53 protein-coding genes (1 of these 53 running past the window's edge) are annotated in these 57,671 nt (G+C 36.5%); 32 read left to right on the forward strand and 21 right to left on the reverse strand.

Annotation, left to right across the window (positions count from 1 at the left end):
* Window positions 1–267 precede the first annotated feature (267 nt).
* The 4 genes from H6W52_RS14510 to H6W52_RS14525 all read left to right on the forward strand — a co-directional run bounded on the left by H6W52_RS14510 (window position 268) and on the right by H6W52_RS14525 (window position 4,147).
* Complete coding sequence (locus H6W52_RS14510; RefSeq protein WP_116099018.1) at window positions 268–1,041, forward strand: HipA family kinase; 774 nt, start codon at window positions 268–270, stop codon at window positions 1,039–1,041.
* A complete protein-coding gene (locus H6W52_RS14515; RefSeq protein ID WP_116099017.1) occupies window positions 1,028–1,411 on the forward strand; it encodes a DUF3037 domain-containing protein in 384 nt (127 codons plus the stop codon). Before H6W52_RS14510 ends, H6W52_RS14515 begins: the two co-directional genes overlap by 14 nt.
* A gap of 20 nt (window positions 1,412–1,431) precedes the next feature.
* Window positions 1,432–2,454 carry an alpha/beta hydrolase gene (locus tag H6W52_RS14520; protein ID WP_116099016.1) on the forward strand — a complete coding sequence of 341 codons (1,023 nt, stop codon included), beginning with the start codon at window positions 1,432–1,434 and terminating at the stop codon, window positions 2,452–2,454.
* A gap of 595 nt (window positions 2,455–3,049) precedes the next feature.
* Window positions 3,050–4,147 (forward strand): serine hydrolase domain-containing protein, encoded by a 1,098-nt coding sequence (locus H6W52_RS14525; protein WP_185216769.1) that lies wholly within the window; start codon window positions 3,050–3,052, stop codon window positions 4,145–4,147.
* 132 nt (window positions 4,148–4,279) lie between these two features.
* On the opposite strand, the gene H6W52_RS14530 is transcribed toward H6W52_RS14525, so the two are convergent.
* From H6W52_RS14530 to H6W52_RS14555, 6 genes are all read right to left on the reverse strand, one after another.
* Window positions 4,280–5,041, reverse strand: a complete 762-nt coding sequence (locus H6W52_RS14530) for a phospholipase D family protein (RefSeq protein ID WP_157967261.1) — start codon at window positions 5,039–5,041, stop codon at window positions 4,280–4,282.
* Between the two features lie 227 nt (window positions 5,042–5,268).
* Window positions 5,269–6,087, reverse strand: a complete 819-nt coding sequence (locus H6W52_RS14535) for an alpha/beta hydrolase (RefSeq protein WP_116099013.1) — start codon at window positions 6,085–6,087, stop codon at window positions 5,269–5,271.
* A gap of 280 nt (window positions 6,088–6,367) precedes the next feature.
* Entirely contained in the window at window positions 6,368–9,088 is a 2,721-nt protein-coding gene (locus H6W52_RS14540) for a TonB-dependent receptor plug domain-containing protein (RefSeq protein ID WP_116099012.1), read from the reverse strand.
* A 133-nt stretch (window positions 9,089–9,221) separates the two neighbouring features.
* Window positions 9,222–11,555, reverse strand: coding sequence for an ATP-dependent helicase (locus H6W52_RS14545; protein WP_116099011.1), 2,334 nt, complete (start codon window positions 11,553–11,555; stop codon window positions 9,222–9,224).
* An 88-nt stretch (window positions 11,556–11,643) separates the two neighbouring features.
* Window positions 11,644–12,006: a response regulator transcription factor gene (locus tag H6W52_RS14550; RefSeq protein WP_108410490.1), complete on the reverse strand. Its 363-nt coding sequence runs from the start codon at window positions 12,004–12,006 to the stop codon at window positions 11,644–11,646.
* Between the two features lie 3 nt (window positions 12,007–12,009).
* Complete coding sequence (locus H6W52_RS14555; protein WP_185216771.1) at window positions 12,010–13,863, reverse strand: PAS domain-containing sensor histidine kinase; 1,854 nt, start codon at window positions 13,861–13,863, stop codon at window positions 12,010–12,012.
* Between the two features lie 184 nt (window positions 13,864–14,047).
* Between H6W52_RS14555 and H6W52_RS14560 the strand changes: the two genes are divergently transcribed.
* The 3 genes from H6W52_RS14560 (at window position 14,048) to secG (ending at window position 17,942) form a co-directional block, all read left to right on the forward strand.
* Window positions 14,048–15,361 carry a M16 family metallopeptidase gene (locus tag H6W52_RS14560; RefSeq protein WP_076395751.1) on the forward strand — a complete coding sequence of 438 codons (1,314 nt, stop codon included), beginning with the start codon at window positions 14,048–14,050 and terminating at the stop codon, window positions 15,359–15,361.
* Window positions 15,362–15,410: 49 nt separating this feature from the next.
* A complete protein-coding gene (locus H6W52_RS14565) occupies window positions 15,411–17,456 on the forward strand; it encodes a M16 family metallopeptidase (protein ID WP_116099008.1) in 2,046 nt (681 codons plus the stop codon).
* A 132-nt stretch (window positions 17,457–17,588) separates the two neighbouring features.
* The gene (secG, locus tag H6W52_RS14570; protein ID WP_087707753.1) at window positions 17,589–17,942 is read left to right on the forward strand and encodes a preprotein translocase subunit SecG; all 354 of its coding nucleotides are present in this window, start codon (window positions 17,589–17,591) and stop codon (window positions 17,940–17,942) included.
* Between the two features lie 79 nt (window positions 17,943–18,021).
* Here secG and H6W52_RS14575 read toward each other — a convergent pair whose 3' ends face one another.
* From H6W52_RS14575 to recR, 5 genes are read right to left on the reverse strand one after another with little or no spacing between them, the layout of a single operon-like run.
* Window positions 18,022–19,053: a lipopolysaccharide biosynthesis protein gene (locus H6W52_RS14575; RefSeq protein ID WP_116099007.1), complete on the reverse strand. Its 1,032-nt coding sequence runs from the start codon at window positions 19,051–19,053 to the stop codon at window positions 18,022–18,024.
* Window positions 19,050–20,180 (reverse strand): NAD-dependent epimerase/dehydratase family protein, encoded by a 1,131-nt coding sequence (locus H6W52_RS14580; RefSeq protein ID WP_076395747.1) that lies wholly within the window; start codon window positions 20,178–20,180, stop codon window positions 19,050–19,052. Before H6W52_RS14580 ends, H6W52_RS14575 begins: the two co-directional genes overlap by 4 nt.
* 18 nt (window positions 20,181–20,198) lie before the next feature.
* Window positions 20,199–21,008 (reverse strand): glycosyltransferase family 2 protein, encoded by an 810-nt coding sequence (locus H6W52_RS14585; protein WP_116099006.1) that lies wholly within the window; start codon window positions 21,006–21,008, stop codon window positions 20,199–20,201.
* Window positions 21,009–22,163, reverse strand: coding sequence for a hypothetical protein (locus H6W52_RS14590; protein WP_116099005.1), 1,155 nt, complete (start codon window positions 22,161–22,163; stop codon window positions 21,009–21,011). It lies immediately after the preceding gene.
* A 21-nt stretch (window positions 22,164–22,184) separates the two neighbouring features.
* A complete protein-coding gene (gene recR, locus H6W52_RS14595) occupies window positions 22,185–22,799 on the reverse strand; it encodes a recombination mediator RecR (RefSeq protein ID WP_116099004.1) in 615 nt (204 codons plus the stop codon).
* A 178-nt stretch (window positions 22,800–22,977) separates the two neighbouring features.
* On the opposite strand from recR, the gene H6W52_RS14600 reads away from it, so the two are divergent.
* From H6W52_RS14600 to H6W52_RS14620, 5 genes are all read left to right on the forward strand, one after another.
* Entirely contained in the window at window positions 22,978–23,583 is a 606-nt protein-coding gene (locus H6W52_RS14600) for a hypothetical protein (RefSeq protein ID WP_116099003.1), read from the forward strand.
* Between the two features lie 26 nt (window positions 23,584–23,609).
* Window positions 23,610–24,062 (forward strand): hypothetical protein, encoded by a 453-nt coding sequence (locus H6W52_RS14605; protein WP_116099002.1) that lies wholly within the window; start codon window positions 23,610–23,612, stop codon window positions 24,060–24,062.
* 106 nt (window positions 24,063–24,168) lie between these two features.
* The gene (locus H6W52_RS14610) at window positions 24,169–24,660 is read left to right on the forward strand and encodes a hypothetical protein (RefSeq protein ID WP_116099001.1); all 492 of its coding nucleotides are present in this window, start codon (window positions 24,169–24,171) and stop codon (window positions 24,658–24,660) included.
* A gap of 83 nt (window positions 24,661–24,743) precedes the next feature.
* The gene (locus H6W52_RS14615; protein WP_116099019.1) at window positions 24,744–26,189 is read left to right on the forward strand and encodes an aminoacyl-histidine dipeptidase; all 1,446 of its coding nucleotides are present in this window, start codon (window positions 24,744–24,746) and stop codon (window positions 26,187–26,189) included.
* 74 nt (window positions 26,190–26,263) lie between these two features.
* The gene (locus H6W52_RS14620) at window positions 26,264–27,148 is read left to right on the forward strand and encodes a restriction endonuclease (protein ID WP_087707629.1); all 885 of its coding nucleotides are present in this window, start codon (window positions 26,264–26,266) and stop codon (window positions 27,146–27,148) included.
* Window positions 27,149–27,238: 90 nt separating this feature from the next.
* Here the strand turns inward: H6W52_RS14620 and H6W52_RS14625 are convergent, their stop codons facing one another.
* Both H6W52_RS14625 and H6W52_RS14630 read right to left on the reverse strand, forming a co-directional pair.
* Entirely contained in the window at window positions 27,239–27,568 is a 330-nt protein-coding gene (locus H6W52_RS14625; protein ID WP_087707626.1) for a 2Fe-2S iron-sulfur cluster-binding protein, read from the reverse strand.
* A gap of 62 nt (window positions 27,569–27,630) precedes the next feature.
* Window positions 27,631–28,686, reverse strand: coding sequence for an NAD(P)/FAD-dependent oxidoreductase (locus H6W52_RS14630; RefSeq protein WP_076395722.1), 1,056 nt, complete (start codon window positions 28,684–28,686; stop codon window positions 27,631–27,633).
* Between the two features lie 156 nt (window positions 28,687–28,842).
* Between H6W52_RS14630 and H6W52_RS14635 the strand changes: the two genes are divergently transcribed.
* Together H6W52_RS14635 and H6W52_RS14640 are read left to right on the forward strand one after the other, a co-directional pair.
* Window positions 28,843–29,613 carry a DUF3108 domain-containing protein gene (locus H6W52_RS14635; RefSeq protein WP_116099000.1) on the forward strand — a complete coding sequence of 257 codons (771 nt, stop codon included), beginning with the start codon at window positions 28,843–28,845 and terminating at the stop codon, window positions 29,611–29,613.
* 116 nt (window positions 29,614–29,729) lie between these two features.
* Complete coding sequence (locus H6W52_RS14640; RefSeq protein ID WP_116098999.1) at window positions 29,730–32,153, forward strand: DUF5916 domain-containing protein; 2,424 nt, start codon at window positions 29,730–29,732, stop codon at window positions 32,151–32,153.
* Between the two features lie 512 nt (window positions 32,154–32,665).
* Here H6W52_RS14640 and H6W52_RS14645 read toward each other — a convergent pair.
* The 4 genes from H6W52_RS14645 to H6W52_RS14660 all read right to left on the reverse strand — a co-directional run bounded on the left by H6W52_RS14645 (window position 32,666) and on the right by H6W52_RS14660 (window position 37,003).
* Window positions 32,666–33,310 carry a response regulator transcription factor gene (locus H6W52_RS14645; protein WP_116098998.1) on the reverse strand — a complete coding sequence of 215 codons (645 nt, stop codon included), beginning with the start codon at window positions 33,308–33,310 and terminating at the stop codon, window positions 32,666–32,668.
* Window positions 33,307–35,025 carry a sensor histidine kinase gene (locus tag H6W52_RS14650; protein WP_185216773.1) on the reverse strand — a complete coding sequence of 573 codons (1,719 nt, stop codon included), beginning with the start codon at window positions 35,023–35,025 and terminating at the stop codon, window positions 33,307–33,309. Before H6W52_RS14650 ends, H6W52_RS14645 begins: the two co-directional genes overlap by 4 nt.
* A 176-nt stretch (window positions 35,026–35,201) precedes the next feature.
* Window positions 35,202–36,212, reverse strand: a complete 1,011-nt coding sequence (gene pheS, locus H6W52_RS14655) for a phenylalanine--tRNA ligase subunit alpha (RefSeq protein WP_076395712.1) — start codon at window positions 36,210–36,212, stop codon at window positions 35,202–35,204.
* Window positions 36,213–36,343: 131 nt separating this feature from the next.
* On the reverse strand, window positions 36,344–37,003 hold the full coding sequence (locus tag H6W52_RS14660; protein ID WP_116098996.1) for a YceI family protein: 660 nt from the start codon (window positions 37,001–37,003) through the stop codon (window positions 36,344–36,346).
* A gap of 85 nt (window positions 37,004–37,088) precedes the next feature.
* On the opposite strand from H6W52_RS14660, the gene H6W52_RS14665 reads away from it, so the two are divergent.
* Window positions 37,089–38,024 (forward strand): sulfate/molybdate ABC transporter ATP-binding protein, encoded by a 936-nt coding sequence (locus H6W52_RS14665; RefSeq protein ID WP_116098995.1) that lies wholly within the window; start codon window positions 37,089–37,091, stop codon window positions 38,022–38,024.
* A 412-nt stretch (window positions 38,025–38,436) separates the two neighbouring features.
* Here H6W52_RS14665 and H6W52_RS14670 read toward each other — a convergent pair whose 3' ends face one another.
* Complete coding sequence (locus H6W52_RS14670) at window positions 38,437–38,781, reverse strand: zinc ribbon domain-containing protein YjdM (protein ID WP_076395707.1); 345 nt, start codon at window positions 38,779–38,781, stop codon at window positions 38,437–38,439.
* Between the two features lie 56 nt (window positions 38,782–38,837).
* Here H6W52_RS14670 and H6W52_RS14675 point away from each other — a divergent pair, with 56 nt between their 5' ends.
* From H6W52_RS14675 to H6W52_RS14755, 17 genes are all read left to right on the forward strand, one after another.
* Window positions 38,838–39,170: a hypothetical protein gene (locus tag H6W52_RS14675; RefSeq protein ID WP_185216775.1), complete on the forward strand. Its 333-nt coding sequence runs from the start codon at window positions 38,838–38,840 to the stop codon at window positions 39,168–39,170.
* Between the two features lie 69 nt (window positions 39,171–39,239).
* Window positions 39,240–40,445 carry an RsmB/NOP family class I SAM-dependent RNA methyltransferase gene (locus H6W52_RS14680; RefSeq protein WP_116098993.1) on the forward strand — a complete coding sequence of 402 codons (1,206 nt, stop codon included), beginning with the start codon at window positions 39,240–39,242 and terminating at the stop codon, window positions 40,443–40,445.
* Window positions 40,446–40,760: 315 nt separating this feature from the next.
* Complete coding sequence (locus H6W52_RS14685) at window positions 40,761–42,425, forward strand: GLPGLI family protein (RefSeq protein WP_116098992.1); 1,665 nt, start codon at window positions 40,761–40,763, stop codon at window positions 42,423–42,425.
* Window positions 42,426–42,748: 323 nt separating this feature from the next.
* Window positions 42,749–44,422 carry an asparagine synthase B gene (gene asnB, locus H6W52_RS14690; RefSeq protein ID WP_116098991.1) on the forward strand — a complete coding sequence of 558 codons (1,674 nt, stop codon included), beginning with the start codon at window positions 42,749–42,751 and terminating at the stop codon, window positions 44,420–44,422.
* Window positions 44,423–44,695: 273 nt separating this feature from the next.
* Entirely contained in the window at window positions 44,696–45,508 is an 813-nt protein-coding gene (locus tag H6W52_RS14695; protein WP_084196489.1) for a hypothetical protein, read from the forward strand.
* A 343-nt stretch (window positions 45,509–45,851) separates the two neighbouring features.
* Window positions 45,852–47,258: an MFS transporter gene (locus H6W52_RS14700; RefSeq protein ID WP_116098990.1), complete on the forward strand. Its 1,407-nt coding sequence runs from the start codon at window positions 45,852–45,854 to the stop codon at window positions 47,256–47,258.
* A gap of 411 nt (window positions 47,259–47,669) precedes the next feature.
* On the forward strand, window positions 47,670–48,545 hold the full coding sequence (locus tag H6W52_RS14705; RefSeq protein ID WP_116098989.1) for a pirin family protein: 876 nt from the start codon (window positions 47,670–47,672) through the stop codon (window positions 48,543–48,545).
* A 113-nt stretch (window positions 48,546–48,658) separates the two neighbouring features.
* Complete coding sequence (locus H6W52_RS14710; RefSeq protein ID WP_116098988.1) at window positions 48,659–49,243, forward strand: hypothetical protein; 585 nt, start codon at window positions 48,659–48,661, stop codon at window positions 49,241–49,243.
* Window positions 49,244–49,318: 75 nt separating this feature from the next.
* Window positions 49,319–50,221: a pirin family protein gene (locus tag H6W52_RS14715; RefSeq protein ID WP_076395687.1), complete on the forward strand. Its 903-nt coding sequence runs from the start codon at window positions 49,319–49,321 to the stop codon at window positions 50,219–50,221.
* A 19-nt stretch (window positions 50,222–50,240) separates the two neighbouring features.
* Entirely contained in the window at window positions 50,241–50,774 is a 534-nt protein-coding gene (locus H6W52_RS14720; RefSeq protein ID WP_116098986.1) for an NADPH-dependent FMN reductase, read from the forward strand.
* Entirely contained in the window at window positions 50,774–51,352 is a 579-nt protein-coding gene (locus H6W52_RS14725) for a TMEM175 family protein (protein WP_116098985.1), read from the forward strand. The genes H6W52_RS14720 and H6W52_RS14725 overlap by 1 nt, the downstream gene beginning before the upstream one ends.
* Window position 51,353: 1 nt before the next feature.
* The gene (locus H6W52_RS14730; RefSeq protein ID WP_116098984.1) at window positions 51,354–51,572 is read left to right on the forward strand and encodes a (4Fe-4S)-binding protein; all 219 of its coding nucleotides are present in this window, start codon (window positions 51,354–51,356) and stop codon (window positions 51,570–51,572) included.
* Window positions 51,572–51,970, forward strand: coding sequence for an OsmC family protein (locus H6W52_RS14735; RefSeq protein WP_116098983.1), 399 nt, complete (start codon window positions 51,572–51,574; stop codon window positions 51,968–51,970). The genes H6W52_RS14730 and H6W52_RS14735 overlap by 1 nt, the downstream gene beginning before the upstream one ends.
* Before the next feature lies 1 nt (window position 51,971).
* Complete coding sequence (locus H6W52_RS14740) at window positions 51,972–52,271, forward strand: GNAT family N-acetyltransferase (RefSeq protein WP_175608849.1); 300 nt, start codon at window positions 51,972–51,974, stop codon at window positions 52,269–52,271.
* Window positions 52,272–52,424: 153 nt separating this feature from the next.
* The gene (locus H6W52_RS14745; RefSeq protein ID WP_228457582.1) at window positions 52,425–54,050 is read left to right on the forward strand and encodes a sodium:solute symporter; all 1,626 of its coding nucleotides are present in this window, start codon (window positions 52,425–52,427) and stop codon (window positions 54,048–54,050) included.
* Between the two features lie 208 nt (window positions 54,051–54,258).
* Window positions 54,259–55,110: a transketolase gene (locus tag H6W52_RS14750; RefSeq protein WP_116098982.1), complete on the forward strand. Its 852-nt coding sequence runs from the start codon at window positions 54,259–54,261 to the stop codon at window positions 55,108–55,110.
* Between the two features lie 54 nt (window positions 55,111–55,164).
* Window positions 55,165–56,112, forward strand: a complete 948-nt coding sequence (locus tag H6W52_RS14755) for a transketolase family protein (RefSeq protein WP_087707565.1) — start codon at window positions 55,165–55,167, stop codon at window positions 56,110–56,112.
* A 79-nt stretch (window positions 56,113–56,191) separates the two neighbouring features.
* Here H6W52_RS14755 and H6W52_RS14760 read toward each other — a convergent pair whose 3' ends face one another.
* The 3 genes from H6W52_RS14760 to H6W52_RS14770 form a co-directional block, all read right to left on the reverse strand.
* Window positions 56,192–56,569 (reverse strand): hypothetical protein, encoded by a 378-nt coding sequence (locus tag H6W52_RS14760; RefSeq protein WP_116098981.1) that lies wholly within the window; start codon window positions 56,567–56,569, stop codon window positions 56,192–56,194.
* Window positions 56,570–56,636: 67 nt separating this feature from the next.
* Window positions 56,637–57,107 (reverse strand): Lrp/AsnC family transcriptional regulator, encoded by a 471-nt coding sequence (locus H6W52_RS14765; protein ID WP_029298841.1) that lies wholly within the window; start codon window positions 57,105–57,107, stop codon window positions 56,637–56,639.
* 134 nt (window positions 57,108–57,241) lie between these two features.
* Window positions 57,242–57,671, reverse strand: the final stretch of a protein-coding gene (locus tag H6W52_RS14770; protein WP_116098980.1) for a translocation/assembly module TamB domain-containing protein. The gene runs 4,367 nt beyond the window's last position; only the last 430 of its 4,797 coding nucleotides appear in the window; its start codon lies off the right edge, out of view — the gene reads right to left on this strand; the stop codon is at window positions 57,242–57,244.

The following is a 57,671-nucleotide window of genomic DNA, read 5'->3' on the forward strand; positions in this document are numbered from 1 at the left end:
TCCCGAACTGGATAAATGCATAGATGGCAAGGAAAACTAAATATAATTCAATATTTTAGCGTCGAGTTCACGTTATAATAATGTATTAAAAACTCTTTTTGTTATTCCGACACAGCATTAATAGATGCGGGCATCGTTCAGGAAATTTATATTTAGATTTTTCATTCCGCTATGGTTTATTTAGAATCATAATTTCGAAACAGTCAATTTTTACTTAAAAATAGTATAAATAGAAATAAACACAAAGGAATATCTTATTTTTGCCTTATGTTGGATTTAAGAAAGGTAACCGTCATGCGTTATATTCTGCCGCTTCGGGAGGGAGGTTCTCTTCCTGCTCTGGCAGAAGCAGATGATGATTTTAAATATGTTCTGAAATTTCGTGGAGCAGGTCACGGAGTAAAAATGCTGATCTCTGAACTGATCGGCGGAAAAATTACAGAAATTTTAGGATTGAAAATTCCCGAGCTTGTTTTTGTGAATCTTGATGTGGATTTCGGAAGAACCGAAGCCGATGAAGAAATTCAGGATCTTTTGAAAAATTCCGAAGGTCTAAATCTGGGACTTCATTATCTTTCAGGTTCCATTACTTATGATCCGAGTGTGAAGATCGATCCGCTTCTCGCTTCGAAAATCGTCTGGCTGGATGCATTTATCACAAACATCGACCGTACTTTCAGAAACACAAATATGCTGATGTGGCATAAAGAGCTCTGGATTATTGATAACGGAGCTTCTTTTTATTTTCATCACTCATGGCAGAATTTTGATGCGGCAGCAAAAACACCTTTTAAATATGTAAAAGACCATGTTTTGCTTCCACAGGCATCAAAGCTGGATGAAGCCGATCTGTTTGCCAAAGAAGTACTGAACGAAAAGGTATTCAGAGAAATTGTGAATATCATTCCCGAAGACTGGCTGCACTGGAATGATGCGGAAGAAACGCCGGAAGAAATCCGTGAAATCTATTTCAACTTCCTGAAGACCCGATTAGAACATTCTGAAATCTTTTTAAACGAAGCTAAAAATGCAAGAGGATAAAATCTACGAATACGCGGTAATACGATTGGTTCCGAAGGTTGAAAGAGAAGAGTTTTTCAATATCGGACTGGTTATGTTTTCAAAAAAAGAAAAATTCATTAAGGTGGAATTTTATCTCTGTCCGGATAAATTTAAGTTAATGAGAAGTAAAATAGACTATGAAGATGTGATCCAGAATCTGGAAAGCTTCAAAAAAATTGCAGACGGCGCAAAAGACGGAGGACCGATTGCACAGCTTGAAATTCCTGAAAGATTCCGTTGGCTGACTGCCGTAAGAAGTTCTGTGATCCAGACTTCGAGACCTCATCCCGGAAAATCCAGAAATCTGGAAGATACTTTTGGTAGGCTTTTTGAGGAGTTAGTAAAATAATACCCTCAAAAAAATATTCTATGAAATTTACGAATGACAATACTGCATACAGGTTTTCCAAAAGCCTGTTTTTTATTTTTCTTTTCAGCTTTTTTACGTTGAGTTATTCTCAGGGTCCGATCGAAGGAACTCCGACACCGCCAAGTGTTCTTCTTCCCGAAAAAACGGATTTTTCAGAAAATATTACGTATAAAAATGATGCTTCCGGAAATCCCATCAAATTGGATCTGTACAAACCGAAAAACGCGGGTTCCACAAAACTTCCTGTGGTAATCTATGTCCACGGCGGAGCATGGGCAAAAGGTGATAAAGTAGTAAGATCCAACAATTATATCGAAAATTTCATTTTAAAGCTTGTTGAAAAAAATTATGCTGTTGTAAGCATCGATTACACCCTTGTAAGCGAAACCGTACATTTTCCGCTGCCGATTCAGGATACCAAAGATGTGGTGCGATGGGTAAGAAAAAATGCAGATCAGTATCATTTTGATCCCGATAACATAGGTTTTTTTGGAGCTTCTTCGGGAGCGCATCTTGCTCTGATGGCTGCTTACACGAATGATAATGAATATTTGGGAAGCCCTGAATTATCTTCTTATTCGGCAAAGGTGAATTATGTGGTTGATAATTTCGGACCGACTGATATTAATAAACTTCTTCATACACGACTGGGAAAAGTTCCGGTGTCTATTGTCGGTTTATTCTTTAAGCCAATTGTTGAGATCAGAAAGAAACTGGTTTACGGAATTTCAGGGTACGATATTAATGATGAAAAAAGAAAAGCCATAGATTATCTGGAAACGGTTTCCCCGATCAATGAGACGGAAAACGGAATTCCGACCTTTATTCTTCATGGAAATAAAGATAAGGTGGCGCCATTGAGTCATTCTAAAAAACTGGTAAAAAAGCTGAAAAAGCAAAATATAGAAACTGAACTTGTCGTGGTAGAAGACGGAACGCATGGTTTCGGAACAACTGATAAAAAATATATGGATCAGCTTACGGATGACATGATCCGTTTTATTGATGCGCACAAAAAGTAAAACGTTTCTGTTTAAATTTTAATTGAAAATAATTTGCTTTTCAACAAAGAATATTTAACCTCTTTATATAACCACAAAAGTCACAAAAGATAAGCTAATCCTTATTCAAAGTGCTGATTTTAAAAGAAAAAGATCACAATAGTTTTTAAAAATCTTTGATTTTTATTCTTTTAAGTACTTTGCTTATTCTGGAAATTCGCTCCATTATTATCTTTTGCATCTTTTGCGGTTAATTCTGAAATTAGTCTATTCAAGTTTTAGTTTAAATTCTAATTGAAGAAAATTGCTTTTTTACAAAGAATATTTAACCTTTTTATATAAGCAAAAAAGGTACAAAAGATAAAATAATCCTTATTCAAAGTGCTGATTTTAAAAGAAAAAGATCACAATAGTTTTTAAAAATCTTTGATTTTTATTCTTTTGAGTACTTTGTTTATTCTGAAAATTCGCTCCATTATTATCTTTTGCATCTTTTGCGGTTAATTCTGAAATTAGTTTAAATTGCAATTGAAGATCTTTTTAACATTTTTCATGAAAGGTTTTTAACTATTCCTTGTTATGATGATCTAAAAATTAGAATTTAAACTAATTTCGTATGAAAATAAAAAATCTATTTTCTGTTTCTGCTGTTTCTTTTTTAGCATTATCCTGCAGTTCTTCTGATGATATTACGGAACCCTCTTCTGATACAGCCAATACGGTTTCTACAACGGAAGCCATGTACTTTCCTCCTTCCAACAGTGATGTCTGGGAAACCAAATCTCTTTCTGCATTAAACTGGCATCAGGACAAAGTTCAGGATCTTCTGACATATCTGGAAACCAAACATTCTAAAAGTTTTGTGATCCTACAAAATGGAAGAATCGTTATGGAAAATTATTTTTCGGGACATACTTCTACTACCCCTTGGTATTGGGCAAGTGCCGGAAAAACGTTAACCTCTACCGTAACAGGAATTGCAGAACAGGAAGGATTTATCAATATCAACAATAAAGTTTCCACATACATCGGAACCGGCTGGACAAGCGCTCCTTTGGCAAAAGAAAATTTAATTACCTGCCGGAATTTACTGACGATGACTTCCGGATTGGACGATAGTCTCGGAGATAATGTAAGTCCTGCAAATCTACAGTACAAAGCCGATGCAGGAACACGGTGGGCGTATCACAATGTCTATGTAAAACTTCAGGATGTGGTTGCCGCAGCAACAGGACAAACATGGTCACAATATTTCAATGCCAAACTTAGGGATAAAATCGGGATGACGGGAAACTGGATTCAAAGCGGCGACAACAGTGTGTACTGGAGTACAACGAGAAGTATGGCGCGTTTCGGACTGATGGCTTTAAACAACGGAAACTGGAACGGAACACAGATCATCAACTCGAATTATTTTCAAAGTGCGACAAATACTTCCCAAAGTATCAATTTAGCCTACGGTTATCTGTGGTGGCTGAACGGAAAGACAAGTTATCATATGCCGCAGACTCAGTTTCAGTTCAACGGAAAATTGATTCCGAGTGCACCGGATGACATGTTTTGTGCTTTAGGTAAAAATGATCAAAAAATCTATGTCGTTCCAAGCAAAAAACTCGTCATCATCAGAATGGGTGATGCTGCAGACAATGTGAATCTTGCTCTTTCGGATTTTGATGATGTTTTGTGGCAGAAAATAAATGCAGTGATTAATTAAAGTGAATGGTGAATTTGCTCTGCTGTCAATTGTAAATTTTTTGCTTAAAAATTTAATCCAATGCACATCAATCATCAATCATCAATCATCAACTATCAACTATCAACTATCAACTATCAACTATCAACAAAATTAATTATCCGGTTCTTTATACAACTGACTTCCCCAAAACTGAATATCTCTTTCCGGAAGATTGGAATGATAAAAAATTTCTTTTACTTCTTCGATGATTTTAGCAACAGCTTCCGGATCGGTCGTTCGTATTCTGGTTTCGTGGTTGTCTTTCACGCCGCTTCCTGTGAAATTTAAAGAACCTAAATAAGCAATTTCGTCATCAATGATATAAATTTTACTGTGAATGAAGGTTTTATTGGTAGAATTTCCGCTATTCGGAGAGACAAAAACCTTGAAGGGAAAAAGCTGTTTGTAGCTGTAATGATACACTTTTGTCTTTTTTATTTTTTTAACGATGGAATCTCTTATTAAAAACATTAAAATGACAATAATAAATCCGTAAGCAAGTTTAAAATTGTTTAAAAGATACATCAACGGAAGCAAAACCACGCCCAAACCGATCATGGCAAATAACAGCGTTCCGGAGAGACTTACCAGATTGTCTCTTGTCTGTTTTGCCTTTTCGTCAACGTGTTTATTCTGAATAATCAGTTTGTGAATATTCTTGTCGTAGCCGTAAAAATCTTCGATTTCATCGCTGGTAACCAATCTTATTTTAATTCCTCTGGAATGAAGGTAAATCAGCTCTTTAATTAAAAAAGGAGAAAGATAAGGGGAAACAATTTTCACATTTCTCTGAGCATTTCTGATGTCCTGCATCATTTTAGCTCCTGCACTTTTTCCTATATAAATATCACAAACCGCATTGTTGTAAAACATACCCATCGTTCGAAATCATTTTATTTTCGCTTCAAAGAAAGAAAAAATAAAAAACTTTGCAAAATAATTGGGCGAGAAGTTGGAGGGTGGAAGATGGGAGTTAGAAGCTGGAGGAGGGAAGTTTAAAATCTGTATGTATATTTATTAACATCAAATTTTCCTGCTTCCCGCTTCCAACCTACTCCATACATCTTCCATCTTCCATCTTCTAACCTCCTACCTCCATCCTATCTCCTGCCCTTTTCCACTCTTTTAATTTCGTTGATAAGCAAAGGAAAAGCGGGGTGCGCCATTCCGCCATGATCAAAACCCTGAAGCTCGTATAAAGTAGTTTCTTTATGACCTTTCAGCTTCATCATTCGCGCCATATAAGCGTTTTCTTCATATCTTCCGAGCAGTTCTTTCTCGCGGTCTCCGGTAATTAATAACAAAGGCGGTGCATCTGCTCTGATGAAATGCAGCGGTGCATATTCGTCAATTCTGGCATCCAGTTCATCAATTCCTCTTTCTTTTCTTGTGGTAAAATGCGAGATCATCTGTCCGCTGAAAGGGATAATTCCGGCAAATTTATTGGCGTCAATTCCATATTTGTTCAGGTACATTTTATTTAAACCTACCATAATGGCAAGATAACCTCCCGCAGAATGTCCAGAAATAAAGACAAGATCTTCATTTCCTCCATAATTTTTAATATTCTTAAAAACCCATGCTGTTGCTGCGGCTGCATCTTCAATGTATTTCGGGGCATTAACTTTCGGAGAGAGTCTGTAATTGACTCCAATCACTGCGATTCCTTTATTTTTAAGCCCTTCCGGAATTTCCTTTTCACCTCCGGTTAATCCTCCGCCGTGAAACCAGATCACCGTAGGAAAATTTTTCACATTTTTCGGAATATAAATATCCAGCACACATCTTTCATTGATGTAAGCATCGGATTTATTGGTTTTTTCATCATAATAACGAATATTGTTTTCGGTGCGGTATTCCTGAGAAAAAAGCGGTGTGGAAAACAGGGTAAGAAGTAAAAATAGCAAAATCCTTTTCATTGTATAACTTTTATGGTTTAAAGATACAAATTGTCTTTCAGCCAAATAAAAAATGAACCCGGAAAAACCGGATTCATTTCAGATTGAGAATTAAAAAAATTTCATTGTCCTTTATTAATCATATTGCTTTTTAACGCAAAGAATCACAAAGATTCTTTTATATACCAACTGTTTTTAAGTTCACAAAGGTGCTTCGACAAGCTCAGCATAAACTACTCACTCAGCAAAGATCTCAAAGGTTTTTCAATGATGACAAACTACGGACAATCATAAAAATGACTTAAAAATTAAAGTTAAGTCTTGAAAATACAAATCTTCCGTTCTGCCCAAACTGTGAAGTTGATCGTGAGTAAACGAACTGATCGTTATTGGAAGAAGCAGGAAGGTTTTTCGTTGGATAAATGTCAAAAAGATTATTGACTCCAACAGTAAGTCCTATATTTTTGGTAAACTGATAAGCAAGAGAAACATCGGTTATGATTTTATCTGTAATTTCCTGATGTTCGTTCGGAGAAATGACACCGTCTCCGTTTGTATCAATAATATCGGGACTCGTTACCTTTCCGAAGTAAGTATTTCTGAGATAGAAGATAGCATCTCCCCAAGTAAGCTGATTGGATAAGCTGGCTTTTACTCTGGGAACCGCTTCTTCCAGATACACTCTCGATGCTTCGGAAAAATAAACATTTTCCAGATTTGAAGACTGTAATAATCCGGATGAATGGATGGCTCCGACTTTTCTGGTCTGGTTAAGATTGATCGCAAAATTATTATCCAGTTTGATGTTGGAGAATTTTGCATTATGCGCAAGAACAATATCCAGTCCTCTGGTTTCAGTATCTATGGCGTTAGTAAAAAGCTGTACGGCATTTACTCTTGCGGCATCGTAAATCAACTGCGCTGCCGGAGAAACGGCAGATCTTGCAAACTGACCGGTAAGAAGAATTCTGTTATCAATTCTGATGAAATATCCGTCTGCAGTAAGTGTAAGTTTTGCCGAAGGAATTTTATAGGTAAATCCTACACTTGCAGATTTTGAAGTTTCCTGTTTCAGACTTGGAATTCCCAACAAATTAGCAATTTCGGAATCGTTGCTGAACGTTCCCACTTCCTGAAGCAGTCCGTTTGTAAACAAAGTTGATGTTACGTTATAATAAATCTGATGAATGGAAGGTGCTCTGAATCCTGTAGAACCTGCAAACCTGAAATTAAGGTCTTTATTTACTTTGATTCTTGAAGCTAATTTATAATTGAATGTAGAACCGAAATCTGAATAATTTTCATATCTCACGGCTGCATCTGCCAATAACCAGTTGGTAAAATTGAATTCAACATCTGCGTATCCCGCAATTGCCTGTCGGTTTTTATTCACGGCGTTTTCAGGTTTAAATCCACTGAAAACCTGAGAGCCTCCCGGAAGTGAAGCGCCGAAAAAGTCGGTCGGACGAACTGTATTTCCGGTCCAGAGATTTCCGGAAACATCATATGTAGCGTAAGAAGCTTCTTCTCCTGCTGTTATTTTGAAATTTTCGTAACGGTGTTCTGCTCCGAAGGCAACGTTGATTCCGCTCCAGACATCATATTTCTTTGAAAAATCTAAATTGATTGTATTTTGGGAAAATCTTAAACCTCCTGCATCAAATTCATTCGGAGAATTAAATCTTAAAGAAGTATTTCCGGTATTTTTAATATCATAACTGAAGGAATTCTGTCCGAAAGTATTGCTGAAATCGATATTCCAGCCTTTCCAGTCTCCTTTAATTCCAGCGGACAAAGAAAGATCCTGAATGTCTGTTCCGATCTGCGGCAGATAACCGTTGGGATACAATCCTGTAAATGTTCTGCTTTGGTTAGGTCTTCTGAAAAACCCTCCCGAATTTCCGTGTCTGAAGCTGTATCCGCCAAAAGTATAAACTTTCCAGTTGTCGTTCAGAGGAACTTCTACATTGGCAAAAAGCTGATGGTTATTCAGTTTAGACTGTCCCACCTGCATATTGAAATCTTTTCTGGACAAACCTCTGTAAGCCAGCTCCTGATCTGTCACATTCGTATTTAAAATTCCCTGTAATGCGGAAATTGTATTCGCCGACTGAATCTGGTTCTGTAACGTCGGAGAAAAATAATTGACTTCCTGCGCATACTGATGAATATAATTGATGAACTGTTGGGAATTCGGAGTATTGTTAATATTCGTGAAAAGGGATGAAAGATTCACGCCGTTATTTAAAGCACGCTGTTCAATCGCGTTGTAAGCATTGAAAATGTTTCCGCTTTCTGTTCCCGCTCTGTAGGTAGGATTTCTGAACTGGGATGTCCACGTAATGTTATAAAATCCGCCTTTCTTTCCGATTTTATTTCCGTAATTAAGGTCTACCTGAATATTCTGTCCGTCAAAATCTCCTGTATGATCGTTGGCTGTCGGGGTAAGATTTCCGCCATAGCTTAGTTGTCCCGTCAGTTTTCCGGTATCTCTTTTCAGTCCTAAATTGATGACTCCGGCAATGGCGTCCGAACCGTACTGTGCAGAAGCACCGTCTCTTAAGACTTCAATTTTATTAATGGCAAAAGACGGAATGGCATTAAGATCGGTTCCTACTGTTCCTCTTCCAGGAGATCCGTTTACATTGACTAACGCGGAAGTGTGTCTTCTTTTTCCGTTTACCAGAACCAAAACCTGATCGGGACCCAACCCTCTGAGCTGTGCAGGATCCAAATGATCGGTTCCGTCTGCATTGGTTTGTATGGTTGATGTAAACGACGGTGCAATGAAATTAAGGATTTGTGCAACGTTTGTTTGCGGTAAAATAACCGAAGATTCTTTGATATTGAAAACGTCCACCGGAACCGGGCTGTCTACTTTAGACCTTGCTCCGCCTCTTGATCCCAAAATAACAACTTCCTCTAAGTTGTTTGTTTTTACTGTATCTTTTTCCTGTGCGTATGCAAATGTTCCCAGGAAAAATAATACCGATGCCGAAAAAATAGTTTTTTTATTCTTCATACATTCCTCACTTTAAATTCATGTTTTAAAAGTGCAAATGTAAATTATATTTATTAGTCCACAAAATTAATAGACTAAAAGAATGCAGAAAATGAATATTGTCATCTTCTATTTTTTAAAGTTGAAATGAATTTTAGATCTTAGTGAGTTTCGCGTATTTCAGGATAAGATTTTTCTCGCCTTCATGCTGAAAGACTACTTTGGCTTTGATATTCTGAGGATCTGTTCCATCGAGGAAAGTCACTTCTCCGATTCCGAAACGGTCGTGTCTTACTTTATCGCCCACTTCGATATCCTGAGAAGAAGCTCCGCTCGGATTGATGATTTTTGCCGTACTTACAGGTTTCAGTTTGCGCGGTTCTGCAATCGGTTTTGAGCTGTCGCTTCTTTCGATGGTTTTCTTTTCCACCTTTTTGAAACTTCTCATTTCCGATGGATGTTCATCAAAAATATTGGATTTGATGCCGGAATTGTTGATAAAACGTTTTTCAATTGCAGGATTTACAAATTCGATATATTCTTCATCAATTTCACTTAAAAATCTTGAAGGTTCCGCATCGGTAATTTTCCCCCACTGGAAACGCGAAACGGCATAAGAGAAAAACACCTGCTTTTCGGCTCTTGTTAAAGCAACATAGAAGAGACGTCTTTCTTCTTCCAGATCTTCTCTTGTGGAAGAACTCATAAAGCTTGGGAAAAGGTTTTCTTCAAGCCCTACCAAATGTACAACCGGAAATTCAAGACCTTTTGAAAGGTGAATCGTCATTAACGATACCATATCCTCTTCATTGTTTTTATCCTGCGTATCGGCAGAAAGGGCAATGTTTTCAAGGAAATTCGGTAAACTCGGATCTCCGTCTTCCAGCTGCATCTGTTCTTCAATGAAACCCTGCATCGAGTTCATTAATTCCTGAACGTTTTCTACACGGGAAATTCCTTCGGGAGTCTGATCGTCTTTTAAAAATTTAATCAGTCCGCTTCGCTTTGCCACTTCCATCGCAACACTGTACGCAGTTTCCGTTTTCAGCAGTACCTGAAAGGCTTTGATCATGGACCAGAAGTCGTTCAGTTTATTTAAAACTCCGTTGTTTAATCCTAAATGCGGTGAATACATTGGCAAATTATCGAGAACCTGTGAAATGGAAACATTTTGAGCATCTGCAAAAACAGTCAGTTTATTCTGGGTGGTTTCTCCAATTCCTCTTACCGGATAATTAATGATTCTCATCAACGCTTCAGAATCGTTTTCATTGACTAAAAGTCTCAGATAAGCGATGAGATCTTTTACTTCTTTTCTCTGGTAGAAAGAGAGACCTCCGTAGACTTTGTAAGGAATATTTTTTCTTCTCAGCGCATCTTCAAAAGCACGCGTCTGAGAGTTGGTTCTGTATAAAATGGCAAAATCGCTGTATTTTCTCTGCTCACGGTTTCTGGTTTCCCAGATGTTTCCGGCTACGAAATTCGCTTCATCGGCATCGGAAAGAGAACGGTATACTTTGATCTTTTCTCCTTCTTCATTTTCGCTGAAAACATTTTTCTTGAACTGCTGAAGGTTTTTGGCGATCACTACATTCGCAGCATTTACAATATTCTGGGTAGAACGGTAATTCTGCTCCAAAGCAACCGTCATTGCATCCGGATAGTCTTTTTTAAAGTTTAAAATATTGTAGATATTCGCGCCACGGAAGGAATAGATCGACTGTGCATCGTCTCCCACGACACAAATATTTTCAAATTTTGAGGCTAAAGCTTTAACGATAAGATACTGAGAATGGTTCGTATCCTGATACTCATCCACAAGAATGTATCTGAATCTGTCCTGATATTTTGCTAACACTTCAGGGAAACGGGTTAACAATTCGTTGGTTTTTAACAGCAAATCGTCAAAATCCATCGATCCGTTTTTGAAGCACTGCTCTACATACCGCTGGTAAATCTGCCCGATAAATTTCATATTGGCTTTTTCATCGGCTTCCATCAATTCAGGATTGTTGAAATAAGCTTTTACGGTGATGAGGTTGTTTTTATAGGTCGAAATTCTTGCCTGAACTTTTTTGGGTTTATACAGATCGGCATCAATATTCATGTCTTTCAACACTTTTTTGATGACATTTAATGCGTCCTGCTGATCGTAAATGGTAAAGTTGGAAGGATATCCCAAATAATGCGCCTCATTTCTCAAAATTCTTGCAAAAACAGAGTGGAAGGTTCCCATCCAGAGACTTCTTGCATTGCTCTGTCCCACAACTTTTGCAATACGTTCTTTCATTTCTTTTGCTGCCTTATTGGTAAAGGTAAGCGCCAAAATATTAAAAGGATCGATTCCGTTGGTAATGAGATGGGCAATCCGCATGGTAAGTACACGCGTTTTTCCTGAACCCGCTCCTGCAAGAACCATTAATGGTCCCTGTAATGTGGTAACGGCTTCAAATTGTGATTCATTAAGTCCTTTCAGATAATCCTCCATGCTGCAAAAAATTTTTGGGAACACAAAATTAGTGTATTATATGGAGAATTCAAATTTTGGATTTTGATGTTTCAAGAAAATCTGTTTTTTATTTAATATACGTTCTCACACGGGAAATCATATCTCCCATATCGAAAGGTTTTGCGATAAAATCGTTGGCTCCCGCATCGAGTGCAGACTGCTCCAGTCCTCGGCTTGCGGACATAATAAGCACCGGAATATCTTTTAAATTTTCATCGGCTCTTATGGTTCTGCATATATCTCTTCCATCTTCTCCGGAAAGCCACATATCCATGAGGATAACATCCGGTTTAGGCTGTGTATTCAGTGCATCGAGCATATCCGATCCTTTATAGAACTTGGCAACGGTAAGTCCTTCAAGCTCCATCATCATCTCAATAGAATCAACAATTGCAGGACTATCATCCAAGACTAAAATTTGTGTAGACATGTTTTATATTTTAATTTTAGGTATTTCGAAGCAAAAATCAGACCCCTTTCCTTCTACGGAATGAACATAAATTTTTCCGCCTGTCCTTTTGATGATCTCCGAGGAGATGTAAAGTCCTAATCCTAAACCCGGAAAGGTATGTTCTTTTGTTCCGCTTACCCGGTAATATTGCTCAAAAACTTTATGCTGTTTGTCTTCGGGAATTCCGATCCCGAAATCTTTCACACTGAATTTTATCATATTATCTTTCACCTGAGTAGAAACAATCACTTCATCTGCATCAGGAGAATATTTAATGGCATTGCTGATGAGGTTGCTCATCACCTGAGAAATACGGTGCCTGTCTGCGGTTACTTTCCCGATCTCGCCTTTCTTGAAGATAATTTTGTGTCTTGCCGTCATCTGCTGTTCTACAACAATATCTTCCACAAGCTGATCAAAATCAAAATCAGATTCATTAAGCTGGATCTGTCCTTTCTGAATTTTGGTTACATCCAGAAGATCATTTACAAGCTCCGTCAGTTTATCAATCTGGTCGTTCATTCTTTTTGCCACCTCTGCATTTTTATAATCGCCTTTTTTATTAAGGTTCATTTCAATAAACTGGGTGTAGAGTTTTAAACTGGTAAGTGGAGTTTTAAGTTCATGACTGGCTATGCCCAGAAAGTTATCTTTTTGGTTCTGCAGTTGTTTAAAATCATCTATATCGGTAAAAGTTCCGATCCACTGATGTATTTCTCCGTCGGGATTAAGATTGGGAACCGCTCTTCCCAGAAACCAGCGGTAAACTTCTGGGTCATCGGGATCCGAAAATTCATATTCTACTTCAAAAGGTTTCCCTGTTTTTACACTTTCTTCCCAGATTTTTAAAATATCAGGATAAACTTCAGGTCTTATGATATTTTTAATGGCGTCATTGGCATCTTCTTCTTTTTTGAACTTCATGTATTTGTACCAATTGTCGTTCATGTAAGTTATTTTGCCATGCTTATCGCAGGTCCAGACAAACTGAGGCATAGAGTCCGCAAGATCTCTGTATTTTTTTTCACTTTCCTGTACTTCTTTTCTGGCTTTTACAAGATCTGTAACATCTACTGCCATATTAAGGATCGCATAAACTTCCCCATTGGAGTTTTTAAGCGGTTTATAAGAAAAGTTGTAATAAAAAGTCTGAAGTTTGCCGTCTACTACAAGATCTGCAGGGTCTTCTGTTGCAGAATAGGTTTTTCCTGTTTTAAAAATTTCTTTTAATAAGCCGATAAATGGCTGTCCTTCCAGTTCGGGAAGTGCTTCTTCGAGCTTCATTCCTATTACGGAGGCATCTTTTCCCCAGGTTTTCAGCATCCTGTCGTTGGCAAGTTCTATGTATAAATCTTCTGAATGATAGATAGCGGTGGAATAATCCGATTGTCTGATAAGATCTTCAAAACGGTATTCGCTTTCCAAAAGTTTCTGCTCGGAAATAACGTGCTCGGTAACTTCTGTGGCTACAACACTTACTCCGGTAATTTTGTGATCCTCATTATACACAGGTGCATAAATGAAATTAAAAAAGTGTTCTTCGTAATTTCCGAATTTTTCTAAAAAAACCGACCATTTATTGCCTTTAAAAACTTCTCCTGTCCTGTAAACATTGTCTAATATTTCGAAAATTCCCTGTGGTCTTATTTCAGGAAGTACTTCCTCGAGTTTTTTTCCTATAACGGATGCATCTTTTCCCCAGAGTTCAAGAATCTGCTGATTGGCATTACTGATGATAAAATCTTCCCCCATCAGCAAAGACATCGCTACCGGAGCCTGACTGAATAATATTTTAAGCGACTCATGAGAGATATTCTGGTCTAAAAAGTTTTTCATTACAATAATGGTTTCTGTTTTACAAAATTAATTTTTATTCTAAACTTTCACTGAAAATATGATACCACTTTTTAACATAATAAAATTTTATTTCAAAGAAGTGCTTTTAAAGCTAATTTTATTTTGATTATAATGTAACAATTAATGTATTTTTGGAACTAATTGACAAAACAATTTCTACTTTATGAAAAAGCGACTTCTTTCTGTTGCTGCAGCGGCTTTCTTCGGAATGGCTCTTAATGCACAACAAATTAAATTCGAAGAGTATGACTTACCAAACGGTCTTCACGTAATTCTTCATCAGGACAACTCGGCTCCGGTTGTAACAACAGGGGTAATGTATCACGTAGGTGCAAAAGACGAGGTAAAAGGAAGAACAGGTTTTGCACACTTCTTCGAGCATCTTTTATTTGAAGGAACACCTAACATCAAGAGAGGTGACTGGTTTAAAATAGTTTCTTCAAACGGAGGACAAAACAACGCTAACACAACGAACGACAGAACGTATTATTACGAAACTTTCCCATCAAACAACGAGCAGTTGGGTCTTTGGATGGAGGCTGAAAGAATGCGCCATGCGGTGATTAATCAGGTTGGTGTGGATACTCAAAGAGAGGTTGTAAAGGAAGAAAAAAGATTGAGAATGGATAACCAGCCTTATGGAAATCTTTTCACAACAGTACAGAAAAATTTATTTACCAATCACCCATACAACTGGCCTACAATCGGTTCTATGGAGGATCTTAATGCTGCGAAATTAGAAGAATTTCAGGCATTTTATAAAAAGTATTATGTTCCAAACAACGCTACTTTGGTGGTAGCAGGAGACATTAAGCCGGAACAGACTAAAAAATGGATTAAGGAATACTACGGAGGAATTCCAAAAGGAACAGTTTACCCGAAAGATTTCCCGAAAGATGCTCCTATCACTCAGGAAAAAGAAGTAACGGCTACGGATCCGAATATTCAGCTTCCTGCTTATGTATTTGCTTACAGAACGCCGGGTAATAAAGAGAAAGATGCTTACATTTTAGATATGCTTTCTTCTTATTTAAGCAGCGGAAAATCTTCTGTTTTATACAAAAAATTAGTAGATCAGGATAAAAAAGCGCTTCAGGTTCAGGCTTTCAACCAAGGTCTTGAAGACTACGGTATTTTTGCATTTTTTGCGATCCCAATGGGACAAACAACAAAGGCTACTTTGCAGGCGGACATTGATGCAGAGATCAAAAAACTGCAGACGACTTTAATTTCTGAAGAAGATTATCAAAAGCTTCAGAACCAGTTTGAAAACCAGTTTGTAAATTCTAATTCCAATATTCAGGGGATTGCTGCTTCACTGGCAACCAACCACGTTTTGATGGGCAACACAAACCTGATTAACAAAGAAATTGATATCTACAGAAGCATCACAAGACAGGATCTTCAGAATGCAGCTAAAAAGTATCTTAATTCCAACCAAAGAATAATCATTAATTACGTACCTGAGAAGAAGTAATCTACCGGTATTTAGGTTAAAATGATTATTAAAAATTAAATTTTTACAAATGAAAAAGCAATTAACATATATAGCTGCAGCATTTTTCTTCGCAGGAATGGTTTCAGCACAAAAGATAGATCTTAATGCCATGCCAAAACCGGGACCAACTCCGGCCATTAACATTGCAAAGCCAAAAACTTTCCAGCTAAGCAACGGACTTACGGTAATGGTGGTGGAAAACAATAAACTTCCGAGAGTAAGCGCAAGTCTTAGTATGGACAGAGCGCCTTATTATGAAGGAAGTGTAGCAGGCGTAAGCGAAATCATGGCAGAACAGTTCGAAAACGGAACCACTAACATGAGCAAGGATGAATTCAACAAAAAGGTGGATTATCTTGGAGCGAACTTAAACTTTTCTTCTAACGGAGCTGCGGCAAATTCACTTTCAAAATATTTTCCTCAGGTTCTTAACCTGATGGCAGATGCGATCATCAATCCTAAATTTTCTGCTGAAGAGATCCAGAATTCTAAAGACAGAGCAATTGAAGGTTTAAAATCTGAAGAGAAAAATGCTTCTTCTATTGCTTCAAAGGTTTCTAACGCTTTAATGTATGGTAAAAATACATCAAGAGGAGAATTTGAAACAGTAGAATCAATCAACAAAATTCAATTGGCTGATGTACAGAATACGTACAAAAAATATTACGCTCCGGACAATGCTTATCTGGTAATTGTTGGAGACGTAAAATTCGATCAGGTAAAACCTATGGTTGAAAAAGCGTTCAGTGGATGGAAAAAAGCAAATACTCCAATTTCTCCTTTAGAACCGGCTTCTAATGTTGCTAAAACGGAAATTAATGTTGTAGATGTTCCTTCTGCGGTACAGTCTGTAGTTTCTTTGAACAACCTGAACACGCTGAAAATGAAAGATCCTAACTACTTCCCTGCAACGATTGCCAATTACATTCTTGGTGGTGGCGGTGAAGCAAGACTTTTCATGAACCTTCGTGAGAAAAACGGTTTTACTTACGGTGCATACTCCAATCTTAGCGCAAGCAAATATTCTCCGCAGTTTTCTGCAAGCGCAAGTGTAAGAAATGAAGTTACGGATAAGGCAGTAAAGGAATTTATGAATGAACTTAACGCGATTTCTACCGTTAAGCCTGAAGAACTTGAAAATGCAAAAGCTAAACTGAAAGGTTCTTTCATCATGTCTCTGGAGCAGCCTGCGACCATTGCAAGATTTGCTTTAAACCAGAAAGTACAGGATCTTCCTGATGATTTTTATACCAATTATCTGAAATCTATTGATAAAGTAACGGCTGCCGATGTTTCTAATGCTGTAAAATCTACTATTCTTCCTAACCAGAGCAGAATTTTCATTGCCGGAAAAGCAGCAGATATTTCTGAAGGTCTGGAAAAATTAGGATATCCGGTAAAATATTTTGATAAAGAAGCCAATCCTGTAGCAAAACCAACAACACAGAAAGTGGATGCAGGAGTTACTGTTGCTTCTGTTGCAGATAAATACATCAACGCAATTGGAGGAAAAGCAAACATCGATAAAGTTTCTTCTTACACCGTAAATGCTTCCATGTCTATGCAGGGACAGAATATCGATCTGAAAATGATGAAAGCGAAAGGAGGAAAAGAACTTACTACTGTGACAGGTATGGGACAGACTCTTCAGAAACAGGTATTCGACGGAAAGACAGGATATTCTGAACAAATGGGGAAAAAAGTGGAAATGAAGCCTGAGCAAATTGCTGAAAAGCTTAAAAATACTGAACTTTTCCCAGAGCTTGGTTTTGCAAAATCTGCTGACTACAAACTTGCAGGAATTGAAAAAATCGGCGGTGAAGATTCTTATGCTGTAAAAAATGGTGATAACACTTACTATTACAGCGTAAAAACAGGTCTTAAAACCGGAGAAACAAAAACAGTAAAAGCGATGGGACAAACCATGACTGTTCCTACAACATACTCAGATTACAAAGATGTTGCAGGCGTGAAAATGCCTTATACCATTACCGTAAGCCAAATGGGAATGGATATGACAATGAACGTAAAATCGTACGAAGTGAATCAGGCGAAAGATTCTGATTTTAAATAAAAACCTTCTGTTTTTACAGAAAAAACGGCAACAGTTGTTGCCGTTTTTTATTTTTGTTAACATTTATAATATCTTTCTTTGTCATTCGGTAAAAAAAGATTAAATTTGCCCATTCAAAAAGATATCAAATTAATGGATTCTATATTTATACTATTGATGGTTCTTATTATGATCGCCAGTATTTTATTGGTTATCATCGTTATGGCTCAAAATCCTAAAGGAGGAGGTCTTTCCAGTACTTTCGGAGGAGCATCTTCTGCTCAGTTTGGAGTACAAAGAACCAACGACTTTATGGAGAAAGCAACATGGACTTTAGGAGGAACAATTATCGTTCTTATTCTTTTAAGCGTTGTAATTACAGGGAAGCCTTCGGCAACAGCTCCGGTTCAGGCGCCTGCAAAAAAAGAAGCTCCGGCTAAGCAATCTTCATCTCCTGCTGCTTCTACAACAACTACTCCGGCTCAGACTCCTGCGCCAACAAAGTAAGTAAATTTTATTTTTACATATATAAAAAGCAACTCGATCGAGTTGCTTTTTTTGTGGTTTATACCGGTGGAATTTTACTTTAATTATTTCTGAAAGAATTCCAGTAATCATTCTGATCTTCTCCAAAAAGACAGTCTATAAAGGAATCCAAAGACATCTTATATAAAACTTCCTGATCTATTTCTTTAAAATCTGATACAAAAAATTCAGGTTTCAACTGAATATCTTCCCGATCGATCACCAAAATATTTTCAGGACAGTAAAAAGGATAATTTTTGATATCCGAATTGGTGGTAATTAATTTTCTTCCCGAAGCCAATACCTCAAAGGTTCTTATGGTTAAGCCATTCTGAAATGGTTTATTAATATCCAGGACAGATTTTGTTTTTTTGTAAAAATCGATGATCTGATGATGATTCAGTTTATCAAAACTTACTTTTGTAATGTCAAACTGCTTCAGGTTTTTATCAATCATCTTTTTCAGTCGGAATGCGATTCTTCCCATTGCATAGTAATAAAAGTAAGATTTCAGATTCAGCCGATCTGCCATTACTCTGATCTTTTCTCCTACAATATAACGATCCGTATGAGCGCTTCCGATAAAAACAATGTCATATTCCGGTTTCTGAGAATACTGTTGTAAACTTTTATATTCATCCACATAAAACAAAGGTCTGAAGCTTATGTTATATTTTACCGAATCATTGTATTCAAACGTAAACTTTTTGTCGAAATATTTAAGATTTTCAATCAGATTGGGATATTCCGTCAATGGATCAAAATTGTAGTAAATCATATCCATTCCGGGATTATCATTCTTTATTTTTTCAAGAAAAAAAACAGGAATAGCTTCTCCTTTTATCAGGAAGAAATAATCGTATTTTTTGCCTTTAATTTCGTCAAGAATCCGGTTATAATAATTGTTTATTTTAAGATGGTAGAATCTTTTGTTCAGACGGATTATTCCTTTCGAAAAATTGGAATTGGAAGGTCTTTCATCATAAAAATCCACTTCAGCACCCAGTTCAGAAAGTCTTTTTGCTATGGCTCTTTCATATTTAAAAAAACTGACTGACAGAAAAAGTATTTTTTTACACTTTAAAGCAATCATTTTAAAAGTCCTTTTACTTTCATTTCTTCCAGAGATTCTTTGAACTTTACATCCTGAATATTCTGTTGCAGAACCCAATGGGTAAACTTAGACATTCCTTCTTCAAAAGATATTTTCGGCTGAAAATTTAATTTTGATTTTATTTTGCTGATGTCTGCAAAATTATGTCTGATGTCTCCCAGACGAAACTGCCCGGAAACATTAATTTCAAAATCGACATTGTAGAATTTTCTGAAATTTTCCGCTACCGTAGTTACTGCGGTAGAAACCCCAGTCCCCACGTTGAAAACTTCGCCGTTCGCCGCATCATTTTCAATACAACGGATTGTTGCTTCCACGGCATCATCCACATGAATGAAATCTCTGGATTCGTTTCCGTCTTCAAAAACATTAATATCATTTCCGTTAAGAATCTGGGACGAAAAAATAGATAAAATTCCTGTGTAAGGATTTAGAAGAGACTGTCCTTCTCCGTAAACATTCTGAAACCTCAGCGCAACCGGAGCAACTCCCATAGAAGAACAGGCAGTCATTACCATCTGTTCCTGTGTATATTTTGTAATTCCGTAGATGGAAGTCGGATGTATTTTAGACTCTTCATCCGTTGGCAAAGCACGAAGAATTTGTCCGTCCGGATAAATAATTTCGAAATTTCCTTTTCGCATCTCTTCCACATTTCTGGGTCTTGGATAAATCAGTCCCAATTCGGGATGAAGATATTTTCCTTCTCCATAAACCGCTCTGGAAGAAGCAATAATCACTTTTTTTACCTGATGGGGTTTATTTACGAGGATATCCAGCATTTTTGCCGTTCCGGAAACATTCACATCCGTATATTTCTCGATTTGGTACATGGATTGTCCGGTACCGGTTTCTGCCGCAAAGTGAACGATAACATCCTGCCCTTCAATCGCCTTTTCCCAGTCTTCAAAATGAGCTACATCTCCTTTAATGAAATTTACATTCCCTAAAATATTTCTGTACAAAGGGGAATCCTCATCAGGATTTTCTCCGTGAATCTGAGAAGAAAGATTATCCAGAACCGTAACTTCATACCCCTTCTTCTTAAGTTCTAAAGACAACTTACTTCCAATAAATCCGGCTCCTCCTGTGATGAGTATTTTCATTTGATACTTGTGAAATGTTTATTTTGTTCTGTTTAAATTATAATAAAAAGTCCGAAGGAGCAAAAGTAAATATTTTGCTTTATAAAAAAGCTTAAATGTGGTATATTGAATAAAGTTTATTTCTTTTAAATCATACATTTCCTTCAGATTCTTTTTAAAACCTTTTGCCATTTCGGGAAGATTTGCAGACAAACCCGAAACCCCGAAACTTCTTTTTCCTTTGCCTACCAGAACCAGACTTTCATTCAGAATGTACATTTTGTTTTTCAGGGAAACCTTCATCCAGTAGTTTACATCTTCCGCATACCGCTGCTCGGCATCAAAATATCCTGTATTTTCCAGAACTTTTCTTCGGAACATTACCGTAGAAGGCTGTGCTTCGTTTCTTATCAAAAGCTTTTTAAAGGTAATTTCTGCAAGACCATTTTTTATACGGTACGGAAAAAGAATTTTATTGTTATTTCTCGCCGTGGCAAGAAAATCTATTTTCAGATTACTATTTTCAAAATACTGTATCTGTTTTTCCGTTTTCGTGGAATCCCATTCGTCATCGGCATCCAGCAAAGCAATATAATCTCCTTTTGCGATTCTTAAACCTGTATTTCTTGCGCTTGAAACGCCTCCGTTTTTTTGATGCAATAAAGTTATATTAAGCTGAGAATAATCTTTAATGTAAGCTGTAACCTTAGAAACACTCTCGTCTGTGGAACCGTCATTCACTATGATAATTTCAAATTTTTCCAGAGGAAAAGTCTGATTTTTCACAGAATCCAAAGCAGAAACAATGGATTGTGCAGCATTATACATCGGAATAATTACGGAAACCATCTATACTTTTATATTATTTTTAAAAATGCTCAAAATTAAAGCGCTCATTACAAACGGCATCGACATATTGAAAAAACTGATATCAAAATATGAATTAACGATCATATTTTCATAGCCATATTCTGCAAAAAACATCGCAAACGGGACAAAAACACAGATAAACAGTAAAGCTCCTGACCAAAACAGAGTTTCATAAAAAGATTTTACATTAAATGAAAGTATACAGCCTGCAACAATATAAGAAATACTTAATATCAAAGGTTGTTTTGCTCCCTGAATAGCAAAAGGATTGTGCTTCAGGAAAACATCAAAATCTGGTGCATTGTGAAAGAAAATATAACAGACTGCAATCGCTGTAACTAAAAAAACAGCCGTAAAGCGCAGTTTTTCTTTTATTGAAAAATCAACAAACTTTTTAAACAATAAAACCGTCAGCGGAATAACTATGGAAAGCCTCGTGAGTAAAATTAAAGCAGATAAAAACGATACAACCGTAGAATTTATCTTTTTCTCTTTGATGAATTTTTCCCAAATTAAATAAACAAATCCTACAATGATGATAAAATTGGAAAACAAATCACTTTTAACATATAGTTCCCACAAATAACTTGGCGAAAGGAAAAGCAATATTAATACAGCCAGTCTCTGCCTGTAATCCGAAAAAATTTTAAAAATTAAATAAGCAAAAAGCAGGAAAGAAAAAGACTGCAGATAGCCTACACTTCCGAAAAGCAGGTAAAAAGGCATCCCAAAAACAATAAGAACCGGCAGATTGGAAGATTCTCTTCCCATATGATCCGGTATGTTGTAAGGATACTGTCCGTTGAAAACAGCCTTTATCCCGACTTCCATTGCCGACCAGCGATCAACATTCAGCGTATTTCCATCCACTTTGTAATTCAGATAAATACTAATGAGAAAGAAGAAAAATATTCCCAGGAAAAAAGCCGTTTTATAAAAAAATTCTTTGAAATGAAATTTTAGATAAAAGAAACCCAATCCGAAAAATATAATAAGATATCCTGCCAAAAGCGGGATGTTATACTGTTCTCCGTATTTAATGATAAAAAGAGAATTTACAGCAAGATAAATACAGACCAAACTGTAGGTTTTCAGTTTTTCTGATATTGGGATATTTGAAAATGCAGCTTCCATGAAGTATTTTTCTTTTAATTTTTAAGAATTTCCTTCGTTATAAGGCAATCTGTTCATAATCGATCTTCCCAGAGAAATTTCATCTGCGTATTCCAGTTCATCTCCTACAGAAATTCCTCTTGCAATGCTGGAAAAATTCACATTAAAATTTTTAAACTTTTTGTAAATGTAATATGCCGTGGTATCGCCTTCCATCGTTGCGCTCAAAGCAAAAATAAACTCCTTCACCTTTCCGTCATTCAGTTTTTTTTCGATGCTCGGAATGTTTAGCTGATTGGGTCCTACTCCTTCCATCGGCGAGATTTTACCCCCCAGAATTAAATATTTCCCTGTGTATTTTCCCGTATTCTCAATAGCAATTACATCGCGTACATCTTCCACAATACAGATCACCTCATCATTTCGCTTCTCGTTGCTGCAAATCTCACAAATCTCAAAATCTGAAAAATTGTGACATTCTTTGCAGTATTTTATTTCGTTCACGAGATTAATGAGGGAATTTCCAAGACTTGTTGCTCTGGAATTGGGCTGTTTCAATAAATGTAATGCCAAACGCAAAGCCGTTTTTCTTCCGATACCGGGCAATCCGCCAATTTCATCCACTGCTTTCGCTAAAACTTTACTCGGGTAATCCATAGAACAAAAATAATGATAATTGTTGACAGTTTACTACCTGTTGTTTTTATGTTAAGAGCCTAAAAATAAATTTTAAATCTTTTTAATAATCATCCATTTCCACAGTTCCGTTTTCTAAGCTCAGATTAAAAACCTTATATTTGATCATCCAAATATTAACTTAAAAAAATAAAACTCAATGGTTCTTAACAATTTAAACTATCCACTGGATTTTAAATTTAAAATTTCAACACTGGCAAGTGATTTCAATATTACAGACAAAAACGGAAATTACGTCGCTTATGTGCGTCAGAAAATGTTCAAACTGAAAGAAGACGTTATCATTTTTAATGATGAAAGCAAGTCTAAAGAACTCTTCAGAATCAAAGCCGATCGATGGCTTGATTTTAACGCCTCTTATTCTTTAACTGAAATAGCGACAGGAAGAAGCTTTGGAAGACTGGCGAGAAAAGGGATGCGTTCTTTCTGGAAATCGACTTACAACGTTCTGGACAGTAACGATAAAGAGAAATTTACCATCACAGAAGACAACGCATGGACAAAGTTTCTGGACGGAATGGTGAGCGAAATTCCTGTGATCGGAATGTTTACCGGATATTTCTTAAATCCTTCCTACACCGTAGCCGGAATAGATGGAAAAGCTTATTTTAAACTGAAAAAAATGCCGTCTTTCTTCGGAAGAAGATTTCAACTGGACAGACTGGTTGACATTGATGACGAAGAAGAAAGCCTGGTCATTCTTTCATTGCTTATGATGACGCTGCTTGAAAGAGCGAGAGGATAGCATTAGAATTTATTCGATTTTTATCCTTGACAATTTCTTTTGATCTGGACGATACTATTATTTCCCTTCAAAGATTTCCTTTGGAAAAAGAGACTTTTTGGGCTAAAATTATCGGTTGCGAAAGGATTCGATCCGGAACAGTTGCCTTGTTTAAAGCACTAAGAGACAGAAAACATACAATTTATATTTATACAACTTCTTACAGGAGTACCTTAAAAATTAAGCTGATGTTTCTATCTTACAGTATTCCGGTTGATTTTATCATCAATCAGCAATTGCATGACAGAAGAGTGATAAGAAAAGGTAAAAATATTTCTAAATTTCCTCCGGAATTCGGCATAGATATTCATATTGATGATTCTGCCGGAATTGAAATGGAAGGAAAAAAATTCGGATTTAAAACCATCATCATTTCACCGGATGAAAGAGACTGGAGCAATATCATTCTGAAAAAAATTGATGAATTTAATTTGGAATGATATATGAATGATTTCAAACGGTTAAACTTTATCAGAAAAATCTATACATTAAATTTTCCTTACCTTTAAGTTTCGAAAATTTTTAGGTTAAATTAAATAATACACGATGAAATATGTAATCATTTTCTTTTCGGCTTTCCTTATGGTTGCCTGTAAAAAAGATAAAGAAACAGTTTCCGATCCGGCAAAAAAAGATTCTGTAACGGTCGTTCAGGATTCTGTAAAAACAGATGCCCAGAAAACAGGTATTGCCGTTGATCCATTTCCTTTTCCGAAAGAAATTAAGGAATGTTCATGCTATTTTGCAAAAAGCAAGTCGGATTTTGAAAACGAAAAATACATTTATGCAGATGATGCCGGAAAAACAGCCTACATGAAGCTGGACGGAAAAAGACTCGCCATGAATCTGATCTCTTCAAGCGATATGGAAGTAGACGAAGAACTGAGCAAAGAAATTGAAAGCGACGATTATAAAATCTCGGTAAAAGGTAAAAAAATAAAAGGAGAAGAAGCTTTACTTTTTGAAGGCACGCTTACTATTGAAAAACCGGACGGAACGGTTGTCACTATGCCTATTTACGGAGAATGCGGATGCTAAAATCTGCCTGAAACAATAAAAAAGAATGCTTCTGAATGATCGGGAGCATTTTTTATTTCGTAATTTTGATAAAAATAAATTTCATGGAGCTATCTAATATAGAACCGCAGATTATCTGGAAAAATTTCTCCAAATTAAATGCGGTTCCGAGACCCTCAAAAAAAGAAGAAAAAGTAATTGCGTTCATCAGAGAATTTGGTGAAAACTTAGGATTGGAAACCACCGTTGATGAAGTAGGAAATGTAATCATTAAAAAACCGGCAACAGCGGGAATGGAAAACCACAAATCTGTGGTTCTGCAATCGCATCTGGATATGGTTTGCCAAAAAAATAATGATGTAAATTTTGATTTTGAAACAGAAGGAATCAAAATGGAAATCGATGGAGACTGGGTAAAAGCAAAAGGAACCACTCTGGGAGCCGACAATGGTTTAGGAGTAGCAACGATCATGTCTATTCTGGAAAGTTCAGATATTCCACACCCTTCTTTGGAGGCACTTTTCACCATTGATGAAGAAACAGGAATGACAGGAGCTTTAGGTCTGAAACCGGGACAGTTAACCGGAGATATCCTTCTGAATCTTGATACCGAAGAAGACGATGAAATTGATATCGGCTGCGCCGGAGGAATTGATGTAACGATCTCCCAAAACTACGAAACTGAAGCGGCAAACGGACAAATCGTGAGATTTGAAGTAAAAGGTTTACAAGGAGGGCATTCCGGAATGGATATTCACAAAGGCTTCGGAAATGCAAATGTTATTTTGGGAAGACTTCTTTATAAGGCTTTGGAAAAAGAAAACATTCAGCTGATTTCTATTGACGGAGGCGGATTGAGAAATGCCATCCCGAGAGAAGCCGTTGCTGTTGCTTCCGTAAGAAATGCTCAGGAATTTATCGAAGAAGTGACGAACGGACTTAAAAAAGAAATTTTAGACGAGTTTGCAAGCATTGAAGCCGGTCTTCAGATCAATATCGAAAACACGACAACTTCAGAGAAAGCGATTTCAGAAGCAGATTCCAGAAAGATTATTTTAACATTGAAATCTCTTCATAACGGAGTGTATAGAATGAGTCCGGATGTAAAAGATCTGGTAGAATCTTCCAACAACGTCGCAAGAGTTGAATTAAAACACGGTGTATTAAAAATTTTAAACCTTTCCAGATCATCTGTAGAATCATCTAAAGATTCGGTGGCTGAACAGTTAAAATCGGTTGCTGAACTTGCCGGAATGAATACAGTTTTCAGCGGTTCTTATCCGGGATGGAAACCAAAACCGGGTTCTGAAATCGTTCAATTGATGGAAAAAATTTACGTGGAGAAATTCACTGAAAAACCTCACGTTGTAGCCTGTCACGCAGGTCTGGAATGCGGAATCATTGGAGCCAATTATCCTGAGATGGAAATGGTAAGTTTCGGACCGACCATTCGTGGGGCACACTCTCCAGATGAAAAGGCAAATATTCCTTCGGCACAGAAATTCTGGAGTTTCCTGAAAGATATTTTAGCCAACATTCCTCAGAAATAAAATTGTAAAATTGCTATATTGAATATCCAAAGTCGTTTTGATTTTGGATATTCAATTGTAAGAAGCTATGTAACATGAGTGAAGCAAAAAAGAAAACTAAGCAGGCTGCATTTACAAATTGGTTTGGTCCACTTTTAAATGCTTTAAGAGAATTAGGTGGTTCTGGACGACCTAAAGAAGTTGTGGAAGAAATTGCTAAAAAAGAAAAAGTTCCGGATTCTCAACGTGAAGAAGTCATGAAATCTGGGATTCTAAGATTTGATAATCAAGTAGCATGGGCAAGACAATATCTTGTATGGGAAGGTTTATTAGACAACTCTAAAAAAGGTGTTTGGACTTTATCATCTAAAGGTCAAAATACTTTTTTAACATTAGACGATTCAAGAAAAATATTCTTAAAATGGGTTGAAATTCATCAGAAAGCTAAAAAAGAAAAAACACCGAAAGCCAAAATTGTTGAATTCCAAGAAGAGGAAGAACCTGAAGAATTAGAACATGAAATTACTCCTACATTATTGGAAGTATTACAGTCTGTCACCCCAAATGGATTTGAACATATTTGTAAAAGATTGCTTCGTGAGCATGGCTTTGAAAATGTAAATGTGACGCAAGCCTCTCATGATGGTGGAATCGATGGCTATGGAACGTTAGAACTTAATCCATTTGTAAGTATGAAAGTTTTATTTCAATGCAAAAGATACAAAGGGACAGTCTCAAGATCCCAAATCGGAGATTTTAGAAATGCCATGATTGGAAGAGCTGATAAAGGTATAATTCTTACAACTGGAACATTTTCTGAAGATGCGAAAAGAGAAGCATCACGAGATGGCGCGCCTCCGATAGAATTAATTGATGGAAAAAAATTAGTTGAATTATTCGAGAAAGTTGAACTAGGGTTAAAACCTAAAGTAATTTATGAAGTTGATTATAATTTTTTCGAGATTTATATGAAAAAATAAATCTCTTTATTTCTAATATCAAAACTTATTAAAAAACCTCCCGAAGAAAATCTTCGGGAGGCTTTTATTTTATGGTAAGTTAAAATCTTTCTAAGGATAAGGAGCGATTTCCACTTCCAGACCTTCCATTTCTGGAACGATATGCAGTTGGCAGCCCAGTCTGCTGTTTTCCTGTACATGGAATGCTTCACCCAACATGGCATCTTCTTCTGCGCCCATTTCGTCCAATCCCGGATCGTTGGTTACATAAACCTGACATGAAGCACACATAGCCATTCCTCCGCAAACTCCGATGGTTCCTTCTTCCGCCAGTTCATAAGAACGGATGATTTCCATCAGATTCATGGACATATCCGTTGGCGCAACAACATCGTGCGTAACTCCTTCCCTATCGGTAATTTTTATATTAATATCGCTCATCTTTTGTTGATCGTTAATAGTTGATTGTTATGGTAATTGATATTCAACAACAGACAACAAAATTAGTCAATTTTTTTCACAACTGCCTTTTCAGCCTCTTTTCTGCTTCCGTCGAATCCGTCTACGCCGCTTACCGTTGTATATTTCAGAACGAATTTTTTACCCGGATTCAGTCTGTTGTAAACACTCTGACACATTAAAGTAGCTTCATGGAACCCGCAAAGAATCAGCTTTAATTTCCCCGGATAAGTATTGATATCCCCGATCGCGTAAATTCCGTCGATGTTCGTTTGATAATCCAAAGCATTGTTTACAACGATTGCATTTTTCTCGATATTCAGTCCCCAGTTTCCGATTTCTCCCAATTTTGGTGTTAAACCGAATAACGGAATAAAATAATCTGTCTCAATATCGTAAGGATCCTGTCCGTCAATAGCAACCGTAATCGCTTCTACCTTTCCGTCACCTTTAATGGCAGTAACTTCCGCAGGAGTTATTAATTTAATTTTACCCTGATTTTTAAGATCCTGAACTTTTTCTACAGAATCCAGAGCGCCACGGAATTCGTTTCTTCTGTGGATCAGAGTAACTTCACTTGCCACATTTGATAAGAAAATACTCCAGTCCAGTGCAGAATCTCCTCCTCCGGCAATCACTACTTTTTTATTTCTGAAATGTTCAGGCTCCTTTACAAAATATTCAAGACCTTTTTCTTCGTAATCGGCTACATTTTCAATCGTAGGTTTTCTCGGCTCGAAAGTTCCCAAACCTCCTGCGATAGCAATAGCTTTCGCTCTGTGAACAGTTCCTTTGTTCGTAACTACCTCAAACCATTCGTCATCCACTTTTGTGTAAGAAACTGCGGTCTCTCCCAAAGTGAATCCCGGCTGAAACTGCTTGATCTGCTCCATTAAATTATCCACAAGCTCCCCCGCATTTACAGAAGGATATCCCGGAATATCGAAAATAGGCTTTTTAGGATAAAGCTCAGCCAACTGTCCTCCCGGTTGAGGAAGTGCATCAATAATATGGCACTTCATTTTTAATAAACCTGCTTCAAATACAGCAAAAAGTCCTGTAGGACCGGCTCCTATGATCAATATATCCGTCGTTATCATAATTATAAGATAATTTAATTATACTTGTGATCGCAAATTTACTAATTTTAATGCGAAGCATATTTAATTCAGTCTAAATAAAAAACTGAGATTTGTCAAATATATTTCATATTTTAAAGTTATTGAATTTGGCAATGTTTTTGTAAAATTTTAATTATGAAGAAATTTTTAAGTATTATTTCGATATTTGTATTCATTCTGGGATTTGGACAGATTGATAATATTGCAGACGGAGAGTCTATTACGCTGAGAATCCATTACGGATTTCTGAATGCGGGTACCGCTAATCTTACGGCACAGAAAACCACCTTCAAAGGAGCTCCGCATCTCCATGTAAGAGGAACGGGACAGACAACCGGAGCAGTAAGAGCGTTTTTTAAGGTAGAAGATTTTTATGAAAGCTACATCAATATGCAGACTGAACTTCCGAGCTTTTATGTAAGAAACGTGCGGGAAGGAAGCTACAGACAGCATCTGGAAACAACCTTCAATCATGACAATAACACATTGGTTTTAACGGACAAGAAAACGCCGGCAAACGGATCGAAAGTAATAAAATCTGTAAAAGGAGTTCAGGATATGCTTTCGTGCTTCTACTATTTAAGAAGTAAAACTGCCGCGGAACTGAGAACCGGAACAGTAATCAACATGAATGTATGGATTGATGATGAAATGTTTCCTTTTCAGCTAAAAGTAGTGGGAACTGAAAATCTGGATACCAAATTCGGGACAATTAATTGTTTAAAAATTATTCCGTCTGTGAAAAGCGGAAGGGTTTTTAAAGAAAAAGAAGGAGTAACGATGTGGGTTTCCAACGACGCCAATCATATTCCTATTTTATTGAAAGCTGAATTGGCAGTCGGATCATTAAAAGCGAGTATCGACGGATATAAAAATGTAAAATATCCTTTAAAGTTTACAAAATAAATTCATTGTAAATCATTAGAAATAAGATGTCTGCAAATTTTGCAGACATTTTTTTGTTTCTTATGTAATAGATTTCAGATTTCGGTTGTCTTGTTTAAAACATTAAGAACTGAACTATGAAAACTCAGATCCTGGCAATTTGCCTTACTTTATCTTCCCTACTCACCTATTCTCAGAAAAAGGAAGATGCGCAGATTGTCAGAAAAAACATCGTCATCACAAAAACCTCATCTTCTCCCAAAATAGACGGAATTCTGGATGATGCAGAATGGCGGAATGCTCCTGTTGCTACCAGTTTTATAGAAAGACAGCCCAACAACGGAAAACTTCAGGCAGATTCTATCAGAACGGAAGTCAGAATTTTATATGATGATACAGGAATTTACTTCGGAGCCCAGATGTACGATCCTACTCCCCATAAAATTGCCAAAGAACTCACAGAAAGAGACGGCGTAGGAAATGATGATTTTTTTGGAATTACTTTAAACGGATACAACGACAAACAGCAGAGTCTGGAATTTATGGTAACCGCAGCCGGCGTTCAGTTTGATGCAAAAATCACGACGGACGGAGAAGATGACACATGGAATTCCATCTGGTACAGCGGCGCAAAAATCAACGAAAAAGGATGGGCGGTAGAAATGAAAATCCCTTATTCCGAACTTAGATTTCCAAAAAGTAACGTCCAGGAATGGGGAATGAATATGTTCCGCAGGATTCAGCGTACAAAAACTACTTATGACTGGAATTTTGTGGATAATGCAAAAAACTCTTATACATTATTTGATGGTGTTTTAAACGGAATTGAAAATATCAATCCTCCTACCCGATTGTCTTTCACACCTTATTTTTCCACGTACGTCAACAGTTTCGACGGAAAAAATACTGCCAATGTGAATGGTGGAATGGACGTAAAATACGGTATTAATGATGCTTTTACCTTCGATATGACTCTGATTCCGGATTTCGGACAGGCAAATTTTGATAATTCGATTTTAAATTTAACCCCGTTTGAACAGCAGTTTTCCGAGCAGAGAACATTCTTCACCGAAGGAACCGAATTATTCAGTAAAGGTGGAATGTTTTATTCAAGAAGAGTCGGCGGAGAACCTTCGAGATATCCTGCAACCAATGACAATGAAGAGGTAACAGAATATCCTTCAAAGGTAAAATTATTCAATGCTTTTAAAATTTCGGGAAGAACAAAAAAAGGATTGGGAATCGGTTTTTTTAACGGAATAACGCAAAAAATGGAAGCTACGATATTAAACCATGAAACCGGGGAAGTGAGAAGAGAGGTCGTAGAACCGTGGACGAATTACAATGTTCTGGTTTTTGATCAGCGATTTAACGGAAATTCTTCTGTCTCTTTGGTGAATACCAACGTTACCCGAAACGGAGATTTCCGCGATGCCAATGCAACGGGAATTCTCTGGGATATCAACAACAAAAAAAATACTTACAATACTTTCGGAAGTTTAAAAGGAAGCTGGGTGATGGATGGTGAAACGAAATTCGGGACTAGAGGTGAGCTTGGCTTTGCAAAAATTTCAGGGAAAAACCGTTTTAATATCAACGGAAATGTCACTACAAAAGACTGGGACATCAACGATGTAGGATTTTCTACAAGAACCAATTTCGGAAATTACAACGCGTGGTACGGTTACAGAATTTTGCAGCCTACGAAAACGTTCAACAATATGTATCTGAATTTTAATCTGAATTATTTTCACAGACTGGAACCGTTTATTTTTCAGAATCTGATTTTTAATAACAATAACAGTTTTACCGATAAAAATTTCAGGGTTTTCGGAGGAGGAATAGAATTTACCCCTTTTACCCAGAATGATATTTACGAACCCAGAACTTTTGGGAGACATCTGAAAGTTCCCAAATACTTCGATTCATGGATATGGTTTGAAAGCGACAGCAGAAAAAAGTTACAGCTTAATTTCAGTTTCGATTATTATGCGTACGATGAAAAAGGAAGAAATCAGGTTCTTACCAATTTCGGACTTCGTTACCGTTTTTCAGACAAATTTAATGTAAACTGGAGCTTTAATCCGAGCTTCAGCAATAATGAAACAGGTTTTGCAGGGAAAAACAGCTCTGATATTTTCATCGGAAGAAGACAGCGAAATACCTACGAAAATGCACTGACTTCAAAGTATACTTTTAATGAAAAAATGGCTCTTACATTAACTTTCAGACATTATTTTTCGGATGTTACCTACAAACAGTTTTACACGCTGAATCAGGACGGAAGTATTGCAGAAACCAATGCTTTTGATAAAAATTTAAACGGAACCTACAATGCATGGAATGTCGATTTAAGATTTTCGTGGTGGTTTGCTCCGGGAAGTCAGTTGACATTATTATACAGGAATGCCACTTCCAATTATCTTGAATTTTCAAGGCTGAATGTGAAGAGAAACTATGATATGCTTTTCAGCGAACCTACTGTGAATAATATTTCTCTAAAGTTAACGTACTTTCTGGATTATAACAGGATAAAAAACTGGACGAAGAAGAAAGGTTAATCGTTGATTTAACAGAACCGTTGTATATTTTCAATAGAATCTTGTTTTTAATTACGTTTTGTTTCTTAGGTCAGTAATTAAAAACGTCAAGCCTCCGAAATTTCGGAGGCTTGATTTTCATTGTGTGTGTTTTTTTAGGCTGCTTTCTAACCTTTGCTACCCTTTTTTTAGTATCTGTTACAGAGCATTGCTGCTCTGCAATCACGATACAAATATCATTTGTGTCTTAGTATCTCTGATTCTGAAATAATTTTTTTTCATCATTTGTGTTTTCAGAATCAAAAATCACTTTTAATTATCGGTTAATAATTGTTTGCTTTTGTTGATACAAATGTAGGCACATTGTGGTATATAATTCTAATAAATCCTTTAGATATATATCGCTAAGCTTGTAGATATTTATCTACAACGATAAATAATTCAATACTTTAGCGAAAAAGCAATCATTTTAATAAAAAAAATCACGAAATATTATTATTTCATGATCTCAATTTCAAAATGTATTTTAAAGTTTAGTAATGATTTTTCATCACTTCAATAAGTTCTACAATATTTTCGATGTTAAGTTTATCGAAAATTCTTTTCTTAAGTGTACTTACCGTATTCTGTTTAATATCAAGCCGGTTGGCAATTTCAAGATTTCCAAGACCTTCCGCGTACATTTCCGCGATCTGGAGTTCCCTTTCCGTTAAAGACAACAAAGGATTAATGAGTGTCGGGTTGCTTATGGAATTTCTCAACAAAGCCTGTGTAACCTCAGAAATATAACTTCCATGGCTGTACATTCTCTTTATTGCTTCTGCAATTTCCTCTTCTTCGCTCAGTTTGCTTAGAAATCCGTCTGCTCCCGCATTTAAGAATTTTAAAGAATGGGCGCTTTCTTCAATTCCTGTAAAAATAAGAATCTTGGTTTCCGGACTTATTTTTTTAATCTCCGGAACAACAGTAATGCTGTTTCCATCGGGAAAATGAGCGTCTATAATTGCAATATCCACCGGTTGTTCCTGTATAGAATTCATAAGCTGCTGCAAATTGGAAGCGTGAAAAATCTCACTCTCCCAATCCATATCTTCCAGAAGAAAAACAACTCCCTGCCTTATCAGACTATGATCATCTGCAAGCAAAAACCTCACAGCTCCCGATTTTATTTCACTCATTTACTGATGTTTAAATTAACAGAAAAATGTACGGTAGTCCCTTTTCCTTCCTCGCTGGAAACCGAAATATCGCCATCATACAAACCAATGATTTCTTTACATAAACTCAATCCCAATCCTGCTCCGAGATTTTCCACATCTTCCGATAAAACTCCCTGATAATAAGGTTCGAATATCTTTTCAAGATCAGATTTGGAAATTCCGACACCGGTATCGCTGATTTCTGTAATCAAAGATATTGTATTTTCGTCAACAGGCTGCGTTTTTGTGATGACTTTTATCTGTCCGTTTTCAGTAAATTTATTGGCATTTCCCAGAATATTCATGAAAATCTGGTTGATTTTTTTATTATCTGAATAAACGTTGATGTTCTGGTTAATATTTTCATCAATAATGAATCTGTTGTTTCTGGTTTCAATGTACGGTTCAATAGAAGTAAGAATTGAAGTGATCTCGTTTTTAAGATTGAACTTCACCGGAATAAGTTTATTTTCAACCGCCTGATTTTTCGTGTATTCCAAAATCTGGTTCGCCTGCATCAGCAGAGAATCATTGGTAAAACTGATGGATTTCAGATACTCTTTCACCTTTTCGTCTTCTGTTCTTTTATTGATTCTGTTGATGAATAACCCTATAATTTTCAGAGGCGATCTCAGTTCGTGACTCAGCATTCCCAAAATTCTATTTTTGAAATTCAGGTTTTCACTAATCTGCTTATTGGCAGCATTCAGTTTTTTCTCATAAATAAATGCAATTCTGGTCAGGAACATAATCAAAACGGAAACAATGAACATCAGGATCATCGCACCGAATACCAGATTTTTTCTAATTCTGTTGCTTTCTGAATTCTGCTTCTGATATTCTTTTTCCAGTTCAGCTTTTGAATCCTTAATGGCAACTTCGTAGATATTCATTAAACCATTGCTGTAAACGAGAAGATTATTAAAAATTTTATAGAAATTACCGCTGTTGTTCTGGTTTCTCACCACATTTACCTGAATTTTCTTAATTTCTCCCTTATAATGATTGTTCACTTCATTAAAAATACTGTCGAATTCAGCCTTAATATTGGCAGGGCTGGCTTCTTTTCCCTGTTTTACTGTAATAATCGTACTTTCTTTCCGTACATTTTCCTTTCCGGAAATAGCATCTCCCAAACGTCCAAAAAGCCCTTTTTTCTTTACCGTATCGGAAATTGTTTTTGTTTCTACTTTAAATTTATCAAAATCGTAGTTGATGCTGTATTTTTCCAGTTTCGGAAGGCTGTTCTCTACCTTAAAGTTAGATTTCGTAGAATATTCGTAGGTGGAATCTATCAGAGATTTCAGCTTTTTAATCTCCATAGAATCTTTCTTCTTGGAGGTTAAAACGTTTTTAAGCTTCGGATATTTGTTTTCGTAATGTCCGATACTGTCGAGATTTTTACCCAGTTTATTAAGAGAAGTAAAGTAAGAATCGAGATAGGTATTATCATTACTCACCATATATTTCTGAAGAAAACTCTGTGCATTCAGGAGTTCTCCGCGGGAATTGTCCGTAAGATTTTCCAGCGTATGAACTTCTTTAAGCTGATTTTCAAAAAAGGTTAAATTTTTCCTCGAAATAAATTCATTATAGAAAAAACCGGCAATAAGAAGCTGAATGAACAGAATACAAACGAGCAATGAGTAATGGATAATTTTTCTCGCTTTAAAATTCAATAATTTTTTGGACATTTTGTGTAAGTTATTAGTAAGTGTGTTTTTGTTTATTTTTTAACAGTAAAGAAATAGATCCATTTGTTAAAACTTTCTGTAAAAATTGAAAATTTTAAACAAGGTTACCATAAAAATAGTAAAAAATCCTGTAAATTGAATTTTTACAGGATTTAAATTTATTTAGACTTTACGAATTATAAAGTTTTGAATTGCTCTAATGTTCTGATATCATTTTCAAAGAACATTCTGATGTCGCTCATCTGATAAAGAAGCATTACAATTCTTTCAATTCCCATCCCGAAAGCATAACCTGAATATTTTTCCGGATCGATGTTTACATTCTTTAAAACGGCAGGATCTACCATTCCGCATCCCATAATTTCCAGCCATCCTGTTCCTTTCGTGATCCTGTAATCTGTTTCTGAGTTTAATCCCCAATACACATCAATTTCTGCACTTGGTTCCGTAAAAGGGAAATAAGAAGGTCTCAGTCTGATTTTTGATTTTCCGAAAAGCTCTGTTGTAAAGAACTGAATGGTCTGCTTTAAATCTGCAAAGCTTACATTTTCATCAATATATAAACCTTCAATCTGGTGGAAGATACAGTGGGAACGTGAAGAAACCGCTTCGTTTCTGAACACTCTTCCCGGCGATAAAATCCTGATCGGCGGCTGATTTTCTTCCATATAACGGATCTGTACGGAAGAAGTATGTGTTCTTAATAAAATATCCGGATTCTGCTCGATGAAGAAAGTATCCTGCATATCTCTCGCCGGATGGTATTCCGGAAGATTCAGTGCCGTGAAGTTATGCCAGTCGTCCTCGATTTCAGGACCGTCTGCCACAGCAAAACCGATAGATTTAAAAATTTCGATGATCCTGTTTTTCACTAAATTGATCGGGTGTCTTGATCCCAGATCCAAAGGAAACGCCGGTCTTGTAAGATCTTCTTTTTCTACGATAATAGAAGATGCAGAAGCATTTTTCAAATCCTCCAGTTTCACGTTAACAGCCTGCTTCAGGGTATTGATCTTCTGCCCGAAATCTTTCTTCTGGTCGTTGGGAACTTCTTTGAATTTTTCAAAAAAATCATTCAGAATTCCTTTTTTACCATTGTACTTGATTCGGAAGTTTTCGATCTCCTCCTTAGATGTAGCATTAAAGCCGTTTACCTCAACGAGTAATTCTTCTATCTTTTCTATCATTGTTTTACCCTTTCAAAATGTTTTGCAAAAATACGGTTTTTCAGTTGAATAATTTTCTTAAAAATGTTAAAAAAAATCTGCCTCTTTTGGGGAGGCAGACTTCAATCACTTATTTCACTTAAATAAAAAAATTATTTTTTTTCTAAAGCTTTCACGTTGATCTGAAGAGTTACCTCATCTTTTATCACGCCATTTTCGGCGGGAGCCTGAAATTTCACCCCAAACTCTTCTCTCATAATGTCTTTCGGCTCGGTAGCAATATTTACCAGACCTTCCTTCACGGAAACATTGGCTTTAAACTGAACCGGTTTTGTAATGCCTTTAATGGTTAAATTCCCATCCAGTAAAGTATTATAATCTCCTTCGGATAAAGGGGTTACTTTGGTAATTTCATATGAAGCCGTGGGAAATTTTTCTACCTCGAAGAAATCCCCGCTTTTCAGATGTCCGTTAAGTTTGTTGAGATTTTCAGTATCGTTTTTCAGATCTTCAGAAGTAAGGGAAGCCATATCGGCAACAAATTTTCCGCTCTCCAGTTTTCCTTCTTTTACAGTAACATCGCCACTTTCGAATTTAATAGTACCGAAATGGCTTGTATTTTCAGATTTAAAAATTTTATATCCCTTCCACTCCACTCTGCTGTTAAGAGTATCCACAACATATTGTGTCCCATCTTTTGTAGTTGCCACTTCATTGCTATCGCTGGTAAGAGGCTTTTCCTTTTTACAGGAAACTACTGCCGCTAAAGCGAAAAATGCAGGAATAACCAACGAAAACAGCTTTTTCTTCATGATTTATAATTTTTTATTACTCCTGCTAAAATAATAAAAAATATTGTTCTTTCCTAAAAACATTTCAATTCATTACTTTTGTAGTATGCTATTAGAAATAAATCATTTAAACTTTTCCTATTCTAAAGAAAAACCTTTGTTTCAGAACCTTAATCTGGGCTTTGAGGAAAGTAAAATTATTGCGCTTGCCGGAGAAAGCGGATGCGGAAAATCTACTTTACTGAGCCTGATCTACGGATTGCTGGACTGGGAAAGCGGTGATATTATTTTTGACGGTAAAAAATTACAGGGACCGAAAGGAAATCTGGTTCCGGGAGAAGCCGAGATGAAATTCGTTGCCCAGAATTTCGATCTGATGCCTTATGCAACGGTTGCGGAAAATGTAGGAAAATTTATCTCAAATATTAATCTGGCAAAAAAGAAAGAAACCGTTTCTGAACTTCTGGAAGTTGTCGGTTTAGAAGAATTCGCTTCTATTTTACCTAAATATCTGAGTGGCGGACAACAACAAAGAGTTGCCATCGCAAGAGCACTTTCTGTACTTCCGAAACTTCTGATCCTTGATGAACCTTTCAGCAATCTGGATTTTCCGAGAAAGATTGAACTGAGGGAAAAGCTTTTCCGATATGTAAAGCAGAATAATATTTCTCTGGTAATTTCCACGCACGAACTTCAGGATATTATTCCGTGGCTGGATGAAATTATTGTATTGCAAAACGGAAAAATAGTACAGAAAGGAAATCCCGAAGAAGCTTTTAAAAATCCTTATAATTCTTACGTTGCCAAACTTTTCGGGGAAGTGAATATTTTCAGTGAAAGTGAGATGCAGGATTTTCAGATTTCAAAATTTTCTTATTATCCGAAAGAAATAAAAATCTCTGAAAGCGGTTTTGAAGCCGAAGTTCTGGAGAGCCGTTTCGCAGGAAACCATTACTGGAATAAAGTAAGGGCAAAAGATAAAGAAATTATTCTGTATTCTGATGAAAAACTGAACGGAACTATCGCTGTTTCATTTGGTTAAATTCTGACGAATATTTCTAACGAAGCTGAATATCATAGCCCAGATTAAGCGGCATGTCTGAGCTCTTTTGGTAGGTTCGGGGGGCTGCCCCCCACCCACCGAAACTAACGAAAAAGCGAGTAGCGAAAGCTGGAAAAAGCTCCTGAAAAAATCCCATAACGATCGCATTCTCTACAACTTATTGTGGATTTGTGGATAAAAAAAATACAAATGTAAGAATTGGGTTTAAAACTTTTTCTTACATTTGTATATCAACAGCATAAGGAAATTTTTGGTTAATACTCTTTCTGCCTCCTGAGACGAAATCCGTTTATTCTAGACAAACAATGCCGTCTCTTGAAAGATTACCCTGTCCAATTCTTTCCTTTTTTTATTGCTTTATTTTCTTCTTCTGATAGTAAAATCCTGAAAATTAAGCCTTTTTCACAAATTCAGATTTCAGTGCCATAGAACCGAAGCCATCGATTTTACAGTCGATATTATGATCGCTGTCCGGTCTCAGACGGATATTTTTAACTTTTGTTCCTGCTTTTACAGGTTTTGGAGCACCTTTTACGGGAAGATCTTTAATAACCACCACAGAATCTCCATCCTGAAGTTCGTTACCGTTAGAATCTAAGATTTTCCCTGAATTTGATGCATCTGCGCTTTCTTCTTCGGGATTCCACTCGTAGAAACACTGGGAACAAACCATCATATTATCGCTCGGATAAGTAAACTCGGAGCTGCATTTCGGACAAAGTACAGTATCACTCATATTTTTAATTTTTTGCAAAGTTAAATTTTTAATATCTTCAATTAAAATTTAATAACATGAGATATACACGTAGATTTTTCATTTTTATTTCTTTAGTCCTGTTTTTCAGGTTATTTGTTCAAATATTTAATGAGGTTGACTTAATTCCTAATTACACAATGACATTTGTTGATGAAGAAATTTCCCAAGTCGACAGTTTTCAAAACTTAAATGAATCTAAAGAATATTCAAAATCCCAGATTTACAAATATCAGAAAATCAACAAAGAAAGATCAGATAAAGCCAATTCGCAGCTTATAATGATCGTTGTATTGGTTATTATTCAGTTGTTTTTCTATTTTTCTAACCACAGAGAAAGCCCAAAGCAAAATTTTGAATTCACAGACTAAAATTTTGAAACAGAAATTCTCAGCAGAAATTCGTACTTTTGCAGATTCAAAATAGCAGAACCCAATTTTATGGAATTGATACACAGAAACCTGGCAATCGGAATTCACGATGCTTTGCAGGAAACATTTTTCGAAAAAAATAAATACGCCGATAAAGTAATCGAAAGACTTTTGAAAGCGAATAAAAAATGGGGAAGCCAGGACAGAGCAGTGGTTTCTGAGATTTTCTATAACATCATCCGTTGGAAAAAACGCCTTGAATATTACATGGGGGAAGGTGTAAAGCCCAACAATATTTATAAATTAATCATTGCTTATCTTCTTTGGAGCAAAACCAACTATAAAAAATTTGAAGAATTTGACGGAATAAAAATCGCCGACATTCTTACCAAGCTTAAAAAAGGAACCGTTCCTACGAAAGCGATCGAGCATTCTATTCCGGAATGGCTTGCCGAAACTTTAGAAAAAGAACTGGGTGAAAAGTGGGAAAAAGAAATGTATGCTTTAAACGAGCAGGCTCCGACGGTTTTAAGAGCAAATTCTCTGAGAACAACAACGAAAGAGCTTATCTCTGATCTTTCCGATGAAAACATCGTTTCTTACCCTATTAAAAATTATCCGGATGCAGTACAATTGGAGGAAAAAAAGAATGTTTTCCTGACGACTGCTTTTAAAGAAGGATTGTTTGAAGTTCAGGATGCTTCTTCCCAAAAAATCGGGTATTTCCTTGATGTAAAGGAAGGACAGAGAGTTGTTGATGCTTGTGCAGGTGCAGGAGGAAAAACGCTTCACTTAGCCGCTTTAATGCAGAATAAAGGACAGATCATCGCACTGGATATTTTCGAATGGAAACTTGCCGAACTGAAAAGACGTGCAAAAAGAGCCGGAGCGCACAACATTGAAACCCGTATGATTTCTGATAATAAAGTAATTAAAAGGCTTCATGAAAAAGCAGACCGATTATTGATCGATGCTCCGTGTTCAGGTTTGGGGGTTTTAAAAAGAAATCCGGACAGCAAATGGAAAATCGATCAGGCTTTTATCGACAGAATTAAAGTTGAACAGCAGCAGATTCTTCAGGATTATTCTAAAATGCTTAAAAAAGGGGGGAAAATGGTGTACGCAACGTGTTCTATTCTACCTTCTGAAAATAATTTGCAGGTTGATGAATTCATCAGAAACAATCCGAACTTTAGAATGATTAAAGACGAAAAAGTAATGCCAAGTGAAGGCTATGACGGATTCTATATGGCTTTAATTGAAAGAGTTTCTTAAAAAACATTCTTTATATAATGAACAAAACTACTCTTTTCAGGGTAGTTTTTTTGTTACATTTATATTTCGTAATCTTTATATCTTCTTTTTAATTGATATCTGATATTAATCATACTGCTTTTTAACGCAAAGGATCGCTAAGATTCTTTTATATACCAACTGTTTTTAAGTTCGCAAAGGCGTGTCACTCAGCAAAGAACTCAAAGATTTCCAACAAGATAAATTAAAGGCAACTATCTTCTAACAATATAAAAATGAATTTCTAAATAATATCTATTCAGTTAACAATTATCTTTGCTAAAACCATTTCAAATTATGCATCTAAGAATTTTAGTAAGCTTCTTTACTTTTTTATGCTGTTTATCTTTTGCACAGACGTACGAAGTACAGTACCTCAGTTCATCCAATGGGAAAGTTTTAACGGAACAGTCTCCCACTTTAGTTTGGGCAAATGAAAAGGAAAATTTTATCCTGAATAACAAAATCAGAGAACAAAAAGCAGATTTTCCTTTCGAAATTACGAAAATTGAAAAACCTTCGAATACGGTAATTTCTTATGCGTTTTTAAAATCTGACGAAATTATTTCAACTTCAGACAAAGAATCTGTGGCAAAACAGACTTTTGAATTCACCAATGAAACCAAGAAAATTTTGGGATACACCTGCAAAAAAGCAGTTACCAAAATCAATTCCAACACTATTGAAGTCTGGTACACCAACGATCTGAAAATTCAGGGAGGACCTTCTGTAATCGGGCAAAATCTGGGATTTGTTTTGGAAATTGAAAGAAATAAAAACTCTCTGATCACCGCTCAATCGATTAAAAAAGTTAAGAAAACTAACATTGATGCTATTCTGAAAGGCTCGATTAATTCAACCGATCAGTTAGGTTACAGAGATCTTTTGTGGAAAAGCAGATTCACCACCCTGAAAGTTTTTGATCATGAAACCCTTAATTTTTCAGATGAATCTAAATCTGATGAAAACATAAAAAGATTCGCTAACGGAACCATTATTCTGAAAAAAATTAAGTTCCCGAAAATTTCCGAGGGCGAAAATATTTTCGTTGAATTAAAACAACAATCCAACGGCGATGCGTACGACAGAACGGGAACCGTATTTTTTGTACCACAGGACAAACCGCAGTCTTTTTTCGACGGACTGGAAAAAGGAGTAAAAACACTTCCTGTGTATGAAAACGGAAACGGAAAACAATATTACGGAATTACAGCAACGGAAAATTACAGTCCTGCGGTAGAAATGATGCGATTTTTCACCGCTTTCGGGATCAATAAATTCAATCATATTCAGTTAAAAGATAAAAACTGGCAGACCATCAGTCCTTACCGTGAAGATATTACAGATCTGAAACCTTCCCTTTCTGAAAAGGAATTATGGATCGGAACATTCATCGGAAATTACGATAAAGGCGGTCATAAAGTAAGTCTGGAAATCACCATTCACAAAAGCGATCAGACCATCTATAAAAACAATACGGTTATTCCTTTATTCAACACTCTGAACATTATGGAAATGGCAGGACAGGACTATTCTACCATGTTTAATAATGATAAAGGGCTATTTGTAGAGTTTACTTTAAAAAAGGATTTGAAAAATGCCCAGTTGAAATATACAACAACCGGTCATGGAGGCTGGGAAAACGGCGATGAATTTGTACCCAAAACCAACTCGATCTTTTTAGACGGAAAAATGACCTATTCTTTTGTGCCGTGGAGAACCGACTGCGGATCTTATCGTCTTTATAATCCCGCTTCAGGAAATTTTCCGGACGGACTTTCTTCATCAGACCTCAGCAGATCAAACTGGTGTCCCGGAACCGTTACCAATCCCAATTTTATTCAGCTTGGAGATTTAAAAGCCGGAAAACATACCATTCAGGTAAAAATTCCGCAGGGTCCGACTGAAGGAACGAGCTTCAGTTCGTGGAACGTTTCAGGAGTTCTGTTAGGTTCCGAATAAAAACAAAACCTTCTCGCAAACTGAATTGCAAGAAGGTAAAAACACAAATGATGAAAAAAAATTATTTCGAGCCACAAAGTAAGGGTTAAAATTTGTAGAATAAATTACCATACATTAAGAAATATCTCATAATAATTTCGTATGTAATGAATAAATTAGAGATGTGAGTTAAAAAAATCAACTAAAATCATATTTTCAATTTAAAATAATTAAATTTTTACTTCATTTTAAATTAATTAATTAAAAATATTAACTTATTTAATTTTTTTGTTGTTATTTTTAAACCACTATTCTACTTTTGTTTCAAATTAAATGAAAAAAAAATGTGTGGAATTGTATGTTTGTTTGACGCCAAACAAAAAACCGAAATATTAAGACCTCAGGTTCTTGAAATGTCTAAAAAAATTCGTCACCGTGGTCCGGACTGGAGCGGAGTGTTCCAGAATGACAAAGTGGTTTTCTCTCATGAAAGACTTGCCATCGTAGATCCTACCTCCGGAAAACAGCCATTATTTACCAAAGACGGAAAAATAGTTCTTGCCGTGAACGGTGAAATCTACAATCACAGAGAACTGAAAGAAGAATTTCCTGATTATGAATTTCAGACACAGTCAGACTGTGAGGTTATTTTAGCTTTATATCAAAAATACGGAAAAGATTTTGTTGAAAAATTAAACGGAATTTTTGCCTTTTCTTTATATGACACAGAAAATGATGTGTATCTCATTGCACGCGATCACATGGGAATCTGTCCTCTATATCACGGTTGGGATAAAAACGGAAACTATTACGTTGCTTCAGAACTGAAAGCGCTGGAAGGAGTCTGCAAAACCATTGAGACTTTTTTACCGGGACATTTGGTGTACAGCAAAGACGGAAGCGAGCTTCAGCAGTGGTACAAAAGAGACTGGGAAAGCTTTGATGCCGTAAAAGATAACGAAACGGATATTGAGAAATTAAGAAAAGGACTGGAAGATGCGGTTCACAGACAATTGATGAGCGACGTTCCTTACGGAGTTTTGCTTTCAGGCGGATTAGATTCTTCCGTAATTTCTGCGATTACGGCAAAATTTGCACGACAGAGAGTGGAAAGCGGAGATACACAGGAAGCGTGGTATCCGAGATTGCACAGTTTTGCAGTCGGTTTGGTAGGATCACCGGATTTGGCAGCAGCTCAGAAAGCAGCAGAACACATCGGTTCGGTTCACCATGAAGTTAATTTTACCGTTCAGGAAGGTCTGGATGCGGTTCGTGATGTTATTTATCATCTGGAAACGTATGACGTAACGACAGTGAGAGCTTCTACGCCGATGTATCTTTTGGCAAGAGTGATTAAATCGATGGGAATTAAAATGGTGCTTTCCGGAGAAGGTTCTGATGAACTGTTCGGTGGTTATTTATATTTCCATAAAGCTCCGAATGCGAAAGAATTCCATGATGAAACCGTAAGAAAATTAGGAAAACTTCACCTGTACGATTGTTTAAGGGCCAACAAAGCGTTGATGAGTTGGGGAATTGAAGGGCGAGTTCCTTTCTTAGACAAAGAATTTATGGATATTGCCATGACTGTGAATCCGAAAGATAAAATGGTAAATGCTGCCGAAGGAAAAATTGAAAAGTGGGTTCTGAGAAAAGCTTTCGAAGATATTCTTCCGGAATCTATTGTCTGGAGACAGAAAGAGCAGTTTTCGGATGGAGTTGGTTATTCATGGATCGATACTTTAAAAGCCGTTGCTGAAAAAGAAGTAACGGATGAAATGATGGCAAATGCAAAATTCAGATTCCCTTTAAATACGCCTCAAAACAAGGAAGAATACCGTTACAGAACAATTTTTGAAGAGCATTTCCCAAGTGAAACTGCGGCAGCAACAGTTCCTTCGGTTCCTTCGGTTGCGTGTTCTACGCCAATTGCGCTGGAATGGGATGAAGCATTCAAAAACATGAACGATCCGAGTGGAAGAGCCGTAAAAGTGCATGAAACTTCTTACGGTGAATAGATTTCGGAAGTATGAGTGTATGAGTGTTTTTTGAGTTTGTGAGATGGATTTTTTATTCTTCATTTTTTATTTAACAAATAGAAGATGAGCATTCTGAAACGAAATCCTGAACTCTAAAAATCTAAACTTTACATAAAAATTTATCAATCCTGTAGCAATACAGGATTTTCTTTTGCATTTACCTTAATAATATTGTCAGAATTTAACCGTTAATCAAATATATTATCTAATAAATAATTATATTTGGAAAACGAAAATATCAATTATAAAAAAATGAGAAGAAACATTACTATCTTATTTGCTTTATTATCCATGACTTTTGCTTTCGGACAGGGAAAATATGGTAAATATCTTAGCTCCAAAAAACTGGCAATGGTGTATAAAAGTGTGAAAGATGGCGATAAAGACGACTTCTACCAACAATACTACTGGCTGGTAAAAGCGGAACAGCTGAAAACGTATCCTCACCTTAAAGATATAAAACCGAAAGTTTTATATGAATTTGTAAAAAAAGTGAATCCTCAGAATCCGACTAAAAAACTGGATGCAAGAGGTAAAGAACTTAGAGAAACCGCAGAATTATCTTTAAACCAGTATTTCAAAAACAAAAATCTGGATAACAATTCTGTTTTAATGTACAATCTGGAAACGTATGTAGATCCTTCTAAAGGACAGTATTATACAAAAGTTGATGCAGAAAAAATTAAGGAACTGGTTCCGAAAGAGCTTTATGCTTTCAACTCCAACAACAGAAATACAGGAGAAGATAAAACGTATTATCTTTGGATTAATAAAGAAAAAGACGATTTCAATATCGTAGACATCATTCCTGAAGAGAAAGAAAATAAAGCGTTCTATGCGAGAGTGAAGCAGTATCTTCCGAGCTATAAATTTTCAAAATATGTTCCTTCTGTGAAAAAAGGGACAAAAACGGACAGAACAGATGCAGATTTCTACTACATCATGCCGTTTGAACAAAACACAGATAACATCGAATACAAAACAAAAGATTTCAAAACTTTCGAATTAAGCCAGTACAGAAAAGCCGGCGAAGAGTGGAAAGGGGTTGAAAAACCAAGAAAATAAATTAAAAAGTCCTGTGAAGTTTCGCAGGACTTTTTTATTGGAATATTTTTTAATACAAATGGCACAAATTTTTGCACGAATATTCACAATTGCTCGTAAAATTTAAGAAAATAGAATATTATAAATGTCGTTATTGATAACATCATCAAAAACTTAAAATAGCTAACAGTTCAGGAGTATCAGGAAAAATATTGCGGTAAATAGATTTCTCGTTCGTGGAAATAACAGCTTAATCCATCGATTAACATCTTCTCTTTATTAAAAGGAATAAAAATTGCTCTGAAAATTACATTCTCATTTTTTTTGAACCAAACAAATCTGGAAGCTTTTCCAGTAAAAATACATGTCAGAAACACTTTCGCAGCCTCAAAATTCGATTAAAAAAATTCTGCCGCTGATTCTTGCAACGGCTATCTTCATGCAGATGCTGGATTCCACTATTCTGAATACTTCCTTGCCTTCCATTGCAAAAGATCTTCAGGAATCTCCGCTGAATATGCAGAACGCCATCATCAGTTATGTACTTACATTAGCTGTTTTTATGCCGGCAAGCGGATTTCTGGCAGACCGTTTCGGAACTAAAAAAGTTTTCATATTTTCTCTGATTCTTTTCAGTTTGGGATCTCTGTTCTGTGCCATGTCTCAAAATCTTACTCATCTGGTTATTTCGCGAGTTATTCAGGGAGTCGGAGGAAGTTTGATGACACCTGTCGGAAAATTAGCTTTAATTAAAACTTTCGATAAAAGCGAATTATTAAAAGCCATGAACTTTGCCATTATTCCTGCACTGATCGGTCCCGTTCTCGGTCCTTTGGTGGGAGGTTATATGGTAGATTATCTTTCGTGGCACTGGATTTTTTTAATTAACATCCCGATCGGAATTCTGGGAATTGTTTTAGGCATAAAATTCATGCCCAACTACACATCCAAAGACGTTGATTTTGATCTGAAAGGATTTTTGATCTTCGCAGCCGCCTCTCTCCTGCTTTCCATTGCTTTGGAACTTTTCGGAGATATGCAGAATACAACACCGGTTCTGGTCATTTTCATTCTGGGATTTCTTTGTCTCTACTACTATTACAGACACGCCAAACGTGATGAAAGCCCTATTTTTCCTTTAAATTTGTTTCAGGTAAGAACTTTCAGAGTCGGAATTGTCGGAAATCTTGCCACCAGATTAGGAATCAGCTCTGTTCCGTTGCTTTTACCGTTAATGATTCAGATTGCGTATAAACAATCGGCAGTAACTTCCGGATGGATCATCGCTCCGATGGCTTTAACCGCAATGTTCGGAAAATCGTATGTGATAAAAATCTTAGACCGTTTTGGTTACCGACAGACTTTAATGACGAATACTTTTATTATCGGAACGCTGATCTGTCTTTTGGCGATTCCCGATATCAACACCTCATTGTATTGGTTTATTCCTATTATTTCTATTTTGGGATTTTTTAATTCCATTCAGTTTACTTCGATGAATACCATTTCTATTGCAGATCTTCGAAATTTTCAGACCAGCAGCGGAAATTCACTTATATCCGTCAATCAGCAGCTTGCCATCGGATTCGGAATTGCTTTCGGATTAATTGTACTTAAAATTTTTGAAAATACCGATCTTATTCACGGAGAAATCCACAACGCTTTCCGATTTACTTTTCTTACTGTCGGAATTCTCACGATCATCTCCGGATTTATTTTCCGCAGACTCCATATTTCAGATGGGAAGAATATGAAATCGAAAGAGGATTGATAAAACAAACCGATTTGTCGATTTCCTAATTTAGGCAAAGAAAAAATCAATTGTTCATTGATTTCAGGAGTTTTTTGCAGCTTTCGCTACTCGCTTTTTTTGGATTCGGCGGCTGCTAAGCAGCCGCCGAATCCAAAAAAGAGCTCAGACATGCCGCTCAATGAGCTCTGAAATTGTGGAGAACATTTATTCAACAGGAAATTACAGCTTTATTTCTAAAACCACCCCGTCAAAAATTTCTCTGAAATTTTCGCCACCCCTCCAAAGGAGGGGAATTTTTACATCCTAAATAAAAAACTGAAAACATCCACTCAGCGCAATCATCAATCATCAATCAATCCCCCTTATTAACACAGATCAATGTACAGGATTTTTGCTTAAGATACCTTTGCTTCATAATACAACCATATTATGGCAACTAAAAAAATAGAAAAAATAGTATCTCCGAAACCTGTGCATTTTGTGGGCGACGGTTTTAGGGTTCATAATTTTATTCCGGGCGTTCAGGGAATGGATATGAAAAGAATGGATCCGTTCATTATGCTCGATTACAATTCAAAATTTCACTTTAACGGAACAGATCGGCCTCGAGGAGTGGGCGTTCATCCGCACCGAGGTTTTGAGACTGTAACCATAGCGTATAAAGGAAAAGTGCAGCACCATGACAGCGCAGGAGGTGGCGGAATTATCGGTGAGGGCGATGTACAGTGGATGACTGCCGCAAAAGGTGTTCTTCACAAAGAATATCATGAAAAAGAATGGGCAAAAGAAGGCGGAATTTTCCAAATGGTTCAGCTTTGGGTAAATCTTCCGTCGGTTTATAAAATGAGCTGTCCGAAATATCAGACAATTAAAAATTCAGATATGACGAAAGTGGATCTTGGAGAAAACGGACATATTGAAGTGATTGCCGGAGAATATCAAAATCAGAAAGGTCCCGCTTTTACCTTCAGTACGGTTCACATGATGAATGCAAAACTGAAAAATGGTGGAAAAGCAGCATTCACCTTTCCCGAAAATTTCAATACTGCTGCATTGGTGATAGAAGGAAGTATTATCGTTAATGATGAAGAAAAAATACCACTTAATCATCTCGTTCTGTTTCAAAATGAAGGAGAAGATTTCACTATAGAAGCAACAGAAGACTCAATCGTTTTAATCATCAGCGGAATGCCTTTAAATGAGCCTATCTTTCCTCACGGACCTTTTGTAATGAATTCCAGAGAAGAAATTATGCAGGCTTTTGAAGATTTCAACTTAGGCAGATTCGGCTATCTCGCAGATTAATTTTAATTAAAAATTATCATCAAGCTGTTCTTTTTCTTAATTTTATATATTTAGACGATGGTTCGGAAAATATCCGGATAATTTACTAATTATTTCAAGCCATTAAATAAAACATGGAAACTAATACGATTAAAGAACTGAGAAACAGAATAAACATTCCTTTACATTCAGCCCAAAAACTATTGAAGAGAAACAATAATAATGTAGAATTAAGCATACAGGAATTTCATCGCAACAAAATTAATACGATATGCAGATTAACTGAATGTGACGATAAAACTGCAAAAAAATATTACCATATCTGTAAGCATGATGAAGAGAAAGCCATGAAAAAAATTCAGGAAAAAATCTTATATCTTACAGCAACACCAAATCAGCAAATTCATAAAATAGGATTTATATTATGGGCTGAAAACAGCAGTCTGGAAAAATATTACATCCCAACAGACAGGGGCATCTTTATTCAATCTAAAGATTTTGATTATGTAATTGACATTTTTAAAGCTGCCGATTCTGAAACGTTTGACATCACAGGTCATAACCGATATAAAAATGAAACGATGAGAAAAATTGTAAATCAGATCGCAAGATTACCTGTAGAAACAGCGGATGAAGAATTATTTTTACGGAATCTGATTAAATGGTTCAATTCCAAACTGAGATTCGCAGAAGAAATCGTAGTGTATGGGAATCTATAAACATTCAACTTGCAAAATCCTCATTTAAGAATTCAAAATTAAATTAAAAATTAATACAAATAAATCACGCACATCATGTCAAACATCGGACTTATTATAGAAGAAAAATCTGCGGACATCGGAAACTTTCTGGTCGGAAGATTATTGCCTTTCCGTGAAAAAAGAGCAGTCGGACCTTTCGTTTTTATCGATCATATGGGACCATCCGACTTAAAAGATTATCAGAATCTGGATGTTCCGCCGCATCCGCACATCGGGCTTTCAACATTAACGTATCTTCTGGAAGGATCTATTTTTCACAGAGACAGCATCGGAAGTGCTCTGGAAATAAAACCGGGAGCCGTAAACTGGATGACTGCCGGAAAAGGTGTGGTACACTCCGAAAGAACTCCGGAATACCTGCGACATTCTGATAAAAGACTTCACGGATTCCAGATCTGGGTAGGACTTCCGAAACATCTGGAACAGTCTGAACCCACATTTCACCACATTGAAGCAGATGAAATTCCGGTATGGGAAGAAGACGGAATTCAGTATAAATTAATTGCAGGAGAAGCTTTTGGAAAAAAATCGCCGGTTCCGGTTCACAGTAAGCTGTTTTTTATTGAAATTAAAACCAAAGAAGCAAAAAAGATCAGCATAGGAAAAGATCTTTACGGAGAAGCTGCCATGTACGTTCTGGACGGAACTGTTTCTACTGACGGAAATTCTTACGGATCTAAACAACTGATGATTGCCAAAAACACCCAACTCTGCGAATTTGATATGAGCGAAAACGGAACAGTTTATCTTTTCGGTGGCGAACCATTTGAAGAAGAGCGGTTTATATTCTGGAATTTTGTAAATTCCGAAAAAGAACTGATCGATCAGGCAAAAGTAAACTGGCACGACCAGAACCACGATGCTTTTCCTTTGGTTCCGGGAGATGAAAACGAATATGTTCCGCTTCCGAAAGCTATTTTAAACAGAAAACCGTAACAATTTAAAATCATACTTGATGAAAATATTAGCATTTGCAGGAAGTACGTCTTCCACTTCCATCAACAGGGAACTTGTAAAATTCGTTCTAAAAGATTTTCAGGATGAAGAAATCAATCTGATTGATCTGAATGATTTTGATATGCCTGTTTTTTCCGTAGACCGTGAAAAGAAAGGTTTTCCGGAAGAAGCACACCATTTTCTGAAAGCGATAGAAGAATGTGACGTGATTATCTGTTCGCTTGCGGAACACAACAGATCGTACAGTGCTGCTTTTAAAAACGTTTTCGACTGGGCTTCAAGAATCAACGTGAAGGTTTTTCAGGACAAGCCGATGTTTCTGATGTCTACTTCTCCGGGAGGTTACGGCGGAGGAAATGTGATGAATACGGCAAAAATATTTTTCCCGAATTTCGGAGCGGATATCAAAGAAACTTTCTCGCTTCCTAAATTTTATGAAAATTTTGATCTGGAAAGCGGAGTCATCAACCCTGAAATGCTGAAAGAGCTGAACAGTAAAGTGGAGAATTTCAAAAATACGATCCGCAAATAATGACCAAAGGAAGATTAGAAGCCTTCAGTGACGGGGTTCTTGCGATCATCATCACGATTATGGTACTGGAACTGAAAGTTCCGGAAGGAAACGACTGGCAAAGCCTTAAACCGCTTATTCCTAAATTTCTGGCGTATATTTTCAGCTTTCTGTATGTAGGAATTTACTGGAACAATCATCATCACCTTTTTCAGACAGTGAAAAAAGTAAACGGAAAAGTTCTCTGGGCAAACCTCCATCTGCTGTTCTGGCTTTCATTAATGCCTTTTGCAACGGAATGGATCGGAGAAACACATTTTGCCAAAAATCCGGTAGCCACTTACGGATTCGGACTGGGACTTTGTGCGATTGCCTATACGATTCTGGAAAATGCGATCATAAAATCCGAAGGGGAAAGCTCTAAGCTGAAACAGGCCATTGCTTCCCGTTTTAAGGAAAACGCATCCATAGTGCTTTATGTTTCAGGAATTATTGTTTCATTTATTTATCCCTATATTGCAGTAGCACTATATTATACGGTTGCTTTACTCTGGCTGATTCCAGACAGACGAATAGAAAAAACTTTAAACGAAAATTGATATGGAAACACACGAATATGTAAACGGAGAGATTACCGTGCTCTGGCAACCCAAAAAGTGCATCCACGCCGCCGTTTGTGTAAAAACACTTCCGAAAGTGTATAACCCGAAAGAAAGACCGTGGCTGAAACCTGAAAATGCAACCGCAGAAGAACTTAAAAACCAAATCGACCTGTGTCCTTCAGGAGCACTGAGTTATCAATTCAATACCGAAAAATAATGGCAATCACAGTAAAAGCAAGTCTGGGAACAGAAAAATACTACACCGAAGTTGTTGCGGGAGAAAACACGCTGATTACAGATGAACCTGTAGACAAAGGCGGCGGAAACAAAGGCTTCAATCCTTTTGAAATTCTTGCCACTTCCCTCGCAAGCTGCACAGCGGCAACCTTGAGAATGTACATCGACCGAAAAGAATGGAGCGTAGAAAAAATAAACGTTGAAGTGGAACTGGAAAATTTTCCTTTAACGAAAAGAGCCATTTTCAAAAGAGACATCAGTTTTGAAGGCACAAATCTTGATGATGAACAACTGAAAAGACTTCACGCCATAGCGGATGCGTGTCCGATTCATAAGATTCTTACAAACGATATAGAAATACTAACCAAATTTTCATAATATGATTGAAGTAAAACAAACCAACGATCCGAAACACGGAAATTTTGAAGCATTTATAGACGGAAACCATGCAGGATTAATGACATACACCTGGGCTGGAGAAGAAAGATTCATCATCGATCACACAGAAGTTGAAGAAGCATACAACGGAAAAGGCGTTGGGAAAGAAATGCTTCTTGCGGCAGTAGATTTTGCAAGAAAGAACGGAAAAACAATTATTCCGCTTTGTCCTTTTGCCAAGGCTACTTTCCAGAAACATGAGGAGCTTCAGGATGTTCTGGTAAATAAGACTCAGGCTTAGTTTTAGGCTAAGGTTGAGATTAAGTTTGAGCTTCTGAGTTATCAGCCTTAACTTCAACATTACATATAAAACCTTCCGGAAATGTATCCGGAAGGTTTTTTCTTTTTAGGCAGAACAGAAAAAAACTATATTTGCTAAAATTTAAATTAAAGCATGAATTCCGGAACTGTTCTTTTGCTGTTTGTTTTTGTCTATTTCATCGGACTTTTGGTTATTTCTTATTTTACAAGCCGAAATTCTGATAATCAGTCGTTTTTTATCGGGAATAAAAAAAGTAAATGGTGGCTTGTTGCTTTCGGAATGATCGGAACCAGCTTAAGCGGAGTAACATTTATTTCCGTTCCCGGAACAGTCGGAAAAATGACCGGAAGTGAATACATCTACGGCGGATTCGAATATTATATGATGGTGATCGGCTTTTTCATCGGATATTTTATTGTTGCTGCAATTCTTCTTCCGCTGTATTACAAAATGAATCTTACCTCGATTTATACGTATTTAGGCAAAAGATTCAACGTTGAAGCACATAAAATCGGCTCTATATTTTTTATTATTTCAAGAGCAATTGGTGCAACGGCAAGATTATATTTAGTGGTCAACGTTCTTCAGATTTTCCTTCTGGAAGGTTTGGGCGTTCCTTTCTGGGTTACCGCTTTAGTTCTGTTGTTAATGGTGCTTTTATATACATTTGAAGGGGGTGTAAAAACAATTGTGATTACCGATACTTTGCAGACGTCATTCATGATTATCAGTCTCATTGCGTGTATCGTTTATATTTTATCCCATTTAAATTTATCATTAGGCGAAGCATATACTATTTTAGAACAGAAAAATTATACCCACTTCATCAATTTTGATCCGAATTCTAAAACATTTTTCCTGAAAACGATTTTAGGGGGAATTTTCATTACAATTGCAATGACAGGACTGGATCAGGAAATGATGCAGAAAAATATCTCGGTGGATAATCTTAAAAATTCAAAGAAAAATATGCTCACTTTCGCAGGAACGCTGCTTTTTGTGAATCTGGCATTCCTGTTTTTAGGAGGTCTTCTTTATCTTTTTGCTTTGCAGAACGGTGCAGAATATGGAAAAATAGACGGAGAAACCGTTACCAATATTTTCGGGTTCAAAGATTCTGCGGGTAACATTAAAAATATCATGGGAGACGATTTGTTTCCTGCTTTATCGCTTCAGGGACATTTCCCGATGATCATTTCCGTTATCTTCATTATCGGATTAATTTCGGCATTATTTCCTTCTGCGGATGGCGCTTTAACCGCTATTACGAGTTCGTATTGCGTAGATCTTTTGAATCTTAATGAAGACAAAAACAAGACGGAGAAAGAGAAAAAACAGCTTCGTATGAAGGTTCATTTAACGTTCACGATCATTTTCTTTATTTTGATTATGGTCTTTAAAGCTTTGAATGACAAATCGATTGTTTATCTGATAATGGAGATTGCAGGATATACTTACGGACCGCTTTTAGGACTTTTCGCCTTCGGAATTTTCACGAAATTTCAGATTTCAAGGAAATATTCAATTTTGGCGGTAACGATTTTAGCTCCGGTTGCAACGTATATTATCAATTATCTGGTAACAACGTATACGGATTACAAAATCGGGGTGGAATTAATTATTTTGAATGGTCTATTAACATTTATAGGTTTATTTATTATAAGACAAGGAAAATCTGATTCTGAAAAGAAATTTTGGTATATATTCTTAACAATTCTTCTCATTGCCAGGTTAATTTTTAAACTATTTATCATTTAATATTATAATCAGACAACTAATCATCTTCCATACCAGCTTATTTCTGTCACAAAAAAGTCGAGCTGCAATTAAAATACAATATAAACTTTGTCAAAGATTTTCAACTTTGACAAAGTAACAAACAAAATCCGGGTAAAATATCTGGATTTTTCATATTTCCGTAACCCATCAAAAAATTGTAAATTCGCATACAAATAAATCTTATATAATGAGTAAAAGTATTGAAGAGTTAAAATCTCTTACTACACAAGTCAGAAGAGACATTTTAAGAATGGTTCATGCTGTAAATTCCGGTCACCCGGGAGGAAGTTTAGGTTGTACTGAATATTTCACAGCCCTTTACGGAAAGGTAATGAACTATCATCTTCCTTTCACCATGGAAGGTAAAAATGAAGATCATTTCTATCTTTCTAACGGACATATTTCTCCGGTATTCTATTCTACTTTGGCAAGATTCGGATTTTTTCCGGTTCAGGAGCTTAGTACTTTCAGAAAATTAGATTCAAGATTACAGGGTCACCCGACGACTCACGAAGGTCTTCCGGGCGTAAGAGTGGCTTCAGGTTCTTTAGGACAGGGACTTTCTGTAGCTTTGGGTGTTGCTCAGGGTAAAAAACTGGACGGAGACAGCTCTTTGGTTTACTCTCTTCATGGCGATGGCGAATTGCAGGAAGGTCAGGTTTGGGAAGCATTTATGTACGCAGCAGCCAAAAAAGTAGACAATATTATTTCTACCATCGATTATAACGGACAACAGATCGACGGAAGTACAGATAACGTACTTTCTTTAGGAAATCTTCATGCCAAACTGGAAGCTTTCGGATGGACAGTTCTGGAAGAGAAAAACGGTAACGACCTTGAGGCGGTAATTGCCATTCTTGAAAAAGCAAAAACAGAAACCGGAAAAGAAAAACCGGTAGCCATTATTCTTCATACAGAGATGGGTTACGGTGTAGATTATATGATGGGAACTCACGCTTGGCACGGAAAAGCGCCTAATGATGAGCAACTGGAAACAGCATTCAAACAGTTATACTTAGAGGCTCCGGCTGATTATTAATTATTAGTAATGAGTAATTGGTAATAAGTAATCTTAATTAATAATTAGAAAAAAATGAAATTTACATATACAGAAAAAAAAGATACACGTTCAGGATTCGGAGCCGGATTGGCTGAACTTGCAGATAAAAATCCTAATGTTGTGGCGCTTTGTGCAGACCTTATCGGTTCTTTGAAGATGGAAAAATTCATTGAAAAGGCTCCTGAAAGATTTTTTCAGGTAGGTATTGCAGAAGCGAATATGATGGGTCTTGCAGCCGGTCTAAGCATTACAGGAAAAATTCCTTTTACGGGAACTTTCGCTAACTTTTCCACTTCAAGAGTTTACGACCAGATTCGTCAGTCTATTGCCTATTCCAATAAAAATGTAAAAATCTGTGCTTCTCACGCGGGTCTTACTTTGGGTGAAGACGGTGCAACACACCAGGTTTTAGAAGACATCGGAATGATGAAAATGCTTCCGGGAATGACGGTGATTAATCCTTGTGATTACAACCAGACAAAAGCAGCTACTTTAGCGATTGCTGATTTTGAAGGTCCGGTTTATTTAAGATTCGGAAGACCTGTAGTTCCGGTTTTCATTCCGGAAGATATGCCTTTCGAAATCGGAAAAGGAATTATGCTTCAGGAAGGAACGGATGTAACCATTGTTGCGACGGGACATTTGGTTTGGGAATCGTTACTTGCTGCAGATGAGCTTGAAAAAGAAGGTATTTCATGTGAAGTAATCAATATCCACACGATTAAACCTTTGGACGAAGAAATCATCTTAAAATCTGTTGAAAAGACAGGAAAAATTGTAACGGCCGAAGAACACAACTACATCGGTGGTCTTGGAGAATCTGTTGCGGGAATGTTGGCAAGAAAAAGACCGACAAGACAGGAATTTGTAGCAGTGAACGATACATTCGGAGAATCTGCAACGCCTGCTGAACTGATGAAGAAATATAAAATTGATTCTACTGCCGTGAAAGAAGCAGTAAAGAGGATTTTAGATAAATAATCAATTGTTTTACATTAAAAAAGCTGTTCCGGTTGGGACAGCTTTTTTTTTCCAATTTAATTTCTATGAATTTAAATCTTTACCTAAAAAACTTCCATTTCGGAATTATCGCCAGCATTCCGAAACCTGTAAAAAGGAAAAGATTGGTAACGTCGGTATATAAAAATGTGGAAAGGTAATAGTTATGCATAAAGAAATGCAGAACTAGCAAGGCAGGAAAGGCAAAGATGCCTATTTTTCTGTAAAAAAAAATCAACACAATACTTATCACCATTAAGGCATCAATCGCAAAAATAGTGTAAGCATACCAAGCCGGGATATTAAGGGTTTCGTGTTGCAAATATTCATCAAGATCGATCCCGAATCCCATAACCGTAAATAAGAGCAATGCTGCAAGAGCAAGAATGAAACCCCACCCTTTCTTCGGATCTTCGTCAAAATAGCTGTATTCTTCCATAACTACAAAAATAAAGAACTTATGAGAGATTTCATAAGTTCTTTTATATAATTCGTTTAAAATTTGATTATACAGAGATCGCGTTAATCAGTCTGTTTTTGTCGCTTAAGTACTCTTCCATAGAAATCATACTTTCTGTTCTCATTACATCCTGAATATCATCGATTTGATAGATGATTCTTTTTGCGTCGTCTGTATTCTTAGCTCTCACTTTGCAGAAAATGTTATATTTTCCGGAAATTACGCTCGCTTCAATTACGTTTGGAATAGTAGATAGTTCTTTCAGAACTTCCTGAGTTCTGTTGGATTTGGTTAATAAGATTCCGATAAAAGCAGTGAAGTGATAGTCTAACTTTCCGTAATCTATATTAAGAGATGATCCCAAAATAATACCTGCATCCTCCATCTTTTTCACTCTTACGTGAATTGTACCCGCAGAAACATCCATCTGCTTAGCAATTTCTGTAAAAGGCATTCTTGTGTTCTCTACTAAGAAATCAAGAATTTTCTTGTCTATTTCGTCCAGTTGATAGTTCATATTAGTTAAATTACAATTTCTTTAAAAAATCTACATATTTTTTGCAAATTTATAAAAAATAAATTAACAAAAAAAATTATAACAAAGATTAACAATAATTAACACATATGACAAAAATCATTAAAATATTCTGATTATTTACTACCTGATTTTACAGAATCTGTTTTTATTTCAGTTTGCTCAGCCGTTTGTTTTTTATCTTTTTTCTTCTTTTTAAATATAGAATTAAAACTCTTAGACCAAACAATACCCGCTCCATACGCTTGGTTCGCTGTTCCGTTTGATCCTGCTCCGTTCACCATTCCGATGTTGGAAGGCTTGGAATACCCTCTTAATAAGAGACTTCCGTCATTTTTCTTGGAAATATCATATTCTATCGTTCCTTCTCCGGAAAGATAATTAACGTCCGTATTTTCAGTTTTCGTAAGCGGAATTCCCAGTCCTGTCTTTACTTTAACTCTTGGAGAAAGTGCAAAACTAACTCCTGCATTCGCTCTGTCTCCTACATTGGAATACTGGTCTCCTTTTACGTAATTCAGGTCGATCTGGAATTCGCTGCTCATC

This window comes from Chryseobacterium sp. C2(2020), from assembly GCF_014218915.1.
Taxonomy (GTDB): Bacteria; Bacteroidota; Bacteroidia; order Flavobacteriales; family Weeksellaceae; genus Chryseobacterium; species Chryseobacterium mucoviscidosis.

Bases quoted from the DNA above. Each gene is read 5' to 3' on its own strand.
- H6W52_RS14725 (WP_116098985.1), top strand. From the start codon at position 50,774: ATGACCAAAGGAAGATTAGAAGCCTTCAGTGACGGGGTTCTTGCGATC.
- H6W52_RS14610 (WP_116099001.1), top strand. From the start codon at position 24,169: ATGAAATATGTAATCATTTTCTTTTCGGCTTTCCTTATGGTTGCCTGT.
- recR (WP_116099004.1), bottom strand. From the start codon at position 22,799: ATGGATTACCCGAGTAAAGTTTTAGCGAAAGCAGTGGATGAAATTGGC.
- H6W52_RS14620 (WP_087707629.1), top strand. From the start codon at position 26,264: ATGAGTGAAGCAAAAAAGAAAACTAAGCAGGCTGCATTTACAAATTGG.
- H6W52_RS14670 (WP_076395707.1), bottom strand. From the start codon at position 38,781: ATGAGTGATACTGTACTTTGTCCGAAATGCAGCTCCGAGTTTACTTAT.
- H6W52_RS14645 (WP_116098998.1), bottom strand. From the start codon at position 33,310: ATGAGTGAAATAAAATCGGGAGCTGTGAGGTTTTTGCTTGCAGATGAT.
- H6W52_RS14580 (WP_076395747.1), bottom strand. From the start codon at position 20,180: ATGAAAATACTCATCACAGGAGGAGCCGGATTTATTGGAAGTAAGTTG.
- H6W52_RS14650 (WP_185216773.1), bottom strand. From the start codon at position 35,025: ATGTCCAAAAAATTATTGAATTTTAAAGCGAGAAAAATTATCCATTAC.
- H6W52_RS14535 (WP_116099013.1), bottom strand. From the start codon at position 6,087: ATGAAAAGGATTTTGCTATTTTTACTTCTTACCCTGTTTTCCACACCG.
- H6W52_RS14660 (WP_116098996.1), bottom strand. From the start codon at position 37,003: ATGAAGAAAAAGCTGTTTTCGTTGGTTATTCCTGCATTTTTCGCTTTA.
- H6W52_RS14765 (WP_029298841.1), bottom strand. From the start codon at position 57,107: ATGAACTATCAACTGGACGAAATAGACAAGAAAATTCTTGATTTCTTA.
- H6W52_RS14745 (WP_228457582.1), top strand. From the start codon at position 52,425: ATGAATTCCGGAACTGTTCTTTTGCTGTTTGTTTTTGTCTATTTCATC.
- H6W52_RS14700 (WP_116098990.1), top strand. From the start codon at position 45,852: ATGTCAGAAACACTTTCGCAGCCTCAAAATTCGATTAAAAAAATTCTG.
- H6W52_RS14520 (WP_116099016.1), top strand. From the start codon at position 1,432: ATGAAATTTACGAATGACAATACTGCATACAGGTTTTCCAAAAGCCTG.
- H6W52_RS14755 (WP_087707565.1), top strand. From the start codon at position 55,165: ATGAAATTTACATATACAGAAAAAAAAGATACACGTTCAGGATTCGGA.
- H6W52_RS14760 (WP_116098981.1), bottom strand. From the start codon at position 56,569: ATGGAAGAATACAGCTATTTTGACGAAGATCCGAAGAAAGGGTGGGGT.
- H6W52_RS14730 (WP_116098984.1), top strand. From the start codon at position 51,354: ATGGAAACACACGAATATGTAAACGGAGAGATTACCGTGCTCTGGCAA.
- H6W52_RS14590 (WP_116099005.1), bottom strand. From the start codon at position 22,163: ATGGAAGCTGCATTTTCAAATATCCCAATATCAGAAAAACTGAAAACC.
- H6W52_RS14625 (WP_087707626.1), bottom strand. From the start codon at position 27,568: ATGAGCGATATTAATATAAAAATTACCGATAGGGAAGGAGTTACGCAC.
- H6W52_RS14615 (WP_116099019.1), top strand. From the start codon at position 24,744: ATGGAGCTATCTAATATAGAACCGCAGATTATCTGGAAAAATTTCTCC.
- H6W52_RS14740 (WP_175608849.1), top strand. From the start codon at position 51,972: ATGATTGAAGTAAAACAAACCAACGATCCGAAACACGGAAATTTTGAA.
- H6W52_RS14750 (WP_116098982.1), top strand. From the start codon at position 54,259: ATGAGTAAAAGTATTGAAGAGTTAAAATCTCTTACTACACAAGTCAGA.
- H6W52_RS14530 (WP_157967261.1), bottom strand. From the start codon at position 5,041: ATGTTTTACAACAATGCGGTTTGTGATATTTATATAGGAAAAAGTGCA.
- H6W52_RS14540 (WP_116099012.1), bottom strand. From the start codon at position 9,088: ATGAAGAATAAAAAAACTATTTTTTCGGCATCGGTATTATTTTTCCTG.
- H6W52_RS14525 (WP_185216769.1), top strand. From the start codon at position 3,050: ATGAAAATAAAAAATCTATTTTCTGTTTCTGCTGTTTCTTTTTTAGCA.
- H6W52_RS14685 (WP_116098992.1), top strand. From the start codon at position 40,761: ATGCATCTAAGAATTTTAGTAAGCTTCTTTACTTTTTTATGCTGTTTA.
- H6W52_RS14515 (WP_116099017.1), top strand. From the start codon at position 1,028: ATGCAAGAGGATAAAATCTACGAATACGCGGTAATACGATTGGTTCCG.
- secG (WP_087707753.1), top strand. From the start codon at position 17,589: ATGGATTCTATATTTATACTATTGATGGTTCTTATTATGATCGCCAGT.
- H6W52_RS14695 (WP_084196489.1), top strand. From the start codon at position 44,696: ATGAGAAGAAACATTACTATCTTATTTGCTTTATTATCCATGACTTTT.
- H6W52_RS14510 (WP_116099018.1), top strand. From the start codon at position 268: ATGTTGGATTTAAGAAAGGTAACCGTCATGCGTTATATTCTGCCGCTT.
- H6W52_RS14545 (WP_116099011.1), bottom strand. From the start codon at position 11,555: ATGGAGGATTATCTGAAAGGACTTAATGAATCACAATTTGAAGCCGTT.
- H6W52_RS14680 (WP_116098993.1), top strand. From the start codon at position 39,240: ATGGAATTGATACACAGAAACCTGGCAATCGGAATTCACGATGCTTTG.
- H6W52_RS14550 (WP_108410490.1), bottom strand. From the start codon at position 12,006: ATGTCTACACAAATTTTAGTCTTGGATGATAGTCCTGCAATTGTTGAT.
- H6W52_RS14705 (WP_116098989.1), top strand. From the start codon at position 47,670: ATGGCAACTAAAAAAATAGAAAAAATAGTATCTCCGAAACCTGTGCAT.
- H6W52_RS14565 (WP_116099008.1), top strand. From the start codon at position 15,411: ATGAAAAAGCAATTAACATATATAGCTGCAGCATTTTTCTTCGCAGGA.
- asnB (WP_116098991.1), top strand. From the start codon at position 42,749: ATGTGTGGAATTGTATGTTTGTTTGACGCCAAACAAAAAACCGAAATA.
- H6W52_RS14575 (WP_116099007.1), bottom strand. From the start codon at position 19,053: ATGATTGCTTTAAAGTGTAAAAAAATACTTTTTCTGTCAGTCAGTTTT.
- H6W52_RS14630 (WP_076395722.1), bottom strand. From the start codon at position 28,686: ATGATAACGACGGATATATTGATCATAGGAGCCGGTCCTACAGGACTT.
- H6W52_RS14555 (WP_185216771.1), bottom strand. From the start codon at position 13,863: ATGAAAAACTTTTTAGACCAGAATATCTCTCATGAGTCGCTTAAAATA.
- H6W52_RS14635 (WP_116099000.1), top strand. From the start codon at position 28,843: ATGAAGAAATTTTTAAGTATTATTTCGATATTTGTATTCATTCTGGGA.
- H6W52_RS14710 (WP_116098988.1), top strand. From the start codon at position 48,659: ATGGAAACTAATACGATTAAAGAACTGAGAAACAGAATAAACATTCCT.
- H6W52_RS14675 (WP_185216775.1), top strand. From the start codon at position 38,838: ATGAGATATACACGTAGATTTTTCATTTTTATTTCTTTAGTCCTGTTT.
- H6W52_RS14600 (WP_116099003.1), top strand. From the start codon at position 22,978: ATGGTTCTTAACAATTTAAACTATCCACTGGATTTTAAATTTAAAATT.
- H6W52_RS14640 (WP_116098999.1), top strand. From the start codon at position 29,730: ATGAAAACTCAGATCCTGGCAATTTGCCTTACTTTATCTTCCCTACTC.
- H6W52_RS14560 (WP_076395751.1), top strand. From the start codon at position 14,048: ATGAAAAAGCGACTTCTTTCTGTTGCTGCAGCGGCTTTCTTCGGAATG.
- H6W52_RS14735 (WP_116098983.1), top strand. From the start codon at position 51,572: ATGGCAATCACAGTAAAAGCAAGTCTGGGAACAGAAAAATACTACACC.
- H6W52_RS14720 (WP_116098986.1), top strand. From the start codon at position 50,241: ATGAAAATATTAGCATTTGCAGGAAGTACGTCTTCCACTTCCATCAAC.
- pheS (WP_076395712.1), bottom strand. From the start codon at position 36,212: ATGATAGAAAAGATAGAAGAATTACTCGTTGAGGTAAACGGCTTTAAT.
- H6W52_RS14665 (WP_116098995.1), top strand. From the start codon at position 37,089: ATGCTATTAGAAATAAATCATTTAAACTTTTCCTATTCTAAAGAAAAA.
- H6W52_RS14715 (WP_076395687.1), top strand. From the start codon at position 49,319: ATGTCAAACATCGGACTTATTATAGAAGAAAAATCTGCGGACATCGGA.
- H6W52_RS14585 (WP_116099006.1), bottom strand. From the start codon at position 21,008: ATGGTTTCCGTAATTATTCCGATGTATAATGCTGCACAATCCATTGTT.